General features: G+C 29.2%; 51 protein-coding genes and 2 other annotated features (1 of these 53 only partly in view). Of the genes, 8 read left to right on the top strand and 43 right to left on the bottom strand.

Going from position 1 to position 57,671, the window contains the following annotated elements; all coding sequences use genetic code 11:
• From GPX08_RS13690 to GPX08_RS13665, 6 genes are all read right to left on the bottom strand, one after another.
• Positions 1 to 625: the 5' portion of a methionine--tRNA ligase gene (locus tag GPX08_RS13690; RefSeq protein WP_156627361.1), read on the bottom strand. The gene continues 965 nt to the left of window position 1, outside the view; the window shows 625 of its 1,590 coding nt (coding positions 1-625); it begins with the start codon at positions 623 to 625; its stop codon lies beyond the left edge, outside the window.
• Positions 626 to 813: 188 nt separating this feature from the next.
• Complete coding sequence (gene metG / locus GPX08_RS13685; RefSeq protein WP_156627360.1) at positions 814 to 2,757, bottom strand: methionine--tRNA ligase; 1,944 nt, start codon at positions 2,755 to 2,757, stop codon at positions 814 to 816.
• A 101-nt stretch (positions 2,758 to 2,858) separates the two neighbouring features.
• Positions 2,859 to 3,094 (bottom strand) — a binding site (T-box leader).
• A 215-nt stretch (positions 3,095 to 3,309) separates the two neighbouring features.
• Positions 3,310 to 4,776 (bottom strand): family 1 glycosylhydrolase, encoded by a 1,467-nt coding sequence (locus GPX08_RS13680; protein ID WP_156627359.1) that lies wholly within the window; start codon positions 4,774 to 4,776, stop codon positions 3,310 to 3,312.
• Between the two features lie 21 nt (positions 4,777 to 4,797).
• Positions 4,798 to 6,663: a PTS beta-glucoside transporter subunit EIIBCA gene (locus GPX08_RS13675; RefSeq protein ID WP_156627358.1), complete on the bottom strand. Its 1,866-nt coding sequence runs from the start codon at positions 6,661 to 6,663 to the stop codon at positions 4,798 to 4,800.
• Positions 6,664 to 6,812: 149 nt separating this feature from the next.
• Positions 6,813 to 7,646, bottom strand: a complete 834-nt coding sequence (locus GPX08_RS13670; RefSeq protein ID WP_156627357.1) for an SIS domain-containing protein — start codon at positions 7,644 to 7,646, stop codon at positions 6,813 to 6,815.
• 142 nt (positions 7,647 to 7,788) lie between these two features.
• Positions 7,789 to 8,127 (bottom strand): hypothetical protein, encoded by a 339-nt coding sequence (locus GPX08_RS13665; RefSeq protein ID WP_156627356.1) that lies wholly within the window; start codon positions 8,125 to 8,127, stop codon positions 7,789 to 7,791.
• Between the two features lie 291 nt (positions 8,128 to 8,418).
• On the opposite strand from GPX08_RS13665, the gene GPX08_RS13660 reads away from it, so the two are divergent.
• Positions 8,419 to 8,907: an FUSC family protein gene (locus GPX08_RS13660; RefSeq protein WP_156627355.1), complete on the top strand. Its 489-nt coding sequence runs from the start codon at positions 8,419 to 8,421 to the stop codon at positions 8,905 to 8,907.
• Between the two features lie 39 nt (positions 8,908 to 8,946).
• Positions 8,947 to 9,456, top strand: a complete 510-nt coding sequence (locus tag GPX08_RS13655) for an FUSC family protein (RefSeq protein WP_156627354.1) — start codon at positions 8,947 to 8,949, stop codon at positions 9,454 to 9,456.
• 88 nt (positions 9,457 to 9,544) lie between these two features.
• Here GPX08_RS13655 and GPX08_RS13650 read toward each other — a convergent pair whose 3' ends face one another.
• The 5 genes from GPX08_RS13650 to GPX08_RS13630 form a co-directional block, all read right to left on the bottom strand.
• Positions 9,545 to 11,311 carry a M24 family metallopeptidase gene (locus tag GPX08_RS13650; protein ID WP_156627353.1) on the bottom strand — a complete coding sequence of 589 codons (1,767 nt, stop codon included), beginning with the start codon at positions 11,309 to 11,311 and terminating at the stop codon, positions 9,545 to 9,547.
• A 174-nt stretch (positions 11,312 to 11,485) separates the two neighbouring features.
• The gene (gene srtB, locus GPX08_RS13645) at positions 11,486 to 12,217 is read right to left on the bottom strand and encodes a class B sortase (protein ID WP_156627352.1); all 732 of its coding nucleotides are present in this window, start codon (positions 12,215 to 12,217) and stop codon (positions 11,486 to 11,488) included.
• A gap of 319 nt (positions 12,218 to 12,536) precedes the next feature.
• Positions 12,537 to 14,255, bottom strand: coding sequence for a Na+/H+ antiporter NhaC family protein (locus tag GPX08_RS13640; protein WP_156627351.1), 1,719 nt, complete (start codon positions 14,253 to 14,255; stop codon positions 12,537 to 12,539).
• 147 nt (positions 14,256 to 14,402) lie between these two features.
• Positions 14,403 to 14,492 (bottom strand): DUF645 family protein, encoded by a 90-nt coding sequence (locus GPX08_RS13635; protein WP_156627398.1) that lies wholly within the window; start codon positions 14,490 to 14,492, stop codon positions 14,403 to 14,405.
• Between the two features lie 438 nt (positions 14,493 to 14,930).
• Complete coding sequence (locus GPX08_RS13630) at positions 14,931 to 17,945, bottom strand: tetratricopeptide repeat protein (protein WP_156627350.1); 3,015 nt, start codon at positions 17,943 to 17,945, stop codon at positions 14,931 to 14,933.
• A 123-nt stretch (positions 17,946 to 18,068) separates the two neighbouring features.
• Here GPX08_RS13630 and GPX08_RS13625 point away from each other — a divergent pair, with 123 nt between their 5' ends.
• Positions 18,069 to 19,256 (top strand): hypothetical protein, encoded by a 1,188-nt coding sequence (locus GPX08_RS13625; RefSeq protein WP_156627349.1) that lies wholly within the window; start codon positions 18,069 to 18,071, stop codon positions 19,254 to 19,256.
• Between the two features lie 198 nt (positions 19,257 to 19,454).
• On the opposite strand, the gene GPX08_RS13620 is transcribed toward GPX08_RS13625, so the two are convergent.
• The 19 genes from GPX08_RS13620 to GPX08_RS13530 all read right to left on the bottom strand — a co-directional run bounded on the left by GPX08_RS13620 (position 19,455) and on the right by GPX08_RS13530 (position 33,227).
• Positions 19,455 to 19,700, bottom strand: coding sequence for a hypothetical protein (locus GPX08_RS13620; RefSeq protein ID WP_156627348.1), 246 nt, complete (start codon positions 19,698 to 19,700; stop codon positions 19,455 to 19,457).
• A 112-nt stretch (positions 19,701 to 19,812) separates the two neighbouring features.
• Positions 19,813 to 20,190 (bottom strand): type II toxin-antitoxin system PemK/MazF family toxin, encoded by a 378-nt coding sequence (locus tag GPX08_RS13615; RefSeq protein ID WP_156627347.1) that lies wholly within the window; start codon positions 20,188 to 20,190, stop codon positions 19,813 to 19,815.
• A gap of 350 nt (positions 20,191 to 20,540) precedes the next feature.
• A complete protein-coding gene (locus GPX08_RS13610) occupies positions 20,541 to 21,245 on the bottom strand; it encodes a hypothetical protein (RefSeq protein ID WP_156627346.1) in 705 nt (234 codons plus the stop codon).
• Between the two features lie 28 nt (positions 21,246 to 21,273).
• Complete coding sequence (locus GPX08_RS13605; RefSeq protein WP_156627345.1) at positions 21,274 to 21,705, bottom strand: hypothetical protein; 432 nt, start codon at positions 21,703 to 21,705, stop codon at positions 21,274 to 21,276.
• Between the two features lie 108 nt (positions 21,706 to 21,813).
• Positions 21,814 to 22,251 carry a hypothetical protein gene (locus GPX08_RS13600; protein ID WP_156627344.1) on the bottom strand — a complete coding sequence of 146 codons (438 nt, stop codon included), beginning with the start codon at positions 22,249 to 22,251 and terminating at the stop codon, positions 21,814 to 21,816.
• Between the two features lie 141 nt (positions 22,252 to 22,392).
• Positions 22,393 to 23,220, bottom strand: coding sequence for a hypothetical protein (locus GPX08_RS13595; protein ID WP_156627343.1), 828 nt, complete (start codon positions 23,218 to 23,220; stop codon positions 22,393 to 22,395).
• 26 nt (positions 23,221 to 23,246) lie between these two features.
• Positions 23,247 to 23,825, bottom strand: coding sequence for a hypothetical protein (locus GPX08_RS13590; protein WP_156627342.1), 579 nt, complete (start codon positions 23,823 to 23,825; stop codon positions 23,247 to 23,249).
• Positions 23,826 to 24,025: 200 nt separating this feature from the next.
• Positions 24,026 to 24,169 (bottom strand): hypothetical protein, encoded by a 144-nt coding sequence (locus GPX08_RS13585; protein WP_156627341.1) that lies wholly within the window; start codon positions 24,167 to 24,169, stop codon positions 24,026 to 24,028.
• A gap of 356 nt (positions 24,170 to 24,525) precedes the next feature.
• Positions 24,526 to 25,812 (bottom strand): PTS sugar transporter subunit IIC, encoded by a 1,287-nt coding sequence (locus GPX08_RS13580; RefSeq protein WP_156627397.1) that lies wholly within the window; start codon positions 25,810 to 25,812, stop codon positions 24,526 to 24,528.
• On the bottom strand, positions 25,805 to 26,110 hold the full coding sequence (locus GPX08_RS13575; RefSeq protein ID WP_156627340.1) for a PTS sugar transporter subunit IIB: 306 nt from the start codon (positions 26,108 to 26,110) through the stop codon (positions 25,805 to 25,807). Before GPX08_RS13575 ends, GPX08_RS13580 begins: the two co-directional genes overlap by 8 nt.
• On the bottom strand, positions 26,107 to 27,504 hold the full coding sequence (locus GPX08_RS13570; protein ID WP_156627339.1) for a family 1 glycosylhydrolase: 1,398 nt from the start codon (positions 27,502 to 27,504) through the stop codon (positions 26,107 to 26,109). Before GPX08_RS13570 ends, GPX08_RS13575 begins: the two co-directional genes overlap by 4 nt.
• Before the next feature lies 1 nt (position 27,505).
• On the bottom strand, positions 27,506 to 27,826 hold the full coding sequence (locus tag GPX08_RS13565) for a PTS lactose/cellobiose transporter subunit IIA (protein ID WP_156627338.1): 321 nt from the start codon (positions 27,824 to 27,826) through the stop codon (positions 27,506 to 27,508).
• 122 nt (positions 27,827 to 27,948) lie between these two features.
• Entirely contained in the window at positions 27,949 to 29,865 is a 1,917-nt protein-coding gene (locus GPX08_RS13560; protein ID WP_156627337.1) for a PRD domain-containing protein, read from the bottom strand.
• Positions 29,866 to 30,183: 318 nt separating this feature from the next.
• The gene (locus tag GPX08_RS13555; protein ID WP_156627336.1) at positions 30,184 to 30,711 is read right to left on the bottom strand and encodes a hypothetical protein; all 528 of its coding nucleotides are present in this window, start codon (positions 30,709 to 30,711) and stop codon (positions 30,184 to 30,186) included.
• Between the two features lie 62 nt (positions 30,712 to 30,773).
• Complete coding sequence (locus GPX08_RS13550) at positions 30,774 to 31,184, bottom strand: peptide deformylase (protein ID WP_156627335.1); 411 nt, start codon at positions 31,182 to 31,184, stop codon at positions 30,774 to 30,776.
• Between the two features lie 75 nt (positions 31,185 to 31,259).
• Complete coding sequence (locus tag GPX08_RS13545) at positions 31,260 to 31,700, bottom strand: ACT domain-containing protein (protein ID WP_156627334.1); 441 nt, start codon at positions 31,698 to 31,700, stop codon at positions 31,260 to 31,262.
• Positions 31,701 to 31,773: 73 nt separating this feature from the next.
• Entirely contained in the window at positions 31,774 to 31,995 is a 222-nt protein-coding gene (locus GPX08_RS13540; protein WP_156627333.1) for a hypothetical protein, read from the bottom strand.
• Between the two features lie 120 nt (positions 31,996 to 32,115).
• Positions 32,116 to 32,640 (bottom strand): spore maturation protein, encoded by a 525-nt coding sequence (locus GPX08_RS13535; protein WP_156627332.1) that lies wholly within the window; start codon positions 32,638 to 32,640, stop codon positions 32,116 to 32,118.
• 11 nt (positions 32,641 to 32,651) lie between these two features.
• Positions 32,652 to 33,227, bottom strand: a complete 576-nt coding sequence (locus GPX08_RS13530; RefSeq protein ID WP_156627331.1) for a spore maturation protein — start codon at positions 33,225 to 33,227, stop codon at positions 32,652 to 32,654.
• A gap of 116 nt (positions 33,228 to 33,343) precedes the next feature.
• Here GPX08_RS13530 and GPX08_RS13525 point away from each other — a divergent pair, with 116 nt between their 5' ends.
• Entirely contained in the window at positions 33,344 to 33,529 is a 186-nt protein-coding gene (locus GPX08_RS13525) for a hypothetical protein (RefSeq protein ID WP_156627330.1), read from the top strand.
• Positions 33,530 to 33,886: 357 nt separating this feature from the next.
• Here the strand turns inward: GPX08_RS13525 and GPX08_RS13520 are convergent, their stop codons facing one another.
• Together GPX08_RS13520 and GPX08_RS13515 are read right to left on the bottom strand one after the other, a co-directional pair.
• Positions 33,887 to 34,888: a substrate-binding domain-containing protein gene (locus GPX08_RS13520; RefSeq protein WP_156627329.1), complete on the bottom strand. Its 1,002-nt coding sequence runs from the start codon at positions 34,886 to 34,888 to the stop codon at positions 33,887 to 33,889.
• 164 nt (positions 34,889 to 35,052) lie between these two features.
• Positions 35,053 to 38,163, bottom strand: a complete 3,111-nt coding sequence (locus tag GPX08_RS13515) for an isoleucine--tRNA ligase (protein WP_156627328.1) — start codon at positions 38,161 to 38,163, stop codon at positions 35,053 to 35,055.
• 264 nt (positions 38,164 to 38,427) lie between these two features.
• Positions 38,428 to 38,673 (bottom strand) — a binding site (T-box leader).
• 270 nt (positions 38,674 to 38,943) lie between these two features.
• Here GPX08_RS13515 and GPX08_RS13510 point away from each other — a divergent pair.
• A complete protein-coding gene (locus tag GPX08_RS13510) occupies positions 38,944 to 39,162 on the top strand; it encodes a (2Fe-2S)-binding protein (RefSeq protein WP_066889555.1) in 219 nt (72 codons plus the stop codon).
• A gap of 130 nt (positions 39,163 to 39,292) precedes the next feature.
• Here the strand turns inward: GPX08_RS13510 and GPX08_RS13505 are convergent, their stop codons facing one another.
• Entirely contained in the window at positions 39,293 to 39,709 is a 417-nt protein-coding gene (locus GPX08_RS13505; protein ID WP_156627327.1) for a hypothetical protein, read from the bottom strand.
• A gap of 179 nt (positions 39,710 to 39,888) precedes the next feature.
• On the opposite strand from GPX08_RS13505, the gene GPX08_RS13500 reads away from it, so the two are divergent.
• Entirely contained in the window at positions 39,889 to 40,785 is an 897-nt protein-coding gene (locus GPX08_RS13500; protein ID WP_156627326.1) for a DUF1266 domain-containing protein, read from the top strand.
• A 356-nt stretch (positions 40,786 to 41,141) separates the two neighbouring features.
• Here GPX08_RS13500 and GPX08_RS13495 read toward each other — a convergent pair whose 3' ends face one another.
• The gene (locus GPX08_RS13495) at positions 41,142 to 42,272 is read right to left on the bottom strand and encodes a glycerate kinase (RefSeq protein ID WP_156627325.1); all 1,131 of its coding nucleotides are present in this window, start codon (positions 42,270 to 42,272) and stop codon (positions 41,142 to 41,144) included.
• A 225-nt stretch (positions 42,273 to 42,497) separates the two neighbouring features.
• On the opposite strand from GPX08_RS13495, the gene GPX08_RS13490 reads away from it, so the two are divergent.
• Positions 42,498 to 43,673 carry a methyltransferase domain-containing protein gene (locus GPX08_RS13490; RefSeq protein ID WP_156627324.1) on the top strand — a complete coding sequence of 392 codons (1,176 nt, stop codon included), beginning with the start codon at positions 42,498 to 42,500 and terminating at the stop codon, positions 43,671 to 43,673.
• 88 nt (positions 43,674 to 43,761) lie between these two features.
• Here the strand turns inward: GPX08_RS13490 and GPX08_RS13485 are convergent, their stop codons facing one another.
• The 4 genes from GPX08_RS13485 to GPX08_RS13470 all read right to left on the bottom strand — a co-directional run bounded on the left by GPX08_RS13485 (position 43,762) and on the right by GPX08_RS13470 (position 47,876).
• Entirely contained in the window at positions 43,762 to 44,562 is an 801-nt protein-coding gene (locus GPX08_RS13485) for a CAP domain-containing protein (protein ID WP_156627323.1), read from the bottom strand.
• A 483-nt stretch (positions 44,563 to 45,045) separates the two neighbouring features.
• Positions 45,046 to 45,777: a 2-phosphosulfolactate phosphatase family protein gene (locus GPX08_RS13480; RefSeq protein ID WP_156627322.1), complete on the bottom strand. Its 732-nt coding sequence runs from the start codon at positions 45,775 to 45,777 to the stop codon at positions 45,046 to 45,048.
• A gap of 21 nt (positions 45,778 to 45,798) precedes the next feature.
• Complete coding sequence (locus tag GPX08_RS13475) at positions 45,799 to 46,722, bottom strand: TIGR01212 family radical SAM protein (protein WP_156627321.1); 924 nt, start codon at positions 46,720 to 46,722, stop codon at positions 45,799 to 45,801.
• Between the two features lie 80 nt (positions 46,723 to 46,802).
• The gene (locus GPX08_RS13470; RefSeq protein WP_156627396.1) at positions 46,803 to 47,876 is read right to left on the bottom strand and encodes a hypothetical protein; all 1,074 of its coding nucleotides are present in this window, start codon (positions 47,874 to 47,876) and stop codon (positions 46,803 to 46,805) included.
• A gap of 241 nt (positions 47,877 to 48,117) precedes the next feature.
• On the opposite strand from GPX08_RS13470, the gene GPX08_RS13465 reads away from it, so the two are divergent.
• The gene (locus GPX08_RS13465; RefSeq protein WP_156627320.1) at positions 48,118 to 49,176 is read left to right on the top strand and encodes a transporter; all 1,059 of its coding nucleotides are present in this window, start codon (positions 48,118 to 48,120) and stop codon (positions 49,174 to 49,176) included.
• A 70-nt stretch (positions 49,177 to 49,246) separates the two neighbouring features.
• Here the strand turns inward: GPX08_RS13465 and GPX08_RS13460 are convergent, their stop codons facing one another.
• From GPX08_RS13460 to GPX08_RS13440, 5 genes are all read right to left on the bottom strand, one after another.
• On the bottom strand, positions 49,247 to 51,019 hold the full coding sequence (locus tag GPX08_RS13460) for a chemotaxis protein (protein WP_156627319.1): 1,773 nt from the start codon (positions 51,017 to 51,019) through the stop codon (positions 49,247 to 49,249).
• Between the two features lie 98 nt (positions 51,020 to 51,117).
• The gene (locus GPX08_RS13455; protein WP_156627318.1) at positions 51,118 to 52,536 is read right to left on the bottom strand and encodes a spore cortex-lytic protein; all 1,419 of its coding nucleotides are present in this window, start codon (positions 52,534 to 52,536) and stop codon (positions 51,118 to 51,120) included.
• A 76-nt stretch (positions 52,537 to 52,612) separates the two neighbouring features.
• Entirely contained in the window at positions 52,613 to 56,242 is a 3,630-nt protein-coding gene (locus GPX08_RS13450) for a S8 family serine peptidase (RefSeq protein WP_156627317.1), read from the bottom strand.
• A gap of 328 nt (positions 56,243 to 56,570) precedes the next feature.
• Positions 56,571 to 57,263, bottom strand: coding sequence for a helix-turn-helix domain-containing protein (locus GPX08_RS13445; RefSeq protein ID WP_156627316.1), 693 nt, complete (start codon positions 57,261 to 57,263; stop codon positions 56,571 to 56,573).
• Between the two features lie 3 nt (positions 57,264 to 57,266).
• Positions 57,267 to 57,632 carry a DUF3783 domain-containing protein gene (locus GPX08_RS13440; protein ID WP_156627315.1) on the bottom strand — a complete coding sequence of 122 codons (366 nt, stop codon included), beginning with the start codon at positions 57,630 to 57,632 and terminating at the stop codon, positions 57,267 to 57,269.
• Between the last annotated feature and the right edge of the window lie 39 nt (positions 57,633 to 57,671).

Here is a 57,671-nt window from a genome sequence, read left to right as displayed (position 1 = left end):
TTTCTCTCCATCCCTTTTGTCTAATCAAAAGCCTTCTAACATCATTTTCAAAGTTAGAAAGTGAGAAAAATAAATGCCTTGTTTCTTTTTCAATAGTTTCATTACCACATAGCTTACATCTTTTTTCTAAAAGATCTTCATAGTCTATTAATTCAGAACAATTTTCACACTGATCCTCAGAAACTAATTCCTTGCAATGAGGACATTTTCCCTCTACATATCTGTCTGATAAAAATTCATTACAATTTTTACAATAAGTTTGTTCTATTACTTTGTCATATATATAACCTTTGTTATATAATTCTAAAATGAATTCCTTAACCTTCTCCTCATGATATTCTGAATGAGTCTTCTCAAAAATATCAAAAGAAAATCCAAGACTAGCAAAGCATTTCTTAAATTCATCGTGATATTTAATTGTAGCTTCTAGTGGAGTTATCCCTTCATCTTTAGCCCTCATAGTTACCGGAGTACCATGACAGTCTGTCCCAGATAAAAATATAACTTCATCTCCCATAAGCCTATGATATCTAGCAATAATATCCCCCGGAAGCCAAACAGCTATTCTTCCTAAATGTAATGGTCCATTAGCATAAGGCCATGCATTACCTACTATAATGTTCATAAAAAACCCCCTTATAATAATTTGAAGAATGAAAGAATTAAAAAATGAATAATTATAAGAAAACTCAGCTTAAAGCTGAGTTTTCTTATAAATCCTTAACAATTCAGTTATAGCTGAATTATTCCCTCAATTCTTTAATTTTTTAATTCCTTAATTCTTTCATTTCTTCATTCTTTAATTTTTATTTTCTATCTAACTACGCTTCCTGTTGGTAGTTCCCCCGGATTTACTACTTTTAATAAGCTATCATCATCTGTTGATGCTGCAAGTATCATTCCTTGTGATAGTTCTCCTCTTAATGTAACAGGTTTTAAGTTAGCTACTAGAACTACATATTTACCAACTAATTCTTCTGGTTTATAGTATTGAGCTATTCCTGAAATTACTTGTCTTTCTTCTCCATTTAAATCTATCTTTAACTTAAGTAATTTTTTAGCTTTTTTAACTGGTTCACAAGCTAAAACTTTTACTACTCTTAAATCTATTTTTTCAAAATCTTCAATTGTAATTTCTTCTTTAATTGGAGTTATTTCTTTCTTCTCTTCCTTTTTATTAGCTGCTAGTTGAGCTTCTCTTAAAGCTTCTAATTCTGCTAATCTTTTATCAACATCTATTCTTGGGAATAAAGCTTCTCCCTTTTGAACCTTAGTTCCTACTACTGTTCCATCAAAACTATTTAATGATTCAAAAGTAGTGTTTTCAGTATTTATTTGCTCATTTATCTTCTTGCTTGTATCTGGTAAGAATGCAGATAGTAAAACTGAAGCAAATCTTAAACTTTCTACTAAGTTATATAAAACTGTTCCAAGTCTTTCTTTCTTTTCTTCATCCTTAGCTAATATCCATGGAGTTGTTTCATCTATATATTTATTAGCTCTTCCTACTAAATCAAATATATATTCTAAAGCTTCTGGAATTCTTAAATGATCTATTGCATCATTTACCTTCTTTGGAGTTTCTAAAGCTAAGCTAATTAATTCATCATCAATAGCTTCTTTTACATTATTGTTTGGAATTACTCCATCAAAGTACTTTTCAATCATAGCAACAGTTCTAGATAATAGGTTTCCTAAGTCATTACAAAGATCAGAGTTTATCTTCTTTATAAAGATTTCATTATTAAATAATCCATCTGCTCCAAATGGAATTTCTCTTAATAAGTAATATCTAACTGCATCTACTCCAAAGCTTTCAACTAATGTTACTGGATCAACAACATTACCTTTAGACTTAGACATCTTACCACCATCAACAAGTAACCATCCATGTCCAAATACTTGCTTAGGTAATGGTAAATCTAAGGCCATTAACATAATTGGCCAATAAATAGTGTGGAATCTTAAAATATCCTTACCTATTAAATGAACATCTGCTGGCCAGTACTTTTGGTATAATTCATCATTATCGCTTCCATATCCTAAAGCACTAATATAGTTTGATAATGCATCAATCCATACATATACTACGTGTCCTTCATCGAAGGTTACTGGAATTCCCCAGTCAAAGCTTGTTCTTGAAACACATAAATCTTGTAATCCTGGCTTTAAGAAGTTATTAACCATTTCATTTTTTCTTGATTCAGGTTGAATAAATTCTGGATGAGCTTCTATATGAGCCATTAATTTATCAGCATAGTTACTCATTTTAAAGAAGTAAGCTTCTTCCTTTGATGTTTCAACTGGTCTTCCACAGTCAGGACAGTTACCATTAACTAATTGTGTTTCTGTCCAGAAAGATTCACAAGGTGTACAGTATAAACCTTCATAAGAAGACTTATATATATCTCCCTTTTCATATAATTTCTTAAATATATCTTGAACAGCCTTCATATGATAATCATCAGTAGTTCTAATGAACTTATCATAGCTAATATTCATCATCTTCCATAAATCTTTAATTCCTGATACTATTTCATCTACATGCTCTTTAGGAGTTATTCCCTTTTCTTCAGCTATTCTTTGAATTTTTTGTCCATGTTCATCTGTTCCTGTTAGAAACATTACATCATATCCAGTTAACCTCTTATATCTTGCAAGAGCATCCGCTGCTACTGTTGTATAAGTATTTCCAATATGAAGTTTAGTTGATGGATAATAAATTGGTGTAGTGATGTAATATGGTTTTTTACACATATCATTCTTCCTCCCTAGTATTAGTTTTCATTATAAAAGCGGTTATATAATTTTATTTTTCCCATATATTAAAAAAATCTCTATATAGGTATTAAGACCTATATAGAGACGTAATATACGCGTTACCACTCTAGTTTATATTTATTTCACAATAAATATCTCAGTAGGTGACAATAATCACCTTGCAATATAACGGTTGCTCCCGTATTTCTCTAGCATAAGCTCAAGAAATATGCTCCAAGGCCATCTTCATCAGGTTTCTTGACGCTAGCTTTCACCTACTCTAGCTCTCTAAAGACAAGGACTTCCCAACTACTCTTCTCTTCATTGCATTTTAATCATTGTTATTATAATCATATTCTATATTAAATTTACTGTCAATTACTTTGTCGCCAATTTTTCTAACTAATATTCATCGTATCAATAAATTTTATTTCTAAAAATCAATTTACAATTTCTCAAAATATAAAGAATTTAAGCAGCACTAATTTATTATGTAATGCTGCTTTTTTAAAATTTTATGAAACCCTATTTATATGCTCTGAATTACTATTAATCTAGGATTTCTCCATTTGACTTAATTACTTCTTTATACCAATAAAATGAGTCTTTCTTAATACGCATTAATGTTCCATTACCTTCATCGTCTTGATCCACATATATAAATCCATAACGTTTACTCATCTGTGATGTTCCACAACTAATTAAATCAATACATCCCCAAGTAGTATATCCCATAATTTCTACACCATCTTTAATAGCTTCCTTCATAGCTATAATATGTTTTTTAATATAGTCAATACGATATAGGTCATGAATTTTCTTATCTTCAGTTAATACATCTTTTGCTCCTAATCCATTTTCAGCTACAAACAATGGTAATTGATAACGATCATATAATTTAAGCAGTGAAATACGTAATCCAGTTGGGTCAATTGGCCAATCCCATTCAGAAAGCTCTAAATATTCATTTTTAATTGCACTATCAAAAGTACCTGCTACAGCAGTAGCATCCTCACGCGCTTCTGCCACATGGGACATATAGTAACTAATTGCAATAAAATCAACTGTTCCTTCAGTAAGAGTTTGCTCATCGTCTTTGCACATTTTAATATTAATGTTATTATCTGCAAAGAAACGAGTCATATATGTTGGATATTTCCCCCTTGCTTGTACATCAGGATAGAACATATTCAATTGATTAGCCTTTAATGCCTGTAACTGATCCTCTGGTTTAGTTGTTTTTGCATATGATTCAATTTGATTGATCATACAACCAACTTTAGCATTCGGTGCAATTTCTCTCGCTGCTTTTACTACTAAAGCACTTGCTACAAATTGGTGATGAACAGCTTGGTATCCTTCTTGCATTTTATTTTCAATTAAATCCTCTAAAATACCAGCTCCAGTATATATACTATGCAAAGTCATATTCATTTCATTAAAAGTAATCCAATACTTAACTCTATCTTTAAATCTAGAAAGTAATACTCTAGCATACTTTTCAAACAATTTTATTAATTCACGACTTTTCCATCCATTATATTTTTGTACTAATGTTATTGGCATTTCATAATGAGACATAGTAACTAACGGCTCAATTCCATACTTATCTAACTCATCAAATACACTATCATAAAAAGCTAATCCTTCCTCGTTCGGTTCTTCTTCTAATCCAGTTGGGAAGATTCTCGCCCATGAAATTGATAAACGGAATACTTTAAATCCCATTTCTGCAAATAGAGCAATATCCTCTTTATAATTATGATAAAAATCTATTCCCCAACGTTTTGGGAATTTATATCTTTCTGGATGAGATAAATATTCTTCTAACTCCTTAGATGTTACATTAAAGGTAAAGTTATCAACCTTTCCTGATGCATATGGATTTTTATAAGCTGCCATATCTGAAGTGGATAATCCTTTTCCACCTTCATCAAAAGCTCCTTCAATCTGATTAGCTGCAGTAGCTCCTCCCCATAAAAATCCATCTGGGAAACCCACTCTTAATTGCTCCATATTTATAATCCTCCTAAAACTTTATTTTCTTATAGTTAATAATTTTTCTGTGAAATCTATATAATTGGGAAACGTTTTACTTGAATTGATAATTACATTAGGAAACTTATCAATATTTGTTACCACTATAGGCGATATTAAATCTAAACCTTGTTCTTTAATTAAATCAATATCAAATTCTATTAATTCATCTCCAATATTAACTTCTTGTCCCTTATCTACTTTCAATGTAAATCCATCTCCTTTTAATTTAACTGTATCTATCCCAATATGAATAAGTAATTCAATACCTTCGTTAGAAGTTAGTCCAATTGCATGTTTTGTAGGTATTATAGTTGTAACCCTTCCTTTAAAAGGTGATTTCACAATACCAGATGAAGGTATAATAGCTAATCCTTTACCAACTAATCCATCTGCAAAAGTTGAATCTGGAACTTCTGAAAGTGATACTACTTTTCCTTCCATAGGTGATGATATCTCTATAGAATCAATATCATTGTTACCCTCTTTCAAAATTAAGGAATTTTCCTTTTCTTCATTTTCAAATTTAAACATCATTGTTACTAAGAATGATATTACAAAACTTAATGTTATACCAATTAAAGCAAACATAAAATTATTAGTACCCTCTTGAATATATGAAGGTAATGCTGTAATTCCAGGAAGTGAAAATGAAAATGCTTTAACAACAAATGTTCCAAATATACCACCACCAACAGCTCCTCCTATTAATGCTGCATAGAAAGGTTTCTTTAATTTTAAAGTTACTCCATAAATAGCTGGCTCAGTTATTCCAAATACTGCTGAAATTCCTGTTGAAGCAGCTAATGATTTCATTTTTTTATCTTTGCTTTTTATTGCTACAGCAAATGTTGCTCCAGCTTGTGCTAAATTACTTACTAAATTCATTGGAAGTAATACGATATCATAGCCTAAACTACTTAAGCTTGCAAATGCAGCTGGGAAGAAAGCATAATGCATACCTGTAATTACGATTAAAGGCATCAATCCTCCAAGTAACATTCCTGCAAATGGTCCTGCTACATTAAATAAACCCGAGAAAAATCTTTCTACATATACACCAACATAACTTCCTAATGGTGCAATAAATATTAAAACTAATGTAGAAGTAATTAATAAAACAAGTAAAGGTGTAACTATTATTTTAAAAAGGCTAGGTACAAATTTATCTATTACCTTATAAACATAACTTAGCAACCATACCCCTAAAATAATTGGAATAACTGTAGCGCTATAATTAATCATTGGAATACTTAATCCTAAGAAGCTTAAGGAAGCTACTTCTCCAGATGCTGCATAATTAATAATAGTTGGATACATAATTACTCCTGCAATAGTTACTGCTAAAAATTCATTTGTCTTGAATTTTTTAGCTGCTGAAAAAGCAACTAAAAATGGTAAAAAGTAAAATGGCGCATCTGCAATCATACTTAAAACTGCATATTCTGAATTAGATTCTGAAATTAATTTTAAAGCTGTTAATAATGCCATAACTCCTTTTAATAAACCCGCACCTACTATTGCTGGTAAAATAGGCGTAAATATTCCTGAAATAGTATCAAAAATTAAATCAATTATATTTTTTCTTTTCTTCTCTCCTATGGGATTTATTTCATGCTCTTGTCCTAATTCTTTACTAACTGCTTCAAATACTTCTGAAACTTTGTTACCAATTATAACTTGGAACTGACCATTTTGAAATTGTGCTCCCATAACACCTTCTATTGCCTTAATGTTCTCGATGTTAACCTTTTCTGCATCTACTAAATTAAAACGTAATCTTGTAATACAGTGCCAGCTTTGAGAAATGTTTTCTTTTCCTCCCATTTCAGAAATAACTCTTTTTGCTAAATCCTTTTTATTCATTATTTTATCCTCCCTTATTTATTATCTTTCCTCATACCGTCTCCCTTGTCTTAATATTAGCATAAAAAAAACAGAAAAGTATCTTCAACATATGAAGAGCTTTTCTGTATTTGAAATCATTTTCATTTTTTGAAAATATCTTTAAATTTTTATTCCTCACTATACTTTTTATAGTATCTATTAATCAATATTTCTGTGAATAACTGTAATTTATATCTTCCTTCAGTTGCATTCTTATAAGAACCAAGGTAAATAACGTAATCACACTGTGCTGCCATCTTTAAAGCTGGATTTTGTGTTACAAGTACAATTTTACTTTCTCTTTCTTTAAGAGAATAAAATATCTGTGATTTCTGCCTTAGATAGTTTCCATCAACTGAAAAAATAATAGCTAAGCTATTTTCATCTGTCTGATTTGCTAATTTTTCCTGACTGGCTTCCCAGGCTGCAAAATTAACATACTTACCTAAGTTAAAAAGATGATACTGCAAATGTTGCATAAAATAACCTGATAAGTGAAAACCAAAGAAATATACATCTTTATAATCATGTATCATACTAACCAAATTATCAACTTCTTTTAAATCAAGATTCTCTACAAATTCTTTTAATGAAACACTAATTGAATCTACAAGATCAATCAAAACCTCTTTATCTTTTTTAGAATCAAAATATATATTTTTTACATTATCTGAAAGTATCTCTGTTCCAAGATTTTTTCTTTCTACACATTTCATTTTAAATTCATTAAAGTTACTATATCCTAGTTTTTTAACAAACCTACTTATAGTTGAAGGAGATGTATAGCACATATCTGCCAATTGTAAAATAGTTATATCTTCCATTCCTTTTTGTATATTTTCTAATATCCCTCTTGCTATGGTAGTATAAGTAACATCTTCACTTTCATCATTCACTATAATTTGAAGCTGTTTTATTATATCCTGAATCATTATATCCACCCTCATCCTTTGTACACTCATTTATATTTATATAAATGAGTGTATTCATTTCCTCTTATCCTTTATTATATCTTATCTAAAATATAAACTTAAGTATATATTTTACTCAAAGTATAAATCTAATTATTTACTCTATAATTTTTCTATACATTTCTTATTTAGTTTAAGCTTCCATCTTCTTTTTAATAAGTCTATCTATCATCATCTTTGTTAGCACCACCATAAATAGGCTAAATAATAATACAAAGGTGATGGCTCCCTCTCCAAATAAAAATAAACTTATAGCATTAACTATAAATAATAAAGTTCCAGTTGCTCCAAAAAGCTTTGCTGCTAGTTTATTGCAATATTCAAAAGATATTTTATCTTTATTTGTATAATTACTTTTATAACTTATCTTATTTTCATTATATTTAGTTGAATTACCTTCATATAATCCGCCCAAAATAAATAATACCACTGGAATTGCTTCTGCAATCAATAAATATATCCAAAAATTCATATTAACTCTATCCCTTCACTTTATTAATTAAGGAATGAAAAAATTAAATAATTAAAAAGTTATGCATAAAAATCTTTACAGATTTTATATATATCATCTATATAATTTATCAAGTTTTGCATAGCAAAACTTCCTTAATTTCTTCATTCTTTTATTCTTTCACTTCTTATTGCAACTTATATATTATTAAAATAATTTTATACTACTTAATTCCATATTAGCAACCTACTTTGCAAGAAAATTTGTATAATTTCTATGCTATAATATATTAAAAGGATTGGAGTTGATACTGTGAAAAATATGGAATTACCTCGTATAGGTTCTAGAAATATTAAAACAGGAATTGCTGTTTTAATTTGTCTACTATTCTGGCGCAATTCACTTTTTGCAGCAATCGCAGCTGTAATCTGTATGCAAGATACAGTAGAAAATTCTCTAAGAATAGGTAAAAATAGATTAATAGGAACATTATTAGGGGGGGTTCTTGGCCTAATACTATTATCTACAGTTAACTTTTTTTCATTAATGGCATTTTTACCTATAGTGACTTCATTGGGAGTTATTATTATAATATACTGTTGTAATGTTATAAAAAAACCTGCTGCATGCTCAATTGCATCAATTATCTTAATAGGTATACTTGTATCGAATGGCTATGATGATCCACTTATGTATTCTATTAGAAGAACTGTAGAAACTGCCTTTGGAGTAGTTGTAGCAATTCTTATTAATATGTATGTAAATCCTCCAGAAGATAAAGATAATACTAAAACTACATAAAGATAATACTAAAACTAACAAAAGATAAGGAGTTATAATATGAAAATTACTTTCCCAAAGATTGGGTTAAGAACTATAAAAACTGCCATTGCAGTATTTTCATGCCTACTATTTTTCCCAAATGAACCTTTCTTCGCTTGCTTAACTACAGTTTTTTGCGTTCAAGATACAGTTACTAACTCAGTTACAATAGCGATAAATAGAGGACTTGGTACAATACTAGGAGCTGTGATTGGCCTATTATTTTTAATAGTCTGTAGATTTTTCACATATAACATTAATGTATTTATAATTAGTAAATTCTTAGTTTATATAACTATATCCATTGGTATAATTGTAGTTATTTATATATGTAATTTAATTAAAAAGCCTGGTGCTATAAATATTTCCTGTATAGCCTTCCTTGCTGTAACTACAGTTCATGCCTTTGGCAATCCTATTTACTATGCTACTAATAGAATCATAGAAACTCTATTTGGTATTCTAGTAGGATTATTAGTTAATAAATTTATTTTACCACCTAAAGAAAAAATACACACTGAAAAGTAACGCTTATAATATAAAACTTCCAATAATATAAGTTAATAGACTTTGGCTTTCGAGGTCGAACTAACTTATATTATGGAAGTTTTATTTTTTATATCATTCTAGTTTCTTGTTTTAAGAATTCTACTTCTTCTTCATTTAAATAAGGACTTAACTTTTCAAATACTGTCTTATGATAATCATTTAGCCACTTCTTTTCTTCAGGAGAAAGTAATTCTATATTTACACCATTTAAATCTATAGGACAATATGATATTGTTCTAAATTTATAAAATTCACCAAACTCTTCTGACTTAATGTCTTCAACTACTAATAGTGTATTTTCTGTTCTTATTCCATGCTTACCTTCTTTATATACTCCTGGTTCATTAGTTAATATCATTCCTGGTTCTAATACAGTTGAATTACCTTCAACCCTAATTCCTTGTGGTCCTTCATGAACATTTAAGAAAAATCCAACTCCATGACCTGTTCCACATTTATAGTCTATTCCGCAGTCCCATAAAGGTCTTCTTGCAAGTATATCTAAGTTAACACCTGTAACGCCTCTTAAGAATTTAGCTGAAGATAATGCTATATGACCTTTTAATACTAATGTATAATCTGTTTTTTCCTCTTCTGTAATTGGTCCTAATATAAAGGTTCTTGTAATATCAGTAGTTCCATCTAAGTATTGTGCACCTGAGTCTACTAAGAACATTCCCTCAGCCTTTAATTCATATTCACTTTCTTTTGTAGCGCTATAATGCATCATTGCTGCATGTTCTTTATATCCAGCTATAGTTCCAAAACTATCACCTTTATAGTTTTCCCCCATAGCTCTAATAGCAGTTAACTTTTCACTAGCAGATGTTTCTGTTATTTTCTCTTTTCCGATGTTTTCTTTTAGCCATTTTATAAACTTAACCATAGCCACACCATCTCTTACTTGAGAAACTTCCCAGTTAGCTATTTCAGTATCATTTTTTATAGCTTTTAACTTTGTAGTAATGTTCATTTCTTTTATAACTTCAACTTCTTTATTTAAAGCTGTAAATAACTTCGCATTAAGCTTACTTGAATCTAGTATAGTCTTACCCTTTATAAGCTTAACAGCCTTTTCAACATCATTATATTCAGCTATATCAAATCCTTCTTTATTTAAAGCAGCTTTAGTTTCTGCATCTACTTTTTCTCCATTTATATAAAGCACTGCACTGTCTAATTTTATTATTACATATGAAAGAGCAACTGGATTAAAGTCAATATCATTTCCTCTTATATTACATAACCAAGCTATGTCGTCTAAAGATGAAAGTATATAATTTTCAGCTGATATTTCCTTCATATGATTTCTTACTTCTTCTAATTTTTCCTTTGCAGACTTACCTGCATACTTAACATCATGTATAAAAATTTTATTCTTAGGAAACTCACTTCTTGTATCCCAAATGCTATTTAATAAATCTTTCTCCATATTTATACTAAAGTTATTTCTATTAGCTATCTTTAAATATCCTTCATATTGATCTACAGAAAAAACACTTCCGTCAAATCCTAATACTTCTCCGGCTTTAACATTCTTCTCAAGCCACTCTTCAATAGTGGGATACCCTGGAATTCTCATCTTCATAAGGGAGATTCCACTACCCTTTAACTCATTATCTGCTTGAATGAAATATCTTCCATCAGTCCATAAATATGCTTCTTTTAAACTAACTAAAAGAGTACCTGCTGAACCTGTAAACCCAGATACAAACTCTCTTCCTTTAAAATACTTAGCTACATACTCACTTTGATGGGCATCGCTACTTGGAATAATATAATAATCTATTTTTTCTGACTTCATTACTTCTCTAAGTTTTTCTAAGTTACTCATGTTATGCCTCCTTATTTTATCTATCTAAGTATTATTATACCAATACAGATAAATATAATCCATAAAAGAAATTTTAATGATTTATTACTATAATTCCATTCCTACTATCTTCTAACCTCATAGTTAAAACTTAAATACAAAAACTCAGCAGAAGCTGAGTTTTATCCTTAATTGTTAATTGTCAATCAGTTTTCCGTGTACTATTAACCTCTCTTCATCAGTAACATTAGTACATGTTGTTAATGTTATTATCCTACCTTTATCTATATCTTTAACATCAAATTCAAAAAATGATTTACTTAAAGCTTCATTTATATAGTTGCTATATTCTTCGTCATTATTAAATTTAGTTTTATAGGATTCAATAGTAGCATCTTCTGAGTAAACTGAAAATATTTCATACTCTAAAGTCTTATCTTCTAGATAAATATATATTTTATTATTCTTATCAAAGTATTCATGGTTTTTTAGCCTTCTTAAGGTTCCAAACATACTTCCATCCTTCATATTATGACCATATACTACTATATTTTTATCTTCCTCTATATTATTACTTGTATCAAGAAATATGCTTCCCCCTTTATTGCCTTCACCTTTAAAGTTTTTATATAGATATTCATCATTATCTACACCTTGTACCACAGGATAATCTATTTCTGTCTCAGGTACTCTAATCCAGAAATTAAAATCATCATTTTGAGACTTAAGATTTTCAAATTCTTCTTTTGTAATATAATTCTCAGTCTTAATTGTCGGTACTACATCTTTAATTTCTTCATACACACTACTATTTTTATTATATTCAGTAAATATTTTATACAATTGATACGCTGAAATCAGAAATATAGCCATACAAATGCATATAAGAACTTTTCTAACTATGTTTGCAAATGACCCTTCCCTCATAAATTTTCTCCTACCCCTTAATCACTAATTTATCGTACTTATAATATTATATATGTTTAGTAATATTAAAAACAACACTACCATGCTAAATACTTTCTCTAAGAAAAATATAATATTCCTTATCCATATAAATTTTAATATACATTACTTATAAGTAAGTAATGTATAACGTCAATCAATAAATGAAAGTAAAAATAGGTCACTATTCATAAAATCACTCCTTTAACTATATAAAGAGCTTTATTTATGAAATAGTAACCTACTATTTATACTTTATTTTCAACTTAGAAAACTCTATTTAAAGTTTTCCAATCTATTATTAGCTTTCTACTTTCTTCCCAAATATCTGAACTCCTATAAATACAGCAAGTAAGGCCATTGGTAATACTATGTACCATTTCAATCCAAATCCTGCAGGTATATATCCAAATAAAATAGTAATTCCAGCTACAAATAATGCATACCACATTTGTGTATTAACGTGAGCTATATGATTACATCCAGCTCCCATAGAAGAAAGAATAGTTGTATCTGAAATTGGAGAGCAATGATCTCCAAAAATTGCTCCAGTTAAAACTGCACTTGTACTAACTATTACAAATCCCATATCTGAATTCATAGAATAAGCTAGTGGTATAGCTAAAGGCATTAATATTCCCATCGTTCCATAAGCTGTTCCTGTTGCAAAGGAAATTATAGATCCTAAAATAAATATTATTGTTGGAAGAAGGAAGCTTGGTAATGATCCTGATAGCATATTAACTAAATATTTTGCTGTTCCTAAATCCTTAATTACTGAGCTTAATGACCAAGCAAGTATTAATATTACTCCAGTTATTAATAAAGGTTTCATTCCATCTACCCAAGTATCTATAGCTTCTGAAAGAGTAAATATTTTCTTATAAACTCCCATTGCAATTGCTACTATACTTGCAATTAATGCTGATTGGAATAATGCAACAGATGCATCAGATGCACTGAAAGCCTCTTGTATAGCCTTAAATGACATTGGTGAGTTAGTCATTATTTGCTTTAGAGCTACATCTTCTCCACCCATAATTGAAGTATATCCACTATAATAGAAACAAATTAATGCTGTTACAACTAAAACACCTATAGGAATAATTGCATTCCAAATACTTAGCTTTATACCTTCTTTAGGTTCAAGTTCTGAATGATCCATCTTTGAAGACTCTTCTGCAGACTCTTCTTTATTTAAATCTGCTCTTCTAGCTGCAATTTCAGCCTTATACATAGGTCCAAAATCCTTAAGTAATAGTGAAGTTATAAATACAAAGGCTAAAATTAAAATATTATAAAATCTATATGGTATAGTTTCTAAAAATACTCCAAAAGCATCTACTTCAATTCCAAGTCCATTAGTAAAAGCATCATTTATTAATCCTACTTCTAATCCTATCCAAGTTGATACTATTGCTAAACCTGCGATAGGAGCTGCTGTTGCATCTATTATAAAAGCTAATCTTTCTCTTGAAATCTTCATCTTATCTGCAACAGGCTTCATTATAGGTCCAACTATTAATGAATTTGCATAATCATCAAAGAAAACCGCAAGACCAAGTAATAATGTAACTAATTGAGTACTTTTAGCAGTCTTTGCTTTTCTAGCTAGTGCTTCAGCAACTGCTTTTGCACCACCCATTTTTGCTACTAGGTGAATAACTCCACCAATAACTAGCACTTGAAGTATTATCCCAGCATTCCAAGGATCTGCTAGTGAGTTTAAAGCTCTAGATACAAAATCTAAAAATGATTGAATTAAAGCACCCGCAAAAGAGCGGTCAACTAAACTAACTAAAAACGTACCTGTTAAGGTTCCTACAAATAGTGAAATAATAACGTTCTTCGTTAAAAAAGCTAATACTATAGCCACTATTGGTGGTATTAATGTTAAAAATCCATAATGCTCTGCATTTGATGTTGCAATATCTACTTCAGATGCAAATACAACTGATGTTGATAATAAAACCATCATCATTGTCATAATAATAATTCTAAAATTTCTTTTGTTTTTCATGTTGTTTCCCCCTGTTATAAGTGTAAATAACTTAAAGGTAGAATTTAAAAAGGTGAAATACCAAGTATAGCTCATACTAATTATATTTTTAGTCAAAGCTACACTAGATATTCCACCTTTTAATATTTAAACAAATTTAAATTCTTTTTAAAAAGTAAAATTCTCTAATGATAGCTCTCCACAACGCAAAGTTTGTGACAGTGTTATATATATTATATATAACCCCAGCGATATGATATTAAAGCATTAATCATACGCTTCGGCAATATTTCCTTTCCTATTAACTCATCGTGCTTACCTCATTAATAGTACTCTTAAATACTGCACCTCTACCTCGTTATTATTTACATTTAATTTTCATATGTATTATACATTCTTAATACTAGTTTTACAACCATATCCAAGTTAAATTATAGTAGTTATTCTTATAATTATACTCATTTACTCTTAATTACTGTATGATATGACTATTTTACTATAGTAGTTGACTATAAAGGTGCTGTCGCACAATGAAAAAACTCCCGAAGGAATTTTGAAAAGAAGTTAATTTTAGTAATCCCGTAAGAATTACATCAATAATTCTTCATTTTTAATTTTTAATCCTTAATTTAAGCTGCTTGTGCGACAACCCCTTTATATTACACATAATCACAAAATAGTGTTATAATCTACATATTAATCTATCTCATCTTTGACCCTTTGTATATTACAATAGGTTTTTCGTACAGATGGATGATCCTCTCCTAAATATTTTACTCTAATCTTTAAAACTTTATCTAAATACTCCAAAGACTTTTCACTTTTATCTAATTTATAATAAAGTAACCCCAAAAGATTATAGCAATCTGCTGTTCTTAAGTTATCCTCATCAAATACCTTTTTACATACTTCTAAAGCTTGTAGTATATTTTCCTCTGCATCTTCAAAACGCCCTAGTTCAATAAATACTGATGCAATTTCTTTTAAAGATAATGCTACATCTGGATGTATATCTCCATATAATTCCTTCCTTATATCTAAAGCCTTCTCTTGATGCTTTAATGCTTCAAAGTAATTTTTTTCCTTTTCATAAAGGCACCCTAGATTACCTTCAACAACAGCTACAGTTCCTTTCTTATTATCAATTGAATTTAATATTTCCAATGCTTTTAAGTAATATTCTTTCTGCATTTTAACATTATCTAATTTACTATAACCAAAGGCAATATTATTTAAAATAACGACCACATCATTATTTTTTTCTCCTAACTCTTCAATATAAATATCTAAAGCTCTTTTTGTATATTCAATTCCTTTTTCAACCCTATCTGTATTCATATAAATATAACCAATATCATTAAGATTCTCCCCCTTACGTAAGGGAACATCCTTAAAGTTATTATCTATATAATTATCTAAATCCTTAAATATCTTTAATGCATCATTATACTGATTAAGCTCACAGTAAATAGTTCCTATATTATTATAAATATTGAATACTACATCTCTATAATCTTCATTACATTTATCATTAAATAACTCTATTGTTTTATAACAAAATTCTAGTGCTTTATTATAATTTCCGCTATTACTATATAAAAATGAAACATTATAATATAAATATCTATATACTTCTAAATCAATATCAATGTGTTTTAATAAGTGCTCACCATACTTAATCTTTAATGATTTTTCATTGTTAGTAGTATTTGAATCTATTTGTAAATAATCTACCAAATTATCTATAAAACTCTCAACTTCTTCATAGTTATAATCAACCTTTGTTCTTATTACATCTGCAATTACTGGATGAAGAGAAATCACATCACAATCATTTATCCTTACCCATCCTAAATCAATTAAATAATTAATATCTTCAAAGCTATCCAAATTACTCATTTCTTTGAACTTCTCTATATCTATTCCTATATGCGGTATAAAGCTAAGATCTATAAGTATTCTTTTTTGAATATAACTTGTTTTTGATAAATTAAATAAGGCATAGATATGTTCACTTATGTCCTTATTATTTAACTTAGAATCTTTTCTATGTTTTATTTTTTCCTTTGCTAAATTGGTAAGTCCTAAATTACTAAGCTTATTCAACATATCTACTGGCTTAATTCTACTCATCATCATTTGCTTAGCTATTAGCTCTACAGTCATTGTATGCCTACCTACAAGATTAATAATTTTTAATATAGCCACCTTATCTTTATCATTCACTTCTTTTTTATAATAATTATAGAAAATATTATTTATTTTATTTACATCACTAATTTCCAATATATTTATTTGCTTATATCCAAGACTACAAAAATCATTTCTTGTTGTAAAAATAAATTTAAAGTTACATCTAAGTAATTTATCAAGATATTCATCATCTTCTACATCGAAGTTATCAACTATAAACAAAATATTCTTATTAGATATGTCATGAAGTTTCTTCATTTTTCTTATAAAATAGTCATCATCTGATTCATTAATTCCTTTATTAAAATTACTTATTGGTACTTCACTATCGCTTATAATCATAGACTTAATTGAATCTGTATATCTTGCAAAGACAATGCTTGTAAAGATTTCATAATTATCTCTAGCGAAGTTTTTAACTATTTCACTCTTTCCTATACCACCAATTCCTCTTAAAAACAAAACATCTTCTTCGTTTAATATAATGTTCTTTATTTCACTAAGTTCATTATCTCTTCCAACAAAATAAGATAATTCTTTAGGTAAATTTGTCTTTAAAAAACATCTACTAGATTCTGTAACACTTACTAACTTCTCTAATAACTTTTGTAATTCTTTAGTTGTGTGAAACCGCTTTATTGTAGACGAGGATAATGTTTTATGAAAAAGTTCTGTTAACAAAGTAAATGTCTCTGGATTTACATCCTTGAACAATCTATCTTCTTTGTTATAACTCCAAGTTGCATATATCCTTCTATCCATAAACTCAACATATCTTCCCATAATTCTATTAAATATAACGGCACCAATTGCATAAATATCAGTTTCTTCTGATATTCTTCTAAAATCATATTGAAGTTGCTCCGGTGCTGCCCACTTTTCTGAATAAGATAAATTTTCTATATCCCCTGATTGTATATTTGACTTTTCTTGTACACTATCAAAATCAAATAACATTATTAGTTCTTTACTTTCTGGAATAGTTAAGATATTTGCTGGTTTTATGTCTAAATGTAAAAGTCCCATATCATGGTACTTACCAACTGCCTTTGTTAATGCTAATGCAGATTTTAAAATATCATTCACCGAATTAAATTCAGCTTTTTCATAAGTAACACCATTATTATAATTTATAACCATATATTTAGTGGAATTACCTTCAAATAGTCCTTGTACATTAGTAGTTATATTTACAAAACTATCACTTAATTGAATACTTGCATGTTTTTTATATGCTTCTTCGAACCTGCTTAGTCCTTCTATAAAATTATTATCTTTATTATCTATAATTAAACTTCCATTAATATCTCTACCAACATTAGATTTAACAGGATAATATTCCTTCAATCTAACCATATGCTTACTACTTTGAACATCATAATAGTATGCATCATAAACTATACAACTTGCCCCATATCCTACCACTTTAATTATATAAAATTCATATTCATACTTATTTCCTATGTTATCATAATTAAAAATATTAATTTTCTGACCTTCATTTAATTCTACTCTCAAAATCTTCCCCCTAAATTCCTATAAACTTTTAGTAATGCTATTTATATATTAAACAAATTATGACAATTTTCCTTCTATATGATAAAATTATCATAAATTTATTTAATTTATGAGGATATAATTATGGATAATATATTTACTATTTTTAAAACTAATGGTGATTTTACCGAGCTAATGAATGATTCACTCTTAGAATTAGCCCGTGATGAAGATTCCTATGATTTAATCGATACTATAAACTATTTGGATATCGCAAAAAATTTCAGGCAATTCTCAGATGGATTAACGAATTTTATAAAAAATCATGGTTATAATGATGAACTGGATGATATACCTTCTAAAACTAATTTCCTATATAAAAAGTTTTGTGATGAAGAAATAAAAATTAGTAAAGCAACAATAAAAAGCTGGTTTTTAGACTCTAGACCTGCATCCAACTCCTTAAGTAGGGAAAATATGTTTAAAGTTTGCTTTGCATTAGGCTTATCAAAAAATGAATCTGCCAAATTTTTTAGTGATGTTTACTTTGAAAAATATTTTAACTATAGAGATATAAATGAATTAATCTACTTTTACTCATTAAAAAAAGGATTGAATTATAAACAAGCCATATCTCTTATATCCGAAGCAAAAAAAATAATAGAAAGCGATATTTCATCTAAAAATAATAATACTATTTATACTAAAGAAATTGGTGAGCAAGTTAACAATATAAGCAAGGACTTAGAATTATTAGAATATATAGAAACTAATAAATATAACTTTAAAAAAAGCTCTACTTCTGCAATAAATATATTAAACAACCTAATTAATCAAGCAAAAAAGTTAGCCGTTGAAGAAAGTAATATGTTTAATATAGATACAAAAAATATGGATAAATCCTCAATGGATTTTCTAATATATATAATTCACGATTTTAGGAGTGAAAAAATATCTAAGTCTAATTCTTCCTCAATTGTATCTGATGATGGAAACTTTCAAAAAATAATATTAAAAAATTATCCTTCAAAAATAATCTTTTCTAATATATTTAATAATAAACATATAACCTTTGATATGCTAAGAAAATCATTAGTTCTACTTAATTTTTATACTTTTTGGGCTACTATTGCTATAAATAAAGATGATTCACCTGATAATAGCATAGTATTTCTCGATGAAACTAATGATATGCTAATTGAAGCGGGAATGAACAGACTCTATCCTGGTAATCCATTTGATTGGCTATTTTTGTATTGCTCTAAAACATCTTATCCCCTTGATACCTTCAGAGGAATAATTGCAGAAATTTTAGATGATGATTTAGGTTAAGGATTTATCATCCTTAACCTCTCTTTAGCTATTCAGTCTTTCTAGGTACCCCAGCATCACTACGCTTCTTTCTCCAAGGTCCATCCTTTCTTCTTGTTCTTACTTTTCCTGCATTTGGACCTGTCTTAACAATTGGTCCTCCAGTTTCCTTTGGACTTGCCATAATAAAAACTCCTTTCAAATTTAATTATATTAATTTTAATTTTTTGACTCCATATATTCTTCAGCTGCTCCTAATGCAGCACCAATTCCTCCTCCAATGCCTGTTCCTATTGCAGTTCCACTAACTGCAGATGCGGTAGCTGTTGCTGCCAACGCCGCTACCCCAATTGGTCCTGTAAAGAAAAATGTTGCAGTAGTTGCTACAGCTGTAAAAGCGCCACCTATAAGTGCTCCTAATTCTGCCCCTTGAAATCCTCTTTCAAAAACTTTTCCAAATCTCATAATATTAACTCCTTTATCATTAAATTTTTATATAATGTTTTCTACATTTTTATAATAACAAGATAAAAATCCTATCTGTAAAAATGATTTTCATCTTATATGTACGTACTATCTACATCGCATCTAAATTAAGCTGAACACTTAATATGTTATCAATCCCCCTAATATCCTCTGCTGATAGAGGTTTTCCTACCCTAAGTATCTGCTCTTTAGATATAACTGATAGCTGCTCAGCCATTGCTATATTACCTGAAAGCGCAATATCATAATCTTCCCTTAGTTCATAATGAACAGGTAGTTTATTTTTTCTCTTTGATGTAAGTGGTATAACTAAAGTGGTTGTTGAGTGCTTATTCCCTGCATTATTTTGAACCACGATTGCTGGCCTTATTCCTCGCTGACATGACCCTTCTCTAGATACCCCGAAATTAACCATAACTAAGTTTCCTCTTTTAATAAAATCTAACATTTTTATTACCTCCAAAATCATTTATTAACTTTATACTTTTATTATAATTCGCCAATTTTACTATCTGTAAAAATGATTTTTAGTTTTATGCTTATATAAAAAAATAAGTACTTATGAATTTATTTCTAAACCCATAAGTACTTACAATTTCAGTTAATATCTTATCTTTTGTTTTTATTACTAACAAGCCTCATTCCATCAGAATAATAATTTCTCCATTCTTATCACTAGGATGAATTTTCTATATTGCATAATTACTTTAATCTAAATATTCACCATTAGTTTCTATAACTTTTTTATACCAATCAAAAGATTTTTTCTTAGTTCTTTTTAATAGAACCACCCTTCTCAGTATATTTACTTTTAATATATTATTGCACTTTCAACAAATTATTTATTATCATTTTCTTCGTCTCTGGATTAATTGACTCACTCTTGTTTATAATATAATTTATCAAATCATTACCTTCATAGAAAAATATATTCTCTGATCCTTTGACACTAATAGGTTTCTTAAATATCAACCCTTTTTTAGGCTGGAAAAATACAACCCCTGAAACCCAAGCATTCGCCCTATTTTCTTTTAAATATTTAGACAATCTATATACATGAGTATTCACTTGCTTATATGGATTATAAATTGTTTTGTAGTAGATTCCACCTCTTCTTCCAGTTTTCTTAATCTTAAGCTGTTGATCATCAATCTTTCCTTTAATAACTCCATTAATATTTTTACTTTCAACAATAGTTATTCCATTATCTCCAACAACAACAATATCAACTTGCGAATTTTTATTATCGTATACAATATTTAAATCATTAAAAATATGATATGAGTCATCTAAATTTTCAAGTAATGCCAAGGTCTTTTCCTCACCAATAAGGCCCTTTTTATATTTCTTCATTTCAACAAACTTTTTCCCGTACACTATATTAAATACTACTGCTACTATTATCCCCACCGGAAAAAATAAAATAATTGTAATTATTAATGTTATTATATATATATTATATATTCTTTGAACATCCTTAATTTTACTCTTTAATTCATTTTCTTTTCTATGTACTATAGCCATTACTTCTCCCCATTACTTACTAAAAAGTTTATTCATTATGTTTAACTAAATTTATTATATAATCTCCTACTAAACTCATTTTATCATCATCAATATTTATCTCAAATGAGTCTATCATACCATCCCCTAAGTCTATTTCTATCTCTTTATCATTGATACTATAATTACCACCTAATAACCCAATATTTAAATTATTATTTTCTTTAAAAGTAACAATAGTGCCATCAACATATACCATTGAATTACTCATTAACTTTAATCCCTGAAATATACCACCATTTGAAACCATATTCTTTATATCCTCTTCGGAATACTTCTCAGCATTATAACCACTACTTTCAATGACCCAAGCCCCAACTAATTTATTATTTAAACTTTTCTCTTCAGTATAAATACTAATAAATCCTATAACACATAAAGTTAATAATATAATTGAAGCGCTTTTAATCAGTTTTTTCATTATTTTCTCCCCTAACCTTTAATATTACATTTTTAAATATCTTTTCTTTAATCCATACCTTATTACTAAGGTAATCATATACCTTCTCCTATCAATAAATGTATAGCATTAAAAACCACCATTCATATTAGACATCATAGTATCAGACAAATTAAAACCAGGTCCTTGAATAAATCCACCTTCATCAAAAGATGTAACACTCTTCTGAGAAAACTCCATAAACTCTCTATCAAACTGTTCTTGCTGATAATTTAATTGTCCATTCATTTCTTCCTGTTGATTCATGAATTCATTGAATAATTCTTCATTTCCACTTTTCGAAAATTCTCCAGAATAGTTATCCCCTCTATAAGTTTCATAAGCTCTATTCTTTTTATAATAATTATTAATATTTGAACTTTCTTTACCAGTACTACTTAGAAAATTACTTTCTCTTTCATACTTCTTATAAAATATAAATGCTACTATAGTTGGAATTATAAATCCTATTGAAAATATAACCATCAATACTATACTCAGTACTCCAGTACCTATTGATATTTTCACCTTTCTATGTATATCTGCTAATTCATTTTCAATTCTATTTTTTTAATTTTAATTTTGTTCATCTTTATTACCTCCTAAATTCTTTATATATTATAGATACATAAGATTTAGATTTGGTTTTATTTTTTATTAAATAAATAACTATTCTTTTAATTTATTATATATATCATTTATTTCTTCACTTGAAAGAGTACTTTCTCCTTGTACCCCCTCAATATACTTACATAACCCATCACCTTTAAGAACAGGAACATCTAAGTTTTCGACTCCATCAATAACTGTTTTAGGATTTGAAAGTACTATTATTCCTTTTACATCAAATTTTCTTTCTCCATATAATTTTTTTAAATTCTCTTGAAGTACTATTTCATGTCTTCTTAATTGAAATTCTGGACTGTCGATCCCAGTCTCTCTTCCATTCTTTTCCTTAACCCAATTTCCTGAATTATCTATTTTAATTTTACACCCATGTTCCCCGCCATAATTTTTAGTCTCAATATGAAAGATTCCATTTGGTCCTATAATAATATTGTCAAACTCTTGGCTTTCTATTTCAGACTTTAGCCTAATATTACTTAAAATCTTATAATCACTTGATAACCATTTTAACTTATATGCTATATTTCTTTCTCCCTCTTCTCCACTCTTCCTAATTTTCTCTTCATCAGTGATAGTATAATAATTTGCCTTTCCAATATTGCACCCTTTTTTCACTAATTTAATATATAAGGTCTCTTTTAACTCTATAGAAATATCTTTTGAATTATAGACCTTAAAAAATACATCTCTAAGTTCTCCCCATACTGAAGGCTTATTAGTAATTGGAGTAAACCTTAGAATATTAATATATTCATCAACTAACTCATTAGTAGGAGCTACAAGTATTTTATTTCCTGTAAATTTTAATCTCAACTTGTTAACGATACTTATAACTGCTAACGTCAAAATAATACTAAATATAATCTTCATAACTAAACTCCTCTCTACTATAACCTTTAAAATATTACTTCTAAACTTATTTTTTTATCCGAGCCAAAATATCCAAGTTTAAAAAATTCCCCACCAATCGTAAACTTATTACCTTCAATATTTAAATTTTTAAATATCATTTGAAAGTTTGTTTTTCCACCTGAAGGTGCATCAATATTAAATCTTGGATTTTCAAAAAAATCTAAATTAGTAATAACTTCGTTGGAATCTTTAAAATAAAAATTTGATACATGACCAGTAATACTTTCACCTGAATTATTATTAACTTGTCCATCAATTATTAGTGTATCATTATCATATTCAACATTAACTAATGAAACATCAACCTTTCCTTCAAATATAGTTTGCTTTGAATTTGTCAAATCAAAATTTATTGACTGAATATCTTCTTTACTTTTCTCAGGCTTTTTGTTATCCTGATTTTTACCTTTCTCATTCTCCATATTCTTTCCATCACTATTAACTATAATTTCATTTGATCCACTTGGTTTCCCTGTTTTATTAGTTACAGCAAAAACTATTCCTCCAACTAAGACTATAACACCACCAATTATCAACAATTCTTTTACTAATCCCTTCTTCATTCCGCTACTCTCCTTACTCTAATATAACTTTTACATTTAATCAGTTTCATTATATAGATACATCTTTTTTTCATTTGGTTTTATATTTTTAAAAGTTTTTTATTTTTTTAGAATTAACTCATATTCATCATACTTTTGTAGAAATTCTAACCCTTCATTCCTTACTTTTTCGCTTCCATTATTATTAGCAACGTCCCCCATTATTTAGACAATAATTCTATTTTTTCTTGGTTATTAACAAAATACTCAATCATATTCTCAGACTCTCCAATAAAATCCTTTTCATCTCTATTTAAATCCTTTAATATTCTTATCTCTTCCCTACCTTTAACTACAGCTTCCATATCACTTAAAAGGTTATCTATATCTATTAATATTAATAAGATGCTAATTTAAAATACTAATTTCCCCAATAACTACTCTGTTAAATCTAAATACCCACATTTTTATTGTATAAAACTCCTTCAAAACGAAATTTTATACAAAAAAGTAGGTATGATTAACGACCAAGAATATATTACTACAGATTATAAGAAAATACTAGAAATAATGGTAATATTACTATTAATATGTAAAATAAATTAATTATAGTATATATTGAATAAATATTCCTTGAGGACCAACTATGTAAATAAGAAATGCTTGTACCTAGATAACAGATACAAGCATTTCTTATTTACATCTAAAGATATACAATTTTTTATTTTTCTTGAGCTAAAAGTTGCTTATCGTAAACTTTAAAGAAAGGATAATAAATAATCATATCAACTATAATCAATCCTATTACAAGCACAACTGCTTTCCAGTCCAATGTGGAGAAAAATGCACCTATTACAGATGGCATATTCCATGATAACATAGAGAATGTTTTCTCTACTATATTCTGTGACATTGCCAGAAAAGCGACTATAGCATTAGTTGTTGCTGCAAAAATGAATGGTATCAAGAAAACTGGATTTAACATTAATGGTACACCAAATATTAGTGGTTCAGAAATACCAAATATTGCAGGTGCAATTCCCATTTTACCAATTGTTTTTAACTGTTTTGATTTAGCTGTTAGTAGCAGTATTGCTAATCCTAAAACTGCTCCACAACCTCCAATAACTACAAAGTATACCCAAAATGGTGTAGTGAATACATTAGGTAGTTGTTCTCCTGCAACTTGCGCTGCTGCATTAATTGATAGATTACCATCTCTAATTGGTCCCATTATACCTGCTAATGCTGCATCATGTATTCCAAAGAACCATAATAAATGAGTTACTAATGTTATAGTTACTGTAAAGAAAATACTATCGGCAGCCTTAAAAGTTGGTGCTAATAAACTAAATAGGAATTCAGGTAAAGTTGTATCCAATTTATTAAAAATAGTAAATATGCTAATATATATTATTATAATTATAAATCCAGGAACAAAAGCTGCAAATACATCACTTAAGCTAGTTGGGACACTTTCCGGCATTTTTATTCTTCCAAAATCCCTTACTTTCATAAATCTATAAATTTCTACTGTTAATATACTAATAAGAATAGCTGGAATTAATCCCTTTCCATCTATATAAGCTATTTCAATTGACTTTGATTCATAACCTAATTCAATTGGGTTTGTTACTAGTAAAAAGAACCCTACTGTAACAAACAAGATTGGCAAGAATGACTCCATCTTATAATGTTTGCATAAAAAGTGTGTAATACCAATTGCAATATATAATGACATCGCTCCTAGTGTAAATGTAAATAACCAGTTTAGGATTTCACTATTATTTGTAGCAAACTCAGCCCATTTTAATAGAATTACATTTGTAGTATTCTCTGTAATTGGTGGAGATTTTATTATAGCCGCTACCCCTCCCATTAATGTAATTGGAAGTAAGCTCATAAAAGCATCTCTCATTGCAGCTAAATGTCTTTGTTTAGCCATCTTATTAGCAAATGGCATAATCTTCTTTTCACAGAATAAACTAAATTGAGATAGCTTACTCATCATTACCCCCTCCTAATTCATCATAAACTGTCTTTAAAATTGACTCTGCATCCATACTCCCATATTTCATAGGATCAATATTTAAAACTGGTATATTTACTGCTGTATTCTTTATATCCTCATATTCAAATCTTATTTGTGGGCCAACTAATATAATGTTTATATTTTCTAAATGATCCATGTATTCTGCTATTCCATATGCTTTTACTTTACATTTACCTTCAGAAACCTTCTCCATCTTTTTTGCAAGCATACCTGTTGACATCCCTGCATTACAAACTAACATAATATTCATTATATATTCCTCCTATCAATAATATCTCCATTACCCTCGCATACTTTTTTAAACCAATAATAAGATTTTTTAGGTTTTCTTACTAACCCATTTTCCCAATCTACCGCAACTAATCCATATCTCTTTTTACATCCATTTTTCCACGAATATAAATCCATCGTAGACCATATATAATAACCTTTTACATCTGCACCCTCATCTTTAGCATTTAAAATTGCAGCAATATGATCATTTAAGAACTCAATCCTATAATCATCATTTACTGGTTCATCCCCTGATACATCCTCGTATGAAGCAACTCCATTCTCAGTAATATAAATTGGTAAGTTATACTTGTTATGAACCATCATTATTCCTTCATAAAGTCCTCTTGGATAAACTTCAGTATCCCATTCTGTATATTTCGATGCTGGATCAAATACTTGCTCAAACCAATCCTTTATTATTAATTTAGAAGTTCCTTTTGCACTACTTCCTGCATTATTAACTATTAAAGTTGTTTCACCTTCAGTATATGGTTTTACCAGTACTCTAGCATAATAATTAAGTCCTATGAAATCAACGGTGTTTTCCTTAATTATTTTCATATCTTCTGATGTAATATATGAAAGATCATATTTACTACTCAATCTAGTTAATAAATCTATAGGTATTTCTCCTTTTGCAGCAGTATCTAATATCCAATTGTTCATAAAATTATCAGCATTTCTCATAGCTATTTTTGTTTCTAGAGTATCATCAACCCCAAACACAGGAGCAAAGCTATGAACTATTCCTATATTTCCACCTAAATTATGCTTTCTATATTCTGAAATTGCTCTAGCATTAGCTAGCATAACATAATATGATCCCTTTATAGTAAGTTCAGTATTTTGTAATGCAGGTGGATAATTTCCTATTTTATATCCTGAAAAAATGAAGTATCTTGGTTCATTAAATGTAACAAAATGCTTTACTTTCTTACCAAACTCCTTAAATACTACATTTACATAATGAATGTATGCATCAATTGTTTCCTTATTAATCCATCCACCTTTTTCTTCTAAGAATTGTGGTAGATCCCAGTGATATATTGTTACAAATGGAGTAATCCCATTATCTATACATTCATCAATAAGTTTATGATAAAACTCTATTCCTTTTGTATTTATCTCTCCATCTATATTCTTTATTATTCTAGGCCATGCTAATGAGAATCTATATGTGTTATGACCGCCATCTTTCATATACTTAATATCTTCTTTAAATCTATGATAATGGTCTGAAGCTATATCTCCATCTTCAAGATTATTCTTATGCAAGTAATAATCCCACATTGATTCTACTCTTCCATCTTCATTCCATGCTCCTTCACATTGATACGATGCTGTAGCTGTCCCCCATAAAAACTTCTCCATATTAGTTCTCCTCCTTACTATACTTCTGATGAATATTTATTATTTCCTTTGCTAAATCTACTACTATGATAGATGATGCCAGATGATCTTCACTGTGCATTAATAATAAAGTTATTTCGATTTTTTTCCCTGCTGCTTCATCCTGAATAATTCCACTATGGCTTCTTTGTGCATTTAATAACTCTTTTTTAGCTTCTGATAATAATTCATTAGCTTTTTTGAAATTACCTTTATCTGCTTCTTTTATTGCTTCCATAGCATAACTTCTTGCATTTCCACTATGCATTATTAACTTAAATTCTATTTCGTTTATTTCGTCCATTAAGGTCACACTCCAAACTTCTTTTAATAAGATATCTTATGGCTATATTATAGCTAAAAAATTTCCCATAAAAAAATATACTTTTTCCACTTCAAGCGGAAAAAGTATATAACGATTTCATTCTATTTATAATCAGCAATAAAGATATTTACAAATTCATCATAACTTTTAGAATTTATAAGTTTTTTCATTACATCTTGATTTTCAACAAGAAAAATTAATTTTTCAAAAAAAGCATCTAAATTTAAATTTTTATCACTATTTAAGCAAAATAAGAATACTACTTGTACCTTATATTTACCCCACATAATTGGTTCTTTTAATATACCTATTCCTATTTTGTTATTATATGCTACCTTTTCTAAAGGATGAGGAATAGCCATTAATCCACCATACGCTGTTGAAGATACATTTTCTCTTTTTAGTACATATTCCACATACTCCTTAGGGCAATGACCTTTTCTATAAAGCTCTTCAACTAAATATTCAATTACCTCCATTCTATCTTCTAATACTATATCTTTATAAAATAACTCTTTATCAAATAGCTTAGAAATTTCATTACGTTCTTCTTTGTTCATTAGTGACTCTAACGTTTTATTTAATTTATTAATATCATCCTTTAATAAGAATGGCGAACATTCAATTGTCTTAACTTGTAAATCTTTTTCTAGGGGAACTGTGGATATTATTAAATCTACTGAGGCCTCCTTCACCTCATCTAACTCCTGTATTGATAAGCATCCTACAACATTAATCTTATCAGAATACATTTTAATTAACCTATTCTTTAATAGGTTACTTGAAGATATTCCTGTAGGACAAATAACATAACATCTAACCTTACAATTTTCTTCATTTAATTTTTCTATAGATGATGCTAAATGTAGTACAATTAATCCTATTTCATCATCATTTAATGTATATCCGAAAGTGTCTTGATATTCTAATGCTATAGATACTCCCATATCATAAATTAATGGATAAACCTTTTTTATTGTATAAATTAAAGGATTTTGAATGAACATTCCTTTTTTACTTCTAATTAATAGATTTTCCATATGAAGACTAAAACTAGATATAAACTCAATATCTTCTTTAAGGTCTAATAAATACTCTTTATATAATTTATCAACTATATGATCTATGAAATTTGTAACTTTTTCATTAGTTCTTTCTATATTACTTCTATTATGTATAAATATTCTCTTTCCAGATATAAGTAATGCAACATACTCCTTTTCTCTTTTAGGAATACTAATATTTATTAATTGCTCTATTCTTTCACATATATCATTACTTATTTGAATATCTTCATCATTTAGCTTGCTCAAATAATTATTATCATCTTTAATATCAAAATTATTCCTTACCTTTTCTAAAACAATAAGTATATGTACAACTAAATTAATTACAGCTAAATCATTCATCTTTATATCATTTTCAATAAAGTAGCTCCTTAGAATATTATTTATTTCCCTAATATCAATATTTTTAAAGTTTTTTTCATAACTGTCTATATCAAAAACGTTGTCCTTTTGCTCTTTTAATATTAATTTGCATAGTAAACTTCTCTTCTCTTTTTCAGTTGCCTCTAAGAATATTTTATTACTAACTCTTTTCATCTCTATATTGTTATTTTCATTCTTAAATAAAATTTTAATTCTATTTAAATCTTTCTCTATTGTATATTCACTTACCATCAATTCATCTGCTAAGTCAAATATATCAATACTATCCATTCTATATAAAAGCTTGTTTATAATATAAGATGTTCTCTCCTCAACTGTAATTGGAATATTATCACTATATTCCTCTACCATCTTTTTAGCAAGTTCATGTTCTTTAATATAATATCCCTTCGCCTTTACCATACTTACAACTTGTACATTGTTACATCTATTAATCTCTGAAATATCATTTCTTATAGTCCTTGTTGATACCTCTAACTTATTAGATAATTCTTTAGGACTAACATAGCCTGCACTATCTATTATTCTAGTCAGAATTTGTTTTTGTCTTTTAGTTATCCCCATCATCTGTTTCTCTCCTCTATAACCTCAGTTTTCCAAACAACTATGTATACATTTACTTTTTAATAATTAATATACTACACTTTATATTCGTTAACAATAATATTATGCTGAATAATAGTCTTATTTTTAAAAATTATCCTTATTATTCCTTAAAGTTATTGAAATTCTTCGAAAGAAATATTGTTATGGTTTAAAGTTATTTATAAGTTCTAAATTTATAAGTCTTATTTTGTCACTAACGATTTTTAATATCATATATGAACTTATATACATAAAAAATACGCAGGCTCAATGCTGCGTATTCCTTAATAAATTTCTATGTTAGCAGTACCAATTTATTTTTGCTGGATTAGGCTCATCTATTATAGCAACTTTGCTTAAAGCCTCTTCAATCTTCTTACACTCTCTTGCTGCAATTTCATCATAAACTTCATCCGTCTCATTAACACCGACAGATGAGTATGCCACAGCAGCAGCTCCGTAAAATGCAAGTCCTAAAGAACTTGTTACAGTATTGATTGTTGTCGTTGTTGCTCCAATTGCCCTAGCTGCAGCTTGTGCAGCTGGATTTCCTTCTGCTTCTCTTGCAGCTATTTGAGCTTCCTTGATAATTTTCTTTGCCTCTGCTAACTTAATTTTTCCTTCTAGCCACTCGTTAGTTGCATTTAATGCATTACTTAAACGAGAATCTTCAGGATAATCCTTTTCGTAAATAGGTAGAATATATTCCTTTGCATAGTCATTACACCATTTTACAATAGTTTTTTTGCTTTGTGTCTCTATTAATCTCATAAGAGAAACAATATATGGTGAATCTGCTTTTCCAAGCATTTTTCGTACTTTAGCCATAATAACTCCTTTTCCCTGAATAGTTTTCAATTTAATAATCTAATCATAAGCAACTTTATATCTTAGATTATTATACCTTCAAAATGATCTATCTCATGTTGAATAATCTGTGCAGTAAATCCAGTGAATACTTGTTTATGTTTCTTAAAGCTTTTATCAAAATATTCTACCTCAATTGTTTCAAATCTTCTTGTTTTCCTAAAGCCAGTTAATGATAAACAACTTTCTTCTGTTTCATAATCGCCATCTTTCTTTAAAATAACTGGATTTACCATAGGAATTATAATATCACCTACACTAAATACTAGTATTCGTTTTTTTACTCCTATCATATTAGCAGCCATACCAACACAATACTCTAAGTTTGCTCTTAATGTATCTACTAAATCATCAATAATTGCTACATCATCTTTAGTTGCAAGCTCTGACTTCTGCCCTAGGAATAATATATCCTTTACAATTGGTCTTATCATAATTAATTCAACCTTTCTAATTTCTTTGTCTAAACAATCTTTATATTATGAATCTATAATTTAGAATTTTTTCTTTTATTCCATAGCCAAAACTTTAACACTTATAACATTAGGTAATAATCTTAAAGTATTAACTAAATGTTTTATATCCTTCGTCATATGAGCCACATCTAAAGTAATAGTTACATTTGCTGCCATGTTAATAGGAATATCCTGACTTATAGTTAAAATATTTCCCTTATTAAAAGCTATACAATCTAAAACCTTTGAAAGTGTTCCAGCTTCATGCGATAGAAGAACTACTAATGTAATCTTCTTACTGTTTATTCCTTCAGCCATAGGAAATATATAATCTTTATATTTATAAAAAGTACTTCTACTAATTCCTGTATTTTTTGTAGCTTCACTAATATCTTTATACTTTCCTGTTAAAAGGCTTTCCTTAACCTCGAGAACCTTCTTAAAAACCTCTGGAATAACCTTGTCACTGACTATGTAATATTTATCTCCTGCCATCCCTTCACCACCTAAAAAAATAAGCTATATAATTATCTATTATATAGCTTATTTTATATAAAATATAGTTTATTCACAGTTTGTTTATATGAATTCTATTTGACTTCCTAATTCTATTTATATATATCTTAACTAAGGAAACCACAACAGATATTACTCCTCCTAATGCAAAGCATAATTGTATATTATTAAAAAACAATCCCAAAATTACTCCAATACCTACTCCGTAAGCCAAGTAAATTGAAAGAATTTTTAACTCATCCTCTGACAAAAATAATTTGTCATTCCATTCCATTAATTCATCACTCCCCTCCCTCATTTATATATTTATTATAAACTATTTATCTCCCAAACTAGTTACAAAATTATTACATATAAGTTTATTTTTATTAATATTTCATTTTCAAAATTTAATCTATCTTAAAAATCTAAGTACAATAAAAATAGACACTATAATAGCTGTCATATCTGCTAATAAGGCTACCCAAACAGTATGTCTAACTTTCTTAATTTGTACAGCTCCAAAATATACTGTAACTGTATAAAATATAGTTTCTGTAGTCCCCATAATTACTGAAGCTATTAATCCTATGTAACTATCTGGACCATAGTTCTTCAAAATATCTGTTAATATTCCCATAGCTCCGCTTCCTGATAAAGGCTTTATAAGTACTAATGGAATTACTTCCTTAGGTAATCCTATGGTTCCTGCAATTGGAGAAATCATATTATTTAATATATCCAATAGCTTGGCTTCTCTAAATATATTAACTGCAATTATCATAGCTAATAGATAAGGAAATATATTAATACAAACCTTAAGGCCTTCCTTAGCACCTTCTATAAACCATTCATATACCTTTCTTCCTTTAATCATTCCATAAGTTATAATAATAATTATTATTATAGGTATTATACTCTTAGTAATATATTCAAACATAAATTATCCTCCTAAAAATATCTTTGAAGTAGCTTACAGAGCAATACTCCTGTAACTGCCGCAAATGTACTAGCTATTACAGCTGGCAAAATAATCATTCCAGGATTATTTGAATTATAAGCTGCTCTAATAGAAATAACTGTAGATGGAACAAGTTGAATACAAGCTGAGTTTAATACTAAAAAAAGAGACATATCATTTGAAGCTACTCCCTTATTTTTATTTAATCTATCCATTTCTTGCATTGCCTTTATTCCAAAGGGTGTAGCTGCATTTCCTAATCCCATCATATTAGCAGTTATGTTCATTACTATGGCACCTAATGCCTTTTCATCCTTAGCTGCCTCTTTAAAAATCAACTTTAATATAGGTCTTAGAAGCTTAGCTAGTTTATTAGTAAACCCACTTTTTTCTGCAACCTTCATTACCCCACACCAGAAGCACATAAGTCCAACTAAACCAATAATTAATGAAACTGTAGAATCGGCAGAATTAATTACTGCCTTCGAAATACCTTCTCCATTACCTGTTAATAGCCCAACTAAAATGCCTAAAAAAATCATTACAAACCAAATATAATTAATCAAAATTCCACCTCTTCGTGATTACTTCTATAAATATATGACTTGAATATAATTTTTATTAGTGATACGATGAATATAACTAACAATAATTATGTTTTAAAACATAAAGGAGAGTAAGAATGAAAGAAGAAAACTTAAAGATAGCACAAAAAGATATTGATGATGCATTAAAGACTGTAGAAGACATGGTTAATTTTATTGATGAAACTGAATTATCTAAGGACGTATTAAAAGAAAAGTTTATTACTCTAACTGAAAAAGTTCAAGAACTAGAAAATATATTAAAAGTTGAAGGAATACTATAATATAGTATCTTTTACATAGAAATTATAGACATATAATAAATATAAAATTAAGCATTCCTGAGATATATCACTAAAAAAGATTAATCATTATAAAAAAGAAATATAATAAAAAAGAGCTGTATCATACTGAACAATATGTTCAACATGATACAGCCCTTTTTTGACCATAACCTTTTTTGATTAGCTACCCATTCCAATCAAATATATTAAATTCTCCATCATAGTTGAATTTGAAAACGTTTGTAAATTATGTGTTAATTATATCATGGTTTTCATTACCTTTCAATAGAAAAATAAAAAGAAATGCAAAAAATATAATTCACATACAATTCTCACATTTCTTTCTTTTTTATCTAATTATTTCCTACAACTATCTCTTTCAACTAATAAATAGTCTAATACGAATTGAGATTCTTCTAATTCTTTCTTATTAAGAAGCTTAATTAACATTCTCATAGCAACTGATCCCATATCATAACTTGGTTGTTTTATAGTTGTTATCTTAGGATAGAATACAGAAGACATAATATTATCATTGAATCCTATAACGCTTACATCTTCTGGAACTTTTTTTCCGTTATCTCTTAATGCATTAATAACACCCATTGCAATTTCATCTGAAGCACAAACTACAGCATCATAATCTTTTTTGTTTGCTTCAAAATGTTGAACAGCTTCATATCCGCTCTTAACTTTTAATCCTTGAGCATATATTAAATCTTCGTCAACAGATACCCCATTTTCTTTTAATGCATTTTCATAACCTATGTATCTATCTCTCCAAGCATTCATATTGTCTCTTTTAGCTCCAGCAAAGGCTATTTTTTTCATTCCCTTATTTAATAAGTATTCAGTAGCCTCTTTTACAGCTCTTATGTTATCTATAGTAACACTTGGTAAGCTTTCTTCCTTATCCTTAGATTCAACTAAAACAGTAGTTAAGTTTAACTCATTTATTATATCTAATGTTTCTTCTTGTAGTGATGAACTCATATAAATAACTCCATCAACCATTTTTTCTTTTAGTACTCTTAAGTATTCTTTTTCTTTTTCAATGTCAAAATCAGAGTTACATAATATTACATTATAGTCGTAAATATTTGCAACGTCTTCAGCCCCTCTAACGATTTCAGGATAAAATCCACTTGAAATATCAGGAACTAATATTCCAACAGTCTTTGTCTTTTGAGTTTTTAAACTTCTTGCTACTATATTAGGTCTATATCCAAGCTTCTTAATTGCTTCTAGAACCTTCTTTTTCGTGTCCTCGTTTACAACATCTATATCGTTTAAAACTCTGGAAACAGTAGCAATTGAGACTCCCGCCTCTCTAGCAACATCTTTTATAGAAGTAGCCATATATCATCACTCCATTTTTTTAATAGTCTTTATCTCATTTTAACAATAATTATACTCTTTGAAAATAGTTTATACAATAATCAATATTTTTCTTTACTATTTATATATACTAAAAAGTTAGAAGTCCCCTATTGAAAACTTCTAACTTTCTAAACTAATTATGTCTAGCCAACTACAACTACTGTCATATTTAGTTTTTCACCATTTATAACAGTTTCAGTATAATCAGCATCTTCATTCACTGCAATTTCTTGAGTTAATGTTTCCCTCTTTATTACATCTGCATATTTATTGATAACATCAACTAGCATATCGTTATTTGCAACGAATAGTTTAATCTTATCAGCAACTTCAAAGCCCTTTTCTTTTCTCATATTTTGGATCTTTGAAATAATTTCTCTTAATTGTCCTTCTTCTTTTAACTCTTCTGTAATAGTAGTATCAAGAACAACTCCAATTTGGCCTTCTCCAGCAAAAGCATATCCTTCTAAGCCTTGCATAGTAACTAATACACTTTCACTATTTAATACTATTTCAGTTCCATCAACATTAATAGTTTCAGTTCCACCATTTTGAAGGTTTTGAGCTAATTCCATTTGGTTTCTTGCTGCTATTTCTTTTCTTATTCCAGGAATTAATTTACCATATTGTCTACCAAGTACAGGTAAATTAGGCTTAATTTCAAAGTTAACATATTGTGATAAATCAGCTCCAAATTCTACTGCCTTTATATTAAGCTCATCCTTTATAATATCTCCATAGTAAGCTGGAATAGCATCTGTAGATAATAACATCTTAGAAAGTGGCTGTCTATTCTTAATGTTAGCACCATTTCTCGCACTTCTTCCAAGCTTAACTATTGTATAAGCTAATTCCATTTCTTTTTCTAATTTCTTGTCTATAGCATCTTCACAAACTTCTGGCCATGAACATAGGTGTAAACTTTCTTCTGCTGAATTATCTAAACCTACTACTAAGTTTTGATAAATTTCTTCTGTTACAAATGGTACAAATGGAGCTGCTACCTTTATTAAAGTAGTTAATACTCTATATAGTGTAACATAAGCACCTATCTTGTCATCAGTTAAGTCTTCAGCCCAGTATCTTGCTCTATTTCTTCTTACATACCAGTTTGATAGCTCATCTGTAAAGTCTTCTATAATTAAAGCAGCTTGAGTTATTTGATATGAAGCTAAGTTTTCATCAACTTCTTTTATTACTGTGTTAAGCTTAGACATTATCCACTTATCCATTACATTTTCAGATTTAAAATCTTTATAATCTAATGGATTAAAGTTATCTAATTCAGCATATAACACGTAGAATGAATATACATTCCATAAAGTACTTAAGAACTTTCTTTGAGCTTCTGAAACATCATCAACAGAGAATCTTGTTGGAAGCCAAGGAGCGCTTGCTGTGTAGAAATGCCATCTTGTAGCATCTGCACCTTGTGAGTCTAGTACTTCAAATGGATCTACTACATTTCCCTTTGATTTTGACATCTTTAAGCCCTTCTTATCTAATACGTGGCCTAAAACTATACAGTTTTCAAATGGATTTCTATCAAATATAGCTGTTGAAATAGCTAATAATGTATAGAACCAGCCTCTTGTTTGGTCTACAGCTTCTGAAATAAATTGAGCTGGGAAGTTTTCTTCAAATAGCTCTTTATTTTCAAATGGATAATGTAATTGAGCAAAAGGCATTGATCCTGAATCAAACCAACAGTCAATAACTTCAGCTGTTCTAGTCATTTCCTTACCACACTTAGAGCATTTAAGTTTAACTCCATCTATATATGGCTTGTGAAGTTCTATATCATCTGGGACATTAATTCCCTTTTCCTTTAATTCAGCTATACTTCCTATACATTCTCTATGACCACAGTCACATTCCCAAATTGGAAGCGGTGTACCCCAATATCTATCTCTTGATATACCCCAGTCAATAACATTTTCTAAGAACTTACCAAATCTACCTGTTCTTATGTTATCTGGATACCAGTTAATTTTATCATTGTTTTCTAAAAGCTTATCTCTAAGCTTAGTCATTTCAACAAACCAGCTTTCTCTTGGATAGTAAAGAAGTGGTGTGTCACATCTCCAGCAGTGTGGATATGAGTGAGTATGCTTTTCAGCTTTAAATAATTTATTATTTTCTTCTAAATACTTAACTATAGATTCATCACATTTCTTAACGAACTTTCCTGCCCATGGAGTTACTTCTTCAACGAAGTTACCACTAGCATCAACTAAGTTAATAAATCCAATTCCATTTTTCTTTGCAACAATGCTATCATCTTCACCATATGCTGGAGCTATATGAACTATACCAGTACCATCTGATAAAGTTACGTAGTCACCATGAATAACTTCAAAAGCCTTACCATGAACTTTTCCAAATGGAAGTAATCTTTCATATTTAGTTCCTAGTAATTCAGTTCCCTTGAATTCTTTTACTACTTCATAATCTTCTCCTAAAACCTTTGGAGCTAATTCTTTTGCAAGAACTAAAATTTCATCTCCAACTTTAGCTTCTATATAATCATAAGCCTTGTTTACACATAGTGCTAAGTTAGATGGTAAAGTCCAAGGAGTTGTTGTCCAAGCAAGTATATATTTGTTTTCTTCTCCCTCAACTTTAAACTTAGCTATAGCAGTTAAGTCCTTAACATCCTTATAACCTTGTGAAACTTCATGAGAAGAAAGTCCAGTTCCACATCTTGGACAGTATGGCATTACCTTATGTCCCTTATATAAAAGTCCCTTTTCCCATAATTGATTTAATGCCCACCAAACAGATTCAATATATGAATTGTGATATGTAACATAAGGTTTTTCCATATCAACCCAATATCCAATTTGGTCAGTCATCTTTTCCCACATGTTAACATAAGTGAATACTGAGTCCTTACATTCCTTAACGAACTTTTCAACTCCATATTCTTCTATTTGCTCTTTTCCTGAGATACCAAGTTTCTTTTCTATTTCTAGCTCAACTGGAAGTCCATGAGTATCCCATCCAGCCTTTCTAATTACCTTGTATCCCTTCATTACCTTATATCTTGGGATAATATCCTTCATAACTCTTGTTAATACGTGTCCTACGTGTGGTCTTCCATTTGCTGTTGGAGGTCCATCATAGAATGTAAAATACTCACCATCTTGGTTCATATCAAAGTTCTTCTTAATTACATTCTTATCCTTCCAAAGGTCTGCTACTTCTTTTTCCATTCCTACAAAACCCTTTGGTAATTCAACCTTTTTGTACATAATTAAACTCCCTTCTGTTAATTAAAACTTATTCAAAAGCTCATTTGCCTTAATAATAATAAATTTAATACTCATTTCTTTTACAATTCTTATAAATAAAAAGTATAAATTATAATATTTCATGCTTTTTAGTAACATCCAAATCACTAAAATATGATAATTCATACTTCAAAGATATTGGTTACTTAATTATTATGTTAATACCCTTATTCTTTGCACTATTCCTTTATTATATTTCTTAAATATAATAAAAAAAACCTCGCCCAATAGGACGAAGATATTCGCTATACCACCTAAGGTTATAATTTCACTTATATTAATGAAATTATTAATTTCGAGCACTAACATACTCTATCTTTTAACGCAAGCTAACGTGAAAACCTAATAAGCATTTTACCTTTCAGCCTCAAACTCCTAGGTGATTTTCCCTAATCTTCTCTATGGTTTTGCACCTTCCAACCACTCTCTTAAAGTATCCAATTAAGTACTTTTCCTAATCATAGTTTTTATTTATAAAAATCATATAAATATTTTACTACAAAGTAAATTAATATAAAAGTGTATATATGAGAATATTGTAATAAATTTAAAGAAAAATAGCAATATCTTTATAAAAATTAATAATTTGATAAAGAAAATTAATTAATAATTTTTATCAATTAGTATTGACTTTCTGTAGAGCTAACCCTATAATATAAGCATAAAGAATAAATATTAAAAATTTATTTTTTATCCCCTTTATTTTCCTTAATCTATTTCTTGTATTAGGAGGAAAGATCAATGGAAAATAACTTAAACGAACAAGTCCTTGATAAGCTTACTAAAGTTTGTACTTGCAAGGCAATACCAAGATCCAAAATTAAAGATGCAATCAAAGCCGGAGCTCATACTGTATCAGAAGTTTCTAAGGCAACGGGAGCTTGTACAGGTGGGTGCAGAGGCTACAGATGTACCCCTACAATCCAAAATTTGATTGATAAGCATCTGGAAAATAACTAATATAGTTCCCCCAAACTATATTAGCATATAGATTATATCTCCCCTAAAACCACCTGCTATGTAAACAGGTGGTTTTTTTATGTATTTAATTCAATATATCTAATCTTATATTAATTTTATTAATCTTCCTTTAATAGACTAACTTATCTCCCTTAACTTTGATTATAATTCCATTACCCCATCCCTCTGCAGTACTTGTATCACATAATGAATAGAAGTTATTATTAAACTTAACAATTAATCCATCATTGCTAATATCCCTATACAGTTCTGTTCCAACTGGAAATCCATTCGAAGAACTATTACTAGCTGGCTTGAAATAGTTAGGTACTTTATTATTAATAGTTCCTAATTTATCACCAATATATTTATTGTAATCATCTTTAGATATTTTATAATCCGTATTAATAACATAAAGTTTATTTTCAAACTTCACATATGTCCAACCCCTAGATGATTCAGAAAGACCAGTTATTTTATAAAATGAAAATAACCCTATAATAATTACCGCCAAAATAATTATAAATTTCTTAACCTTAGAACTCAAAGCCCTCACCCCTTTAATATATTATAACCACTAAAAGGAAGATGATAAAGAACGATTTTTCTTATCCCTTGAAATCAGTTTTAATTACATTTTATTATATTTGATAATATAGGAATATATTTTATATTCGTATCTATAAAATATAGATATATTATTGTTAATTAAATTGGAGGCAATATATGAATTTAGTGAAAAGTATTATTTTTACTGGAAAGTTTCTTAAGGATAAAGATATTCCTAATGATATGAATAGATTGCGAGCATTATCTGCTGGATGTACTTACTCTATTCCATCTAAAAAGCTATTTAAGTTAATCCAAAATGAAACTGATAAAAAAATGGAATGGTTACTTATGAAGAAGGCTTATTTTAGTTTAGATTCATCTTTAAACTTTATAGAAAAATATCAAAATAGAATTTTTTTCAAATCTGCCTTGAAAAAGGCATGGGGAGTAGAAAAAAAAGAACAACTTATTCAACAAATTAATTTTCTGTTTGATGGATCAAATTCACTATATGCAAATGCACAGTTAAATTTATATTCTGAACTACAAATAAAAGAATTACCCATAGATGAAATTAGTATTAGGGAAACAGACTTTTTTAATTATTATTATGAAGATTTAGATGAAGATCAGATGGAACATTTACTAGGTGCATTAAATATTATTGAAGAAAATAAGAATTTGCTAACTTCAAATTGGGTATTAGGTTTTGATTTATCAAGAATAGTACATCTTGTAAGAATGGGGTATGGTACAAAAATATTATCTCAAAATGAAGCTTGGGAAATTATTGATAAAGTTTATCTAAGATTTAAAGAATTTAAATCTTATGCTGATTTTTTTGCAAGTCATGAATTAGGCTTCAATTTGTTTGACTATGATAGAGAACTAGATTGTTTTGAACAGTATAAAGACAGAGTAAGAAATGCAGCTCCAATTTTTTTAAATAAAAGAGCAACACCTTTTAAGTATTTAAATATATCTGATGATATTCGTGAAAATCCAGGTGAAATATTTGGGAATATATTTCATATAGATTCTATTGAAATAGAACCTAATAATACAAAATAACCTTTATAATCAAAAAGATGGAGTTGTCATTATGACATCCCCATCTTTTATAAATTACATAATAGAAGACCTATCCATACTTCTATTTATGATGTTTTATAAAGTAACCTTACTAATAAAACCTTCTAATACCTATTATTGATTTTAAAATATTTTCATTGATATTCCATAACTTTTAAAACTATCTTTTGATAAATTAATATGTTTTAATTCCTTGTCTTCTTTTTTAAGACTTGCTGTGTTGAATTCTATCATAGCTTCTTCAAAGTATTTTTTTATTCTCTTTGGTGTAGGTATAATAATAGCCTTAAATATCATAAAAATCTCCTAAAAATTTTTCTATATTATAATATACTTTATTTTATGGTAATTATTCTTAATATATTTTCTACAGCTATTTCCAAATTATCTTTCCCATCTTTTAATGCTTCATCTAATCCTATTACACCTGGAGTTATTCCTATTATAGAATCTATGCCAAGAGAATATAGTTCTTCTATCCCATTGCCAATTCGCCCTCCAAAAGCTATTACTGGAACATCGTATTTCTTAGCTAAAGTTGCGACTCCAATTGGTGTCTTTCCAAACTTAGTTTGAAAATCTATACTTCCTTCACCAGTAAGAACCAAGTCTGCATCTTTCAATTTATCTTCTAACTTTGAATATTCAATTACAGTATCTATACCTCTCTTTACTTCAGCATTACAAAATCCTATAAGAGCAGCCCCTAATCCACCTGCTGCACCAGCCCCCTGGATATTGTCTATATCTTTCCCTATTATCTTCTTAGATATATCTGCAAAATGCTTTAAATTTTCATCAAGTACTTTCACATCTGTATCACTTGCACCTTTTTGTCTACCAAATACCTCACTTGCCCCTTCTGGTCCTGTAAGAGTATTTTTTACATCACAAGCTATTTCTATTTTTACATTTAACATTCTCTTATCTAAGTTAGAGACATCTATATAATGTATTTTATTTAAGGCTCCTCCTCCATAAGGAATTTCATTATTGTTTTTATCCTTGAAGCTAACTCCTAAAGCTTGAAGCATCCCTACACCACCATCATTAGTAGCACTACCTCCTAAGCCTATAAGAATTTTATTAACTTCCTTATTTAAAGCTTCCTTTATTAGTTCTCCTGTACCAAAGCTTGTTGTTATTAAAGGATTTCTCTTTTCTTTATCTACTAAATACAATCCACTAGCCTCTGCCATTTCTATTATGGCTGTTTTTTTATCTCCTAAAATTCCAAACCTCGCCTTAACCTTATTTCCCAAAGGAGCAACAACATCTTTATAAAAAACTTCACCATTTGTAGCATCAACTAATGCATCTAATGTTCCTTCTCCTCCATCTCCCATAGGTACATGAATTATTTCTACCGAATTTATAACTTTCTTTATTCCTCTTTCCATCGCCATACAAGCTTCTTTTGCCGTCATACTTTCTTTAAAAGAATCAGGTGCTAATACTATTTTCATATTCTCTCCCCACTAACCATAATAATTAATAATTTAAATTTCATCCCTTATATTATAGAATAATTCAACATAATATTCATCATTCAATTACATAAAACATAATTTATCTATTTATAATTTTCTATGCAAACAATCTATCTATTTTATTATTAATATATATATCCCTATACTTAATTCTTAATTGTGATATAATTTTATAGAACTTATTCAGGAAGGAGCTGTATTATGGCAAGTAAGTTTTATTTACATAAAGGAAAAAATAAAAAGGCTGAACAAGGCAGACCTTGGATATATATTGATGAAATAAACGAATATGATGGTGATTATGAAAATGGTGATATAGTTGAAGTTTATAACCATAAAGGGTTCTTTATAGGAAAAGGCTATATCAATGATAGAAGTAAGATAACAATTAGAATAATGACTAGAGATATAGAAGAAGAAATTGATTATGATTTCTTCAAGAAAAGATTTGAAGCTGCTTATGACTATAGAAAAACTGTTATAGACACTTCTTCTTGTAGACTTATCTTTGGTGAAGCTGACTTCTTACCAGGTCTTACAGTTGATAAATTTGAAGATTACTATGTAATTCAAATATCTACTTTAGGAATGGATCAATATAGAGATATAGTAGTAAAAATATTAGTCAATGAATTTGGTGCCAAAGGTGTTTATGAAAGAAGTGATATTAAGACTAGAGAAATAGAAGGTCTTGAGCAAACTAAAGGCTTCTTAACTGAACCTTTTGATACTAATATTGAAATTGTTGAAAATGGAGTTAAATATATAGTGGACTTAGAAAATGGTCAAAAGACTGGATTCTTCTTAGATCAAAAGGAAAATAGAGCAGCTATCCATAGAATCTGTAAGGATAAAGATGTTTTAGACTGCTTTACTCACACAGGATCATTTGCTTTAAATGCAGGTATAGCTGGAGCAAAATCCGTTTTAGGTATTGATGTATCTCAACATGCAATAGATTGTGCTACAAGAAATGCAGAACTTAACAATCTACAAGATACAGTCAAATTCGAATGTCATAATGCCTTTAATGTTCTTGGTGACTGGTCAAGAGAAGGCAGACAGTTTGATGTTGTAATTCTAGATCCGCCAGCTTTCACTAAGTCAAGAAATACAATTAACGCTGCAATTAGAGGATATAAAGAAATAAACCTTAGGGGCTTAAAGATGGTTAAGTCAGGAGGATACTTTGCTACTTGCTCTTGCTCACATTATATGAGTGAAGAACAATTAAAGAAAACAGTTCTTGAAGCAGCTCATGATGCCAGAAGAACCTTAAGACAAGTAGAAGTAAGAACTCAAAGTTCAGACCATCCAATATTATGGGGTTCTGATGAGTCTTATTATCTAAAATTTTTTATATTCCAAGTTGTTTAATTAAAATATAGAACTGTATTAATATCAAAACCTCTGGATTATCCAGAGGTTTTGATTAATTTATATTTTAATTCTTATTTTTTATTTATTATCTATAGAATTCTTGTGTGGCATAATAGGTACTTCCTATCTTATATACACCTACTCCAATACTCGTAAAATTAGTAGATAAAATGTTAGCTCTATGTCCAGATGAATTCATCCAATTATCCATAAATTCTTTTGCTAATGAATCACTACCGCTTCTACCTTGAATATAAGCTATATTTTCTCCCCAAGCATTGTATGAGACTCCATCTGCTTTCATATTGTCTGTTATTAATTTTCCTTGAGGATCTTGATGAGAAAAATATCCTTTATCTCCCATATCCGCAGACTTTATTCTAGCATATTTCTCCATAGTAGTATTGTAACTTAACTCTGAAAGTCCAGCTGCTTTTCTTTCAGAATTTACTCTTTCAAATATTAGCTGCTCAATCTCAGTAGCAAAATTACTGTCACTAGGTACTGATGGCTTATTAGAATTTCCAGGATTTCCACCATTATTTCTCTCTTCTGTTTTAGGTGGTGCAGGAGTCACACTTGGATTCTCTGGTGGATTGCTTGGTTGTGCATTATCATTATTATTTGCTGGATTATTGTTTTCTGCAGTTCCTCCACCATTATTTTCATGAGAAGCATTAGGCTGCTTATCATTATTGTTTGGCGTATTAGGATTATTATCCTTATTTTCTTTTGCTTCTTTATCAGAAGGAGTTTTGTCCTTTTCTTCAACTTTAGCAATATCATCCGGAGTTTGCTTATTTGAGTACATAAAATATGCACCTACACCTAAAGCTACAATAACTCCTAATGATACTATAATCGTTACTACCTTTGACTTGCTCATAAGATTTCCTCCTTTAAGCTTTTTCTTCATCTGGTTTTATAATCTTATCACAATAAAAAGTAAATCTAAATATGAGGTCATTTGTAATTGTAGAAAATTTTCTAACTATTAGAAGTATTTATTTTACATGCACTTTTTTTCAACTTTTCATTTATCATCTTTAATCTTCATGCCATCACCTCTATTTATCTCTTCACCTTTTATATCGAAAATAAATATTAATTCTTACATAATTACGCAAAAAATAAAAGATGGCTAAATTCTCTATTTAGCCATCTTTCCTTCGAAATAAATTCTATAATATAGGAGTTTAATTTATACTGTATATTATTAGAAGTGTGGAGCTTTTAATAATATATTTAAATACTAACTGATATTGATTATCAATCTAATATTATAATATATCTTTTACCTTAGATTGTCAATGAAATTTTCAAATTATTTAACAATTTAAATTATTTTACCTTTTAATGATATTTTTTATTATAATTTTATACTCGCGAAATTCTTATCTACTCTAGGAACTACATCTATTATGTCTTTTTTGCAGCAATATTCTAAGTCCTTATTCAATCCAAGTTCCATTAAAATATTATAATGTTTTGCATTCCTAATAAAATCAATTATATTAGTATTATTTTCATAAATATATTTTGCAGTTTTAGATATATCTGAAAGTTCATATTTATTTTTTTCTGCATTTTCACATAATAAGCTAATCATATAGCCTGCACATATAAAGTCATCCATAGAAAACTCACCATTAGTTCCTGCATTTATAAATACTACATCTTTATTTATATCCTTAATTAAATTAACAACAGCTTTAGAATTAATCATTGCCCCAATTAAAATTTCTTCAGAGTTTAAACTTAAATTTATGGCTCTAGTTCCATTTGTGGTACTTAAAATTATACTCTTACCTTCTACCTTTTCAGTTGTATATTCTAAAGGTGAATTAGAAAAATCAAATCCTTCTATTCTTACTGCTTTTCTTTCTCCACCAAGTAAAGGGCTAATTCCTTCACCTACTAACTCTTCCTTCTTACTAAAAGCTTCTTCTACAGTAAGTATAGGAAATATTTCTTTTGCTTTGTTATTTAATGCTGTTACTATAACTGATGTAGCTCTTAGCATATCGATAACTACTACTACTTTTCCCCTTAGGTCTTCTTCCTTTATATTATCAGCTGATATTATTAAATCTACCTTCATGAAATCTCCCCCAAGCTTAGGCTATTTAAAGTTCTTTCCTTGCCAAATATCATTATCTTCTAATGCTTTATCTATAGCATTTAATACTTCCCATTTTTTTAGACTCCACATAGGACCTATTAACATATCCCTAGGCGCATCTCCTGTAAGTCTATGAACTACCATATCTTCAGGAAGCATAGAAACACCTTTACATATTAAATCTATATATTGCTCTTGAGTAAGTAGCTTTAGTTCTCCACTTTCATATTGTTCTACCATTTTTGTACCTTCCATTAAGTGAAGTAAGTGAAACTTAATACCTTTAGCTCCTGAATGAGCTATATAATCAACAGTCTTTAACATATCCTCTTCAGTCTCACCTGGAAGTCCAAATATTGTATGAGCTACCACCTCTATATTTCTATCTAACAATCTCTTTAACGTATTATCAAATACTTCAAAATCATATCCTCTATTAAAGTTTCTTGCTGTTTCATCATTTACAGTTTGTAGGCCTAGCTCCACTATTAAATATATCTTTTCATTTAATTCACTTAAAAATTCAAGTACATCATCATCAATACAATCTGGTCTAGTGGCTATCGATAAGGCAACTACGTTCTTTTGAGCTAAAGCTTCTTGATATTTTCTTCTAAGTTCTTCAACTGGTGCATATGTATTTGTATATGCCTGAAAATAAGCAATTAGCTTTCCATCCTTCCACTTTTTCTCCATCATATCTTTTCTATCTTCAAACTGTTTAGTTATTGATAATGTTCTGCTTCCTGCAAAATCCCCTGATCCTCTTGCACTACAGAAAGTACATCCACCTTTTGCAACCTTACCATCTCTATTAGGGCAAGTAAATCCTCCATCTAAAGATATCTTATATACTTTTTCGTTAAATTTATTTCTAAGATAATAGTTTAAACTATGATATCTCTTATCGTTCCATTTTTTCATATTTTCCTCCAAAAATAAAAGTACCACTTTATTTAAGTCGTACTTTTATTCTACTACAATATTTGCATATGTTAAGTATTTTATATACTTTTTTTAATTTCTTTTCCTTCTATAAATACAGTGTATTCTCCAAGTATATCTGCCTTAATATTTTTAGAGCCTAGCTTCCCACTTACCAATATCTTAAATTCATCTTTATCAAAATTAACTAAAGATATATTATAAGTATCTTCTGGAAATTCCTTATCAAAGTTTATGTCTACTAATTCTCCATCTTCACTATTATAAACCTTTATCCTTTTTATTGAATTAGAATTAACATATTCTACTATTAGAAATCCTTCTTCTTTTGTAAATACCAAATTATCTATCTTTACATTATCTAATAAATCAAGCGGAACTACCTTCTTAGCTATTGGCTTATCTAATATATCTTCTAAATTAGTTTCAGTTTTTCCCTCTTCTCCCTTAGCTTCAGTTGATTCTCCTTGAGTAGCCTTACTTTCTTCTATAAATGCAATTGATAAAAATGATTTATTACCTCCAGTAGTGGAAATAGCTATTTTTTTACCTTTATATCCTAATGCTACTGGTCCAAAAGCTTCAGCCTCTACTTTTTCCTTATATAACATAAGCTTATTTCTTCTTAAATAAACATCCTTAGGCATATTATTTAATGAAACTATTAAATCACTCTTCCCACCATCTTCACCAATAATTCTTAATGAGTCGTTCTTAACGAAAACCTGCATTTTATTCATAGCTTTAATTTCATCTATCTTATAATCTTCCCCATCTTTTATAACTTTAATTGCAAAGTTGTCTAAATCACATTTAGGTTCTGATGAAGAATTTCTAATAACATTAAAAGTTATGAATGCCGACTTACTAGTTGCTTCAATAAGTGCTTCTGGTTCATAAGATATTATCTTTGAAGTCCCAGTTGTTATTTCATTATTTTTACTTAACAAATTTTCAGTACAAAGAGATTTTGCCCCTTCAATATTATCATTTCTAATCATTCCCAGATATTTTTCTGATAACTCATAAGCAATCTTTGGCTTAAATAAATCTATTTCTACATCTGAAGCCTGATAATATGAACAGCTAGATAAAATATACAAATTTAATATTATTAACGAAAGTACATACATAATTTTATTTTTCAAAGCTATCACTCCCTTAAATAAGTCCTTAAGGTTATTTTCCCTAAGTTTAGATAGCTTATTCATTTTTAAAAACAATAACTATAATACTAATTGAATAAAAATTAGAAATAATAAAGCTTACCCTAGTTAAATATCAAAATAATTATTACGAAAAATAACTTGCTAAAGAATAAAAAATTAATAATCCCTATATATTGTTAATAGATATAAAGTAGGGGGATTTAATATGAAAGATGAATTTTCAAAAATTTTTAAAGTAGCAGTAGTTTTTATAGGTACTATAGTCGGCGCTGGATTGGCATCTGGACAAGAAATAAAAGAATTTTTTACTTCTTACGGAGTAATTAGTTTCTTAGGAATAATAGCTTGTGGCTTTTTCTATATATTTTTAGGTTCCATTGTCTCTAAAATCAGTATTAAACATAAATTAACTTCCTATGGTGATGTTATAAGGGTAGTAAGTCCAAATATCCTAGGAAAAATAACTGGCGTTATTACTACTGTATATTTAATATCAAGCGCTTCTATTATACTGGCTGGAAGTGGAGCTTTAATTAATCAATTTTTTGGAATACCTAAAATAATTGGTTCTTTAATAATGGTTGTAATAGCATTATTCTTTTTACTAAGAGATACAGATGGGTTAATCGAAGTAAATTCCTTTATAGTACCTACCCTAATAGCTACTATATCAATTATTACTATATTGTATTTTATGTTCTGTAAAGATTTAATTACTTTTGAGCATTTAACTAGCTTTAAAGCTGAAAAAACAGGGATAGCTCTTTCTACTTTGCTATATGCTGGCTATAATACCCTATGTAGCCTTGGAGTACTGGTTCCTCTAAGTACTGAAATCAAAAAAACTAAAACTATGTTTTATGGAGTATCTTTAGGTGCTATAGGATTAGTATTGCTAAGCTTATCTATAAACTTTTTACTTATGATTAATCAGCCTTATATACATAAGTATGAAATACCACTTTTATTTGTAGCTCAACCATTTGGTAATATAATTCAAGCATTATTATTAATAGTTATACTACTAGAAATGTTCTCCACTGAAGTTTCAGATGTATATTCTATTAGTAAAACCTTAGATAATACTTTTAATTTAGACTTTAAAAAAGCTATATTTATAGTAATTTTTATAGCCCTTCCTATATCAAGAATAGGATTTTCTAAACTTATAGGAGCACTTTATCCTATTTTTGGTTTCTTGAGTTTACTATTTATAAGTCAAACTATATATTATTATTTTAAACATAGAAGAGAGTTAAATTAATTCATAAAAAATACACCCCTTGAACCATCATTTTTTTGGTCCTTGAGGTGTATTTTCTTATTTTATATAATTAATCCACATCACTTACAAAGTTTTCCCCAACATCTCTTACCTTTTCTAGAGTTATCAACATTTCTTGAATACTTCTAGTGAATTCCTCTATATTTTGATTAACTACTTGAGATGATGCAGCATTTTCTGCAGCTATAGCTGCTAATGAATCTATAGTTGTACTCATTTCTGCTACTGAGCGAACTTCTTTATTTAATTTATTTATAGCTTCATTAGTTTCATCTGAAACTACCTTTATTAGATCATTTGCTTCTGAGCTTACAACTCTAACACTTTCTAAGTTAGAAGCCTCTACTTCTAAAGATGTATATTGACTTTCTATACTAGATACTAAAGCATTTATTTCATTTGCAAAGTAAGATAAATTTTCATTTATATCTTTTACAGCTTGTTGTGATTGCTCTGCAAGCTTTCTTACTTCTTCAGCTACCACAGCAAATCCTCTACCTTGCTCGCCAGCTCTAGCAGCTTCAATTGATGCATTTAAAGCTAAAAGGTTAGTTTGATCTGATATTCCAGATACAAGTGAAACTATATTAGTTATGTTATCTGCTTTTCTTTGTAAGTTTTGGCCCCTCTCTTTAACATTCATAAATGACTCTAATGTTTCCCTAATAGCTTCATTAGACTTGTCCACATTTAAATAGCTTTCTCTTATTTTATCAACAGATTTACCTAATATATTTTTATTCTTATCTTGAAGATTCACTAATTCTTTTAAAGCACCAATATTTTCATTTGTCTGATTAACAAGTTCACCTGTACTTACCTCTTGTCTTTCTGCTAATTCCAATACTTGCTCTGAAAAAGTAGAAATTTCTTCAGTTGCTTTCTTCATATTTTCTGTCGTTTTATACATAGATTGGGTAAATACACTTAACTCATTTAATGTTAAATTAGCTGATGTTAAATCTTCATTAATGCTATTTTTCAATTTAGATATTCCTGCATAGATTCTTTCCATCTTGTCATTAGTTGATATGCTAGTATCTATAGCATCGAAATTATTATTTTCTATATTTTCAATAATATCATTTAATGGTCTCACTATCACGCTACTTATAATTCCAGAAACCACTCCTGAAATCGCCCCTATTAATGCTCCCTTAGCTAATCCCACTATTGGTAATCCTACTAATGTTACTACTATAAATAGCGGAACTCCAATTTTTAACTCGATGCTATTAAATCCAAACTTAGATAATGTTCTACTGATAAAATATTTCTTATTAAAATGAATGTTTTTTTCGAATTCTATATGTACTGTTAGCTCTCCTTTTTTTCTCTCCACTTCTTCTATCTTAACTTTCTCTCCAAAGAATTTAACACTTCCCCATAATAGTCCTAAGAAGTAGTCAAAAAGCTCCCTATCTGATCTATATGTAAGATTAATACTCTTCTCTGATATTTGCTTAATTGCCATTTTAGGTGGCTTAGCTCCCCTAATTTTTTTCATTATTATAGAATGAATAAAATTAAGAGAATTTAAAAATTTATAAAGATCTACTCTCTTAAAAAACACCGGATAATCTTCAGCAAACTTATTTAAGTTATTCTCTCCAATTATTCTCCAAAGTTCATTTATCGGTGTTCCCACACTATCTGCAATAATCCTTATAAATTTAAATATCTTTTCATCCTCTACATCTTCTAATGGACTAAAGACTATATCTTCTGGCCAATTAACAGCCTTTAAAGATTTTCCAATCTCTTCATTTCCGTATAAATCCCTACATGTTCTGATCCATGTAGATACTACTGTTCCTTTCATCTTCTTCCTCCCGTATCTATTTTTAATGTATTATACCCATTATATCTCCTTTATCGACAAAAAAATAGATGAATTGGAAAAATTCCAATTCATCTTTTTTATACCAAATCATCAAAATAATTAAATTTAGGGATTTTATTCTTATCATATCCTTCAAATGCCATTGGAGGTACAAATATTCTCTCTACAGAGTTTACTCCAACTCTATTTACACCTCTTAATTCTGCTATCCTAGTAACTCCTACATAAACATCAGATATCTTATACCAGGTTGCATAATCTACAATACCTGTTTTCGGTAAATTAAATACTCCTTGAAAAACACTAACCGCTTCTGCTGTCTTAGGTCCAAACACTCCATCCTGGGCTACTTTAGGAATCAATGGATAATTTTGAGATATCCTATTTAAATATTCTTGTATCGATCTCACTTCATTGCCTGATGAACCAATAGTCAAATCATATCCTGGAAAAGATTTTGGTATTCCCTTAACTTGCTCTGCTGTTACTAATTCAATGTCATTACCATAAAAATTAGTTAATATATCAAATGCACCTCTTCCTTGATCTCCTAGATACTTACTTCCCCATTGAGTCATCCATCCTGGACAAGTTACATTTTTACCATCACAATATTGTGTAAGAAGTGGCTGTTTTTTCCCTATTCTTCTTATATAAGTAGAAAATATATCATCTACAACGGCACTAATACTTTCAAATATATTTCTTCCATAAGTAAATGCATGGTCATATGCAGTCGAAGTAGTAATATCAAAATTCTTTCCTTTTCCTCTATACCATTCAGTGTATATTCTGTTTAAAGTAAATGAAATTATAGCATATACATTAGCTCTAATAGTGCTATCTGGCCAAGTTGAATAAATCTCGCATGATGCAACATTCTTTATATAATCCTTATAAGGAATATTATAATTTGCAGCTGATGTATTATTAGGCCCTCCATTATGGACTACTATAAATTCTGGAATAACTGGCTTTGGCAAAACTACTCCACTAGTAGGTGGTGGAAGTGGTTTATCCTCTTCTTCTGGAATCTTCGCTGGATAATTACCATTTAAAGTATTAGGCCCAATATTTATTATTTCATTAACATTTCCACTTGTAAAGTTAGATGGTGCATTTGCAGTATTAGGAGGAGTTTCTATTGTTTCCATCCTAGTTAAAATTCCAGAACTCTCTATAAGGTTACATTGCTGAATTGATAATTCTCCCGGAAATACTTGACACCTATTTATTAAAATACTCTGAAAGCCCTCCCTTTCAACTAATATATCATACATACTGTAGGGAACTTGTCCTGTAGGTTGTTGAGAATACGCTAATGGTGGAGCATCTAACTCTATTATTTGGGATTCTCCCATAGTATCCGTTGATAATACAATTGTTTGAGAAATTGATCCTTCAGCAGATGGTCTTATAGTTATTTTAGTTTTATCTACCGGTATATAACTATCGCCTAAAAAGCACTGTACTTTTAAACTTCCTTTATCAGCCATATATTACTCCTTTAATTATTTTTCTATATATACTATATGTTTGCTAGTATGATTTTGTTCAAACATATTAATGCCTTTATATCTCATTAGGCTTTCTAATAAATAGTTCTCCTACCATATATTCTTCATTAAATCTTGTCTGAGTAACTCCCCCAGATAAATTTTCCCTAATAGCATCAAATACACCCTTCATATTTAACATTCCATATCCCCACTGCTCATTAGGATATATATCTCCTGCTCTCATAGTTGCTCCTCTAATAAGATAGGTTCTCATCTCTGTTGAGTATAACCTTGGATAATTCCCATCAACTATCCCCCATTGAAGAATTTGGGCACAACACCCAGCTGTTACAGCTGTTGAAACAGATGATCCACTTATAGTTTTTACTGTTCCCCCCGGAGTTGTTACTTTTGCATTTATTCCTCCTGCAGCGATATCAGGTTTTATTCTGCCATCCCTAGTGAACCCTCGACCTGATTGTCCTACAGTTGAATTATTAACTTGATTATAAAATGATGGGATTATTGCAGATCTTGCGGTGCTTGGTACAGTTAATGTTACATATTGGCTAGGACTTAAGAACTTAGTATCATTATCTAGTAAACTTCTTTGAGGTAGCCAACTCCAATATCTCCCGTCTACTATATAGTCACCATAAAGCCTAAATTGCCATATTCCTTCCTTTAGCCCTCTTGCTTCTATATTAATTACCTCATCTCCAGTAACTAAATCTGGATATAAATAAGCAATTCTCATCTTCGTTCCTTCATAGATAAAGCTTATATTTTCTACTTTATTTAATCTTACAGGAATTTTATCAACTACTTCTCCTGATGGGGAAACAACTCCAATAGAAACCTTATCTGGTTGTTGTATATATATTTGAAAGTTTAAATCTTTCTGACCCTTTCCTATTCTAACTTCTATATTTTTTATCTCTCCAGGTTTTTCAAACCTTCCTTCTGTATGGGTATCTGTATCACCCTCATTACCAGTACCTGTTACTGATATAAGCCCCACCCTTGTACTTGTAGAGTCTAAAGTTACTTCTATGCTATTTGTACCATCATGAGCTCCGATATTACTTCCTAATGGTACACAAATTACCATTGGTCTATTTAGTTCAGATGCCATTCTAGCTAAATATCTTACTGCAAAATAAAGTTCTACAGTTGTATATCTTCCAGTACCTGGAGTGCTTACCCCAGCAAAATCCAATATTACTTGAGGTGATTGCTTTAATTTCACAACTACAAAATCACAATCTGGAGCTGCTCCTATTACTTCTGGATTAATCCCCCTAGCCCCAACTATACTTGCAACTGATGTTCCATGCCCAACTTCATCTTTGCTATTTACTATAGTATATGGATCTTCTCCTCTTTTAGATGCTTGTATGGCTTCATTAATTTGGGTTTCATTATATTCTACTCCTAGCTTTACTCCCAATACTTCCTTGTTGCCTTCTATACTCTGATCCCATATTCTTAAAATCCTAGTTGTTTCATCTTCCCTCATAAATTCCTTATTTAAATAATCTATACCTGTATCAACTATTCCAACTATAACTCCTCTTCCATTTAACTGAAGTAAGGGATTATTATGAAAAAGAGTGGCTCCACTAGCCTCAACAGGTGTAATTTGCTCTAAAGTATAAATTACAGGTATTTCTATTGATGTAATATCTCTAACATAGGGTTCTATTTCCAATACTTTATTAAAAGGTATCATTACAATAGCAAAGTTATTATCAATTACAGTCACAGATGCTCCCGGTATATTATTAATTTTAAGTAAATCCTCTAGTGATGTATATTCTACAAAAAAACCAACAACTTCATTATATTTGTCTATGTCTCTAATTAAACTTGTCTGAAAATAACGATATAGACTACTTCGCCCTTTCACTGGTGAGATTTCAGGTTGATTTTCTACTCTGTTTTGATTATTATTATTCAAATTACTATCCTCCCTTCTTGGAGTGACTATTCCTATATTTTTAATTAAATTTTCTATGGCTGAGCTTAAACATACTTCCCCATACCCCCAACTTGGATCAGGATAAACTACGTCTGTTCTAGATCTCCTAGCACCTATTACTAAATAATACTTTAGCCGCTGACCATATAAGTAGGGATCGTTATTCATTAATATTCCCCACTCCATCATTAATCCAGCTATTCCCGATACATGTGGAGTTGCCATAGATGTCCCAGTTTTAGTATCAAAGCTTCTATTTGGAGCAACAGATGTTATATTCTCCCCAGGCGCTACTAAATCTGGCCTTATAGGTTGATATATTGTTGGCCTCCCTCTTCCGCTAAAAGATGAAATTGTGTTCGTTTGATAATTATAACTTCCAACAGCAATAACATTAGTTACTGTTGCAGGAATTCCTAAAGTATTTAATACTGTTGGCTGCAAGAATTTTGTTCTAGTATTTAATCCTTCAGAGATAGGCAGCCACATATCAAAAACTCCACTATATTGGTTTACTAAACTTATATCTATTTCCCATTGACCTGCAGCTATATATTGAGTATTAGTGTTTATTGCAATTGATATTTCTCCAATAATATCAAAAGGTTTCGGCCCTGTATAATAAACCTGATATATATCAGTTCCTATAAGGCCTTGAAAATATCCTTCTCTAATGAGTACATCTCCACTCGTTGCTCCTGTAGGACTTATAATTCTTATTGATATTTCTGATAAAACTGGTTTATATAGATTAAGTACTAGATAGCTTTCATCTTCTGCTACATTTATTGATATTTTATTTGTTCTATTTAGCTCTCCACCAATATGATGTGCTGCATCTCCCTCATTTCCAGCTGCTATTACTATAGTTACCCTCTCTAAAATAGATGTAGTTGAAATATATTGTTCTAATAAACTAGTTCCATTATGAGCTCCATCATTAGTACTTAAGCTAATATTAATTACTAAAGGCTTATCTAGTTCCTTTCCAGCGTCTATTAGAAATTTTATTCCTTTCATAATATTAGTACTGAGAGCAAATCTACCTCTTGTAGACTTAACCATTGCAATAGAGCTTTTAGGAGCTACTCCATAATAAGATGTATTTATTCTTCCACCTGCACATGCAATACCAGCTACATGAGTCCCATGTCCATTAGTGTCAATTGAAGGCACAACTGAATATGGATCAGGATTTTGAAGGGCTAAATTAATAGTCTCCCTATTATAAATATTTCCACCACTACTTAAGTCATAAATATAATCTATTCTTGTAGTTCCATCATCATTTCTAAAAGCTGGATGGGTAAAATCTATTCCGGTATCTATAAATCCTATTAATATCCCTTCCCCTTGGATATTGTAAGTATCTCTAGCATAAGGTACACAAGCTGCTCTATTACTTTCAGAATCAGTAGTAAAAAGACTCTTTGGTAACTCTATATATTGAATGTATTTACTATTTGCAAGAGATACAAGATTTTTAACAGGTATTGTTATTATGCTATATCCAAATCCCAAGTCTTCATATTTACCATTTAGTCCTTCTACTAATGCCTTGACATCAGCAGGGGCACTTCCAGATAAAGCTACTACCTCAATCGTATTGTCCTCATTAGATGTTAATCCAAAATTTATTCCTAACTTCCCTAATAAATTCTTTGGGGTATTTTGAATGAGGCCAAGAGAAGAATTAATCTTGGTTGATGTTGTATTTTCCATATCAATCACCTCACAAAAGCCATTTATATCAATATATGAAAAGTAAGCTTATGGTGAGAAAAATATTCTTTAGTTATAAAAATAAGATAGGTAATAATTGATGTCTGAACATAGATTTATAATCTATAGCTGAAATTTATCCACAATAAAAGTAAAGAGTACTCCTATTTATCAACAGAAGTACTCTTTATTTTATTAATTTTAAACAAATTATTTTCTAAATAATTATATTCCCCTCCTAAAATAGGACTTTATACACTGATTACTAACTTATTTTAAAATTAAAGGCTGTTGATAATTTATCAACAGCCTATTTATCTATAATATTTTATAGTTTTATTTCTAATCTTTCTAACTTAGCTATTACTTTTATTTCATTTAAATTTACAGTTTCAGTTAAAAGACTTCCACCATTACTAACTAATAAAGCTTTTGAATTTCCTAATAGCTTTACTTGTCTTATAGCTCTTTTTTCATTATATTCAACCAGGAATATACCATTATTACTAGCTTCCTTAGATAATGAAGCAAAAGCTAAATCTCCCTTTAACATTCTAAAGCCAGACATTTCATCATCTTGAACTTCTAAATACAACACTTTATCCTGTGCAAAACCCTCTATTTTATTAGAGTGAATTGGAAGTTCCTTATAGCCTTTATTATTTTTAAGTGAATAATCATAGATAGGCACATTCTTTAGTACTGATGAAAATGCATTAGTCCAAACTTCCTCTTCCTTACCAAGACTTTTTGGGGACTTATTAGACTTAAAGGAATTTGTATCCTTTATAGTTTTTCTTTCCTCTTGTAAGGCCTCATCTGTTACTACCATACTAACATCATTTAAATCAGTCTTTAATATTTTTGAAACTTTCTCGATAAAAGCCTCATTAGCTATTCTTCTTCCAAGTTCAACTTCATTTATAAACTTTTCTGCAACTCCAAGTTTTTTTGCTAAAGCTTTTTGACCTAAACCACTTTTAAGTCTAGCTTCCTTTATCTTGTCACCAACCCTACTCAAAGCTTATCTTCCTTTCTGATTCTTCAAATACCATTCTCTTTCTTCAACTAAATGCTCTACTAGATAACTAAACTTCCACTCTATTGAAGTTGGAGTAACTACAGCAAATATTCCACCTTTAAATCTTTTTCTAATATCTGATATTATTAAGCTTATTTCTTCATCTGAAAAGCCATTAAATAGAATAACTGTTTCGTTAACTATGTTATTAGTTACTGTTTCAAATCTTAACCCTTCTAAAATATCAGAAATTTTCATTTCTGTCATTTCGCTTGAAACCTCTATAACCTTAAGTCCTTTTTCCTTTAGAATATTTATCTCCTCTAAAGGAGCATTAAACACTAATATATTCTTATTTCCGCTAAGCATAATTCCACTCCCATAAATTATTTTAATCTCTATATACCC

Origin of the sequence: Clostridium tertium, assembly GCF_902652255.1 — a bacterium.
GTDB lineage: Bacteria > Bacillota > Clostridia > Clostridiales > Clostridiaceae > Clostridium > Clostridium tertium_A.
This window is presented reverse-complemented; position numbering and strand designations above follow the sequence as displayed.

Bases quoted from the DNA above. Each gene is read 5' to 3' on its own strand.
- metG (WP_156627360.1), bottom strand. From the start codon at position 2,757: ATGTGTAAAAAACCATATTACATCACTACACCAATTTATTATCCATCA.
- GPX08_RS13680 (WP_156627359.1), bottom strand. From the start codon at position 4,776: ATGGAGCAATTAAGAGTGGGTTTCCCAGATGGATTTTTATGGGGAGGA.
- GPX08_RS13675 (WP_156627358.1), bottom strand. From the start codon at position 6,663: ATGAATAAAAAGGATTTAGCAAAAAGAGTTATTTCTGAAATGGGAGGA.
- GPX08_RS13670 (WP_156627357.1), bottom strand. From the start codon at position 7,646: ATGAGTGTACAAAGGATGAGGGTGGATATAATGATTCAGGATATAATA.
- GPX08_RS13665 (WP_156627356.1), bottom strand. From the start codon at position 8,127: ATGAATTTTTGGATATATTTATTGATTGCAGAAGCAATTCCAGTGGTA.
- GPX08_RS13655 (WP_156627354.1), top strand. From the start codon at position 8,947: ATGAAAATTACTTTCCCAAAGATTGGGTTAAGAACTATAAAAACTGCC.
- GPX08_RS13650 (WP_156627353.1), bottom strand. From the start codon at position 11,311: ATGAGTAACTTAGAAAAACTTAGAGAAGTAATGAAGTCAGAAAAAATA.
- srtB (WP_156627352.1), bottom strand. From the start codon at position 12,217: ATGAGGGAAGGGTCATTTGCAAACATAGTTAGAAAAGTTCTTATATGC.
- GPX08_RS13640 (WP_156627351.1), bottom strand. From the start codon at position 14,255: ATGAAAAACAAAAGAAATTTTAGAATTATTATTATGACAATGATGATG.
- GPX08_RS13625 (WP_156627349.1), top strand. From the start codon at position 18,069: ATGGATAATATATTTACTATTTTTAAAACTAATGGTGATTTTACCGAG.
- GPX08_RS13620 (WP_156627348.1), bottom strand. From the start codon at position 19,700: ATGAGATTTGGAAAAGTTTTTGAAAGAGGATTTCAAGGGGCAGAATTA.
- GPX08_RS13615 (WP_156627347.1), bottom strand. From the start codon at position 20,190: ATGATTTTGGAGGTAATAAAAATGTTAGATTTTATTAAAAGAGGAAAC.
- GPX08_RS13610 (WP_156627346.1), bottom strand. From the start codon at position 21,245: ATGGCTATAGTACATAGAAAAGAAAATGAATTAAAGAGTAAAATTAAG.
- GPX08_RS13605 (WP_156627345.1), bottom strand. From the start codon at position 21,705: ATGAAAAAACTGATTAAAAGCGCTTCAATTATATTATTAACTTTATGT.
- GPX08_RS13595 (WP_156627343.1), bottom strand. From the start codon at position 23,220: ATGAAGATTATATTTAGTATTATTTTGACGTTAGCAGTTATAAGTATC.
- GPX08_RS13590 (WP_156627342.1), bottom strand. From the start codon at position 23,825: ATGAAGAAGGGATTAGTAAAAGAATTGTTGATAATTGGTGGTGTTATA.
- GPX08_RS13585 (WP_156627341.1), bottom strand. From the start codon at position 24,169: ATGGAAGCTGTAGTTAAAGGTAGGGAAGAGATAAGAATATTAAAGGAT.
- GPX08_RS13580 (WP_156627397.1), bottom strand. From the start codon at position 25,812: ATGAGTAAGCTATCTCAATTTAGTTTATTCTGTGAAAAGAAGATTATG.
- GPX08_RS13570 (WP_156627339.1), bottom strand. From the start codon at position 27,504: ATGGAGAAGTTTTTATGGGGGACAGCTACAGCATCGTATCAATGTGAA.
- GPX08_RS13565 (WP_156627338.1), bottom strand. From the start codon at position 27,826: ATGGACGAAATAAACGAAATAGAATTTAAGTTAATAATGCATAGTGGA.
- GPX08_RS13560 (WP_156627337.1), bottom strand. From the start codon at position 29,865: ATGATGGGGATAACTAAAAGACAAAAACAAATTCTGACTAGAATAATA.
- GPX08_RS13555 (WP_156627336.1), bottom strand. From the start codon at position 30,711: ATGGCTAAAGTACGAAAAATGCTTGGAAAAGCAGATTCACCATATATT.
- GPX08_RS13550 (WP_156627335.1), bottom strand. From the start codon at position 31,184: ATGATAAGACCAATTGTAAAGGATATATTATTCCTAGGGCAGAAGTCA.
- GPX08_RS13545 (WP_156627334.1), bottom strand. From the start codon at position 31,700: ATGGCAGGAGATAAATATTACATAGTCAGTGACAAGGTTATTCCAGAG.
- GPX08_RS13540 (WP_156627333.1), bottom strand. From the start codon at position 31,995: ATGGAATGGAATGACAAATTATTTTTGTCAGAGGATGAGTTAAAAATT.
- GPX08_RS13535 (WP_156627332.1), bottom strand. From the start codon at position 32,640: ATGTTTGAATATATTACTAAGAGTATAATACCTATAATAATAATTATT.
- GPX08_RS13525 (WP_156627330.1), top strand. From the start codon at position 33,344: ATGAAAGAAGAAAACTTAAAGATAGCACAAAAAGATATTGATGATGCA.
- GPX08_RS13520 (WP_156627329.1), bottom strand. From the start codon at position 34,888: ATGGCTACTTCTATAAAAGATGTTGCTAGAGAGGCGGGAGTCTCAATT.
- GPX08_RS13515 (WP_156627328.1), bottom strand. From the start codon at position 38,163: ATGTACAAAAAGGTTGAATTACCAAAGGGTTTTGTAGGAATGGAAAAA.
- GPX08_RS13510 (WP_066889555.1), top strand. From the start codon at position 38,944: ATGGAAAATAACTTAAACGAACAAGTCCTTGATAAGCTTACTAAAGTT.
- GPX08_RS13500 (WP_156627326.1), top strand. From the start codon at position 39,889: ATGAATTTAGTGAAAAGTATTATTTTTACTGGAAAGTTTCTTAAGGAT.
- GPX08_RS13495 (WP_156627325.1), bottom strand. From the start codon at position 42,272: ATGAAAATAGTATTAGCACCTGATTCTTTTAAAGAAAGTATGACGGCA.
- GPX08_RS13490 (WP_156627324.1), top strand. From the start codon at position 42,498: ATGGCAAGTAAGTTTTATTTACATAAAGGAAAAAATAAAAAGGCTGAA.
- GPX08_RS13485 (WP_156627323.1), bottom strand. From the start codon at position 44,562: ATGAGCAAGTCAAAGGTAGTAACGATTATAGTATCATTAGGAGTTATT.
- GPX08_RS13480 (WP_156627322.1), bottom strand. From the start codon at position 45,777: ATGAAGGTAGATTTAATAATATCAGCTGATAATATAAAGGAAGAAGAC.
- GPX08_RS13475 (WP_156627321.1), bottom strand. From the start codon at position 46,722: ATGAAAAAATGGAACGATAAGAGATATCATAGTTTAAACTATTATCTT.
- GPX08_RS13470 (WP_156627396.1), bottom strand. From the start codon at position 47,876: ATGTATGTACTTTCGTTAATAATATTAAATTTGTATATTTTATCTAGC.
- GPX08_RS13465 (WP_156627320.1), top strand. From the start codon at position 48,118: ATGAAAGATGAATTTTCAAAAATTTTTAAAGTAGCAGTAGTTTTTATA.
- GPX08_RS13460 (WP_156627319.1), bottom strand. From the start codon at position 51,019: ATGAAAGGAACAGTAGTATCTACATGGATCAGAACATGTAGGGATTTA.
- GPX08_RS13455 (WP_156627318.1), bottom strand. From the start codon at position 52,536: ATGGCTGATAAAGGAAGTTTAAAAGTACAGTGCTTTTTAGGCGATAGT.
- GPX08_RS13450 (WP_156627317.1), bottom strand. From the start codon at position 56,242: ATGGAAAATACAACATCAACCAAGATTAATTCTTCTCTTGGCCTCATT.
- GPX08_RS13440 (WP_156627315.1), bottom strand. From the start codon at position 57,632: ATGCTTAGCGGAAATAAGAATATATTAGTGTTTAATGCTCCTTTAGAG.